Genomic DNA, 54913 nt, shown 5'->3' on the forward strand with positions numbered 1-54913 from the left:
GCGCATGATGTTGCGGTGCAGACCCTCGTAGGAGCCGGGGATGCCCTTGGACTTCATGATGTCCAGGGACTCCTTGATCCAGCCGTCGAGGTTGTCAGCGTAGTTCTTGTCGGCAGCGGCGGCCTGGGAGACCTTCTTGCTCGCGGCGGCCGGCTCGGCGGCCTGGGCCTGCGTGGGGACCAGCGTGAGCGCGGCGGCCGCGGCACCTGCGGTGGCGATACCGGCGACGGAGATCTTGCGCAGTCGGGTGATGCGGCCGGGCTTGGTCTGCGTCTGAGTAATGGCCATGCGGGGGTAACTCTCCAATGCGAAGTGTGTTGAGGAGGGGCTCGGTCGAGGCGGGCGATTTCGCCCGATCGATCCCGGCTCTCCGGAACTTCAGCAAGGGTTAGCGGTGGCCGGAGCTGGGCGCAATGATGTGACGTACTACCGCGGTACGCAGGACGCCCGGGTCAGGCGCCGCACAGCTGGCCCCTGGCCCACCGGGGGCGCCCCCGGCGCGCTACTACCGTCCCTAGCATGTGACGTGGCTCCTATGGGTGGGCTCACAGCCTGAGCGGTGTTTGGCCGGAACGCGGGGCGTGGAAATGGCGTCGCAGGGGTAGCCGACCCGGCTTGCCCCCTTACCCCGCGCGTACTCAGCGAAAGTGCAGGTCAGGCGGGCTGTAGCTGCCATCTGGGCGGCTTCTGGCGAAGCGGGGCGGGGCACGGGTGAGGGCGCCGATGAGCGGCGCCTCTGGAGAGGCGTGGCTTACGACCTCGGTGACCGATGCGGCGCGCAGGCGGGGGGGCCGCGAGCAGCGGGGCGCGGCTGCGCCGGACGACGGGGCTTTCGAGCTGCCCTCCCGCGCCGCCACGGTGCCCGCAGCCGCGTACGCACCGGCGCACCTGGTGGGTCTGATCGATGTCCGGGCCGCCTCGGCGCTGCTTCTGGGCGCGCTGCCGCTCACCGCGGTGCTGCGGCGCCGTCCGCCGCGGATACCCGACCGCCTCCACGCCTGGGCCTACGTCGGGCTGCTCGGCGTGGTGGCGGTGGCGTCGGGGCTCAGGGGGTGGCGTTGAGGGTCACGGTCTGGCCGTTGACCGGTGGCGGTGGCGTTGAAGCGCCCAGCCTGACCGGCGACCAGGTGGCGGCGTGGCGGGGGCGGGCGGCCCCCGCCGGGGCGCCGCTAGCGGGAGGTGGTGAGCCAGTCCTCGTAGTGCGTGGGGGCCAGGCGCGCGTCGGGTCCTGCGATCAGCACGTCACCCTCGACGGCCGCGAACATGCCCGCCGTGTCGTCGGTGACGACGGCACGTGAGTCCTTGTGCGCCGACAGCGTCAGGCGGCCGAGTTCGTCGAGCGGGAAGACATCGGGGCCCGCGACGTCGAGCGTGCCGTTGAGCGGCGCGGCGGTGGCGACGTCGGCGAGGGCCCGCACCACCTCGGCCGTCGCGATGGGCTGCACGCGTGTGGCGGGCAGCCGGACGCTCTCGTCGTCGGCGGTCCAGGTCATGACCGCGTCCATGAACTCGAAGAACTGTGTGGCACGCACGATCGAGTACGCGGCGGGGCCCTGCCGCAGCAAATCCTCCTGGAGGGTCTTCGCGCGGTAGTAGTCCAGCTGCGGCACCTGGTCGACGCCGACGATGGAGAGGATGACCTGGTGCCGGACACCCGCGCGCTCCCCCGCGGCCAGCAGGTTCCCCATGGTGGTGCGGAAGAACTCCAGGGAGGCTTCGTCGAACGTGGGCGAGTTCGACACGTTGACGACCGTGTCCGCGCCCTTGAGCGCTTCGTCTAGGCCCGCGCCGGTGAGCAGGTCGACCCCGGTCGACAGGGATGAGGCGACCACTTCGTGCCCTGCTTCGCGCAGCCGGGAGACGAGCTGGGAACCGATCAGTCCGGTGCCGCCGATGACCGTGATGTTCATGATCGAACCCTTCTGTGAACCGAGTGCGCCGGGCGACGCTAACTCGGATAACTGATGTCCGAGATAATACTCGGATATCCTGTGTCCGAGTCAACTGGGAGGGCGCATGAAACTGTCCGGCGGCGTGGAATGGGCACTGCACTGCTGTGTGGTGCTGACCGCGGCAACCGAGCCGGTCCCGGCTGCCCGTCTCGCGCAGCTGCACGACGTCTCGCCCAGCTATCTGGCCAAGCAGATGCAGGCCCTGTCCCGCGCGGACCTGGTGAAATCCGTGCAGGGCAAGACCGGCGGATACGTTCTGACCAGGACGGCGGCCGACATCTCGGTCCTGGACGTGGTGCAGGCCGTCGACGGCGCGAGCCCGGCGTTCACGTGCACCGAGATCCGCCAGCGAGGTCCTTTCGGGACGCCGCCGGAGGACTGCACGAAGCCATGCCCCATCGCGCGCGCCATGAGCGCGGCCGATGCCGCTTGGCGGGCGTCACTCCAGGCCGTGTCCATCGCCGATCTGGTCGGCTCGGTGCGACAGGACAGCGGTCCCGAAGCGCTGCCGGCCATCGGGAGCTGGCTCAACGCGGCGACCGGCTCCGAGGGCTGAGCCACGGCTGCGGGCGTGCTGTGCTCGCCATGAGCGCCTACGACGGCAACGGCAGCGGCCACCCGGGAGTCGGGCTGCCTCAAGGCGCGGAGTCGGCCGTGCCCCCAGCTCAACGCAGTGCTCGCGCTCACCGGCCTTCGTCGGCAAGCGCGAGCACCTGCTGTCCGTGCCTACAGGTTCGGGGTCGCGTTCCGGTTGCCCGCGGCCCGGAGGCCCGCGACCGTGAGCGCCACGATCAGCAGGGCGGCCAACGTGGCGGCCACCGCCGTCAGCGTCGGGATCGGCGCTGACACCCCGTCGGGCCGCAACACATAGGCCAGCGTCGTGGAGTTGACCCGGTCCTCCACCAAGTGACCGACGGTCAGCGCACCGGCGGCCAACGCGCTCGCCACAGCCACGATCGGCGACGCGCTCAGGCACAGCGCCACGCCTGCCAGTGCGCAGACGACCGAGACCCCGAGCGCGGCGAAGAGGCCGACGGTCGACGCGTCCGACCAGTTCACCGGGAAGTGTGCCGCGGCACAGAGCAGGAGAAGTACACCCGCCGCCCGACGCAGCCACAGCAACGGCGTCTTGCCCTGGGCCGTCGCGGCCCCCGTGTCCTGCGTGGCGTCGGCGGCCGGAGCCTGTGCGGGGTGGCCCGCCTGGGCACCGGCGGGCGACGCGAGCGGCGCGGCCGGGGTCTTGGCCTCGGGGGTGTCGGCTTCCTTGTGCTCCCTGAGGCTGCCGATCAGCTGCATCAGGTCCTCGACGGACCTGGTCGTGCCCGCGGCGTGCACCGCCTCGGCGCTGCTGTGCGCGTCGTGCGGCGGGCGGGACAGCAGGTGGACGAGGCGGCTCACCTCCGGGACGGGCCGTTCCTCGGCGGCGTGCCGAATGGCCTCGTCCATGTGGTCGGCCGGGTGCTCCGGCGGGCCAAGGAGTTCGACCAGGCGGGTGACGTCGTCCACGGAGCGGGCCACGGCGGCCAGGCGAAGCACCGACGCGGCGGTTGTCACACCGTCAGGCGACTGCTCCAGAAGGGTGACGAGGTCGACGACGTCGTCCAGCGGCCTGGACACCACCGCGACACGTATGAGCTCGTCCACCGTGTCGTCGTGGATGCTGGGCGTTGCCTGCTTCGAGGGTGCGCTGTCGGTGTCGGGCGCCTCTCGCGGAGGCCCGTCGTCGTCGGCGTACGCGGCGCGCTCCGGCGGCACGTCCTCGATGTCGTGGTCAAGTTCCTGCGGCCACGGGGCGGGCGGGTGGGCAGGTGGGGCGCCGAGCTGCGCGGTGCCCCAGTGAAGGGACGTCGACACCAGAGGTTCACCGGTCCCGGAAGTGTCCCCCGCGGCAGAGAATGACTCAGCGGCCATTTTCGCTTCTCCATTCCAGCGGGACGTCCTCGCCCCGCACGTGATCGTGTCTCCCGTTCTATGCACGCTTCCTCCGCCCCGCCACCGGAAAGAGCCGCCCGGCGGAGCCGAACCGCCCCCTGCGGGAACCTCCCGCGGACCCAGGGTCTCTGCAGAGAGTGGGAACCCACGCGTCGCGCCACGAGCAGCGAAGGGGCGAGGATGCACTCCGGCAGGGGCGCTACTTCGCACCTACCGGGCCTGGCACCGCATCGGCGCGGCACAGGCGGAGGCGTACACCCGCACGACCACGCTTCGGCTGCTCATCAAGGACAGACGGCGGCGCCGGACGGGGGAGATCCCGGCCCCGTGGCCGCCCGAGGTGCCCGAGCCCGGCCACGAGGAGCAGGTCGCCACCCGCCTCGCCGTGCGCGAGGTGCTGCGGACACTGCCCCCGCCGCAGCGCGCCGTGCTGGCTCAGCAGCGGCATGCCGTCGGCGTTCCAGTCGAAGGCGGTCACCGAGTCACTCTGGTAGAGGGCGGAGCTCATTTGCGGGCAAAGGTGAACGGCCGTCGCCCCGACGGGAGTTGTCAGCGACTGCGAGTAGGGTGATCACATGAGCAATCGGGGGAACACACTCAAGGTCACAGCCGTATTGGTGCTGTCGGCGCTCGCGCTGACCGGCTTCAGTACGGGGCGAGGTCACGGCGGCGGCAGTCGGCACGGTGGCGGGGGCGGCGGGGGCGGCTGCAGCAGTTCGAGCCAGGACCACGACAGTTCGTCGTCGAGCAGCTCCGGGTCATCCGGTTCCTCGGGGTCGACGACATCGGGTTCTGTTTACGACGACGATGACGATGCCTACAGCAGCAGCGGCGCCGGGAGCAGCACCAGCGGCGGCTCCTACAACCGGCCGCCGACCCACGACTCCACGTCCTCCGGCTCCTCCAGCTCCTCCGGTGGCGGTCAACTGGACGACGCGCAGGTCAAGTTGGTGACCTGCGCGTCCGAGAAGGACCCGTACGCAACGGTCAAGGTCACCAACGGCAACGCGAAGGCGGGCCGCTTCTGGGTGTCGGTCACCTTCGTGGACGCGGACGGCATCACGGTCATCGAGGAGAGCGAAGAGGTCAAGGTGCCCGGAAAGGGCAAGACGACCACCCGGATCGAGATCGGCGGCGAGGGCCTGGCCTCCTCGGTCGCTCGCTGTGAGGCCGACCCGCAGGCCGTACCCGTCGCCGGCTGAACCGGCGTACTGCGACATGGGCTCGGGCACTCCCAGCCTGGACCGGTCGGCGAACCCGGAGCTCTGGGCTTTCCTGGAGTCGCTGCGCCTCGGCGAGATCCTCACCGGCAGGGTCGCGGCCATCGAACGGTTCGGGGTGTTCGTCGCGCTGGACGACGGCCCCGTGCACCCCGTCTTCCCCGGGGTCGGTTTCATCACCGTCCCCGAACTGGCCTGGCGCCGCATCGAAACGGTGGAGGAAGTCGTCGAGGTCGGGCAGCGTGTCGCCTGTGAGTTCCTCCAGTTCGACGAGTGGAACCTGGAGGCCAGGCTGTCCCTGCGGGCGCTGCGGCCGGACCCCTTCCAGGAGTTCGCCGACCGCACGGCGGTAGGCAGGCACCTGGAAGGGCGGGTCACCAAGCTGATCCCGTTCGGGGCCTTCGTACGGGTTGCCGACGGGATCGAGGGGCTGGTCCACCTCACGGAACTCGCGTGGACGCCGGTGGAGAACCCGCAGGACGTCGTCCAGATCGGCGACGAGATCCCCGTCGTCGTCACCGAAATCGACCGGGAACGACGCCGCCTAACCCTGTCCCGGCGCCAGGCATTCGCTCCCGGGTGACGGGCCGGTCCGTCGACCACGACGCGAAGCTGCGAAAGTGTCGTCATGAATGACTCGTCGGGGAGCGAGCCCGTCCGTCACCTGGACGCCGGACACTGGCTGGCCCATTTCTCCGGCCGCATGCTGGTGGTCTGCCCGTCGTGTGGGGGCCGTGCGGTCGTGGTCCCCCGGCCCGGGCTCCCGGCACCCAGGTACTCCAGCGAGCTGCTGTTCCTGCCGAGGCGTCTGGCCTGCGGCGGGTGCGGGGCCGTCGCCGACCGGGAAGCGGAGATGCGGGGCGGCGGCCTGGTCGGTGCGGTACTCCGCGGCAGCGAGGACCCGTTCTTCCGGCAGCCGCTCTGGCTGCAGACCCGCTGCGTGGGCCGGATCCTGTGGGCCTACAACGAAGAGCACGTCGATGCGTTGTCCGCCTATATCGGCGCCCGCCTGCGCGAGCGTGCCGGACTGCGGCCGACCATGGCCATGTTCGCGCGACTGCCCGCCTGGATGAAGAGGTCGGAACACCGCGCCGACGTCCTGGCCGGTCTGCGCACGCTGCGCGCACTGGCCGAGCGTTCGGCACCCGCGGACCGCTCCGATGCCGCGCACGAGCGGTCGGCGCCCGCGGACCGCTCCGGTGCCGCGCACGAGCGGGATGACCGTCCCCGAGGCCACCGGAGCATCTACTTCCGGGGCGGCCCCTACTGACCGCGGTCGCCGCGAGCGAGGGCCCCTCATGGCGGCCGCAGCGTGCGCCCCGCGCGGGCGAGCTCCCCTCTCCCCCAGCGGGACGCACTCCCTCGACGGGCACCCAGGGGTGCGGGAGTCCCCCTGTTCGGGACGGTGCCCGGAGGGCCCTGGGAACCCTCTCGTGCGGCGTTCCCAGCTTCGGCCGTCCAAATCGCGCTCAGGGGCGGCGGTTGCGGCGTTCTTCTCTCCGGGCGGGTCCGGGATGCAAGCACCGTGGTAACTTCCGTATACAAGCTGTATGCGATCTCTGGGGGTAGTGGTGGCGTCGGGTCGGGAGAAGGCGTACGCGTACCTCAAGGAGACGGTACTCACGGACCCGGCGATGCAGGGCGAGTTCCTCTCCGAGCAGGACATCGCCGATCGCATCGGAGTCTCGCGCACCCCGATCCGCGAGGCGCTGCTCCTGCTGGCCGCCGAAGACCTCGTCGAGTTGGTGCCCAAGCGCGGGGCGCGGGTGGCGCCGCTGTCCGGGCGCGAGATCACCGAGCTGATGCAGCTCCGCGGGATCGTCGAGCGGTACGCGGCGCAGCACGTCATCGGCACGGGGCGAACGCCGGTGCGGGAGTTGGGCGCGTGCCTTGAGCGTCAGCGTGCGCTGAGCGGGCCGGACCAGGCCAAAGAGTTCATCGACGTGGATCACCTCTTCCACTCGTCTCTCGTGTCGGCCGTGGGCAACACCCTGCTCGACCGGCATTACGAAGGGCTGCGCAGCCGCCAGGTGCGGGCCGGTGTGGTGGCTCTCTACAACCAGCAGGGCCGCCAGGAAGCGGTGCTCGACGAGCACCGTGCGATCGTGGACGCGCTCGCGGCCGGGGACGCGCAGGCCGCCTGCGCCGCCATCGACAGCCACCTTGAGTCGACGCTGAAGGTGCTGCTCGCCGGATAGACGGGCGCGGTGTTGCGGCCCCAACCTCTCAGCGCGGCTCCCCCAGCCTGCGGTTGGCCAGCACCGGGATGTTCTTGCGGACCGCCGCGACCTCGTCGGCGTCCACCTCGACCACCGTGAGCTCGGGCTCCGCACCCAGGCGCCGGCGTACGGTCCCGTCGGGTGCGACGAGCATGCTGTGTCCCACTCCGGTGGGCGCCGTGCCTCCGGTCGCGGCTCCGCCCGCCGCGGCCGGGTCGGCCTGGCCGACGGCCGCGACCCACAGCGTGGCGTCCAGGGCACGGGCCCGCACCAGCAGCTCCCACTGATCGAGCTTGCCGGGACCCGCGCCCCAGGATGCCGCCAGCAGGGTCGCGGTGGCCCCCGCGTCGGCGTGGGCCCGGAACAGCTCCGGGAACCGCACGTCGTAACACGTGGCCAGGCCCAGGCGTACGCCGTCCACGTCGATGGTCACCACCTTCGATCCGGCGGCCACGGTGTCGGACTCGGCGAAGCCGAACGCGTCGTAGAGGTGGATCTTGTCGTACGTCGCCTCGACACCGCGTCCGGTGGCCAGCAGGGTGTTGGTGACCCGGCCGCCGGGGGCCGGGGTGAACAGACCCGCGACAACGGTGACGCCCGCTTCCTCGGCGACGGCGCGGACCGCATTGGCCCAAGGGCCGTCCACGGGTTCGGCGAGCGGCGCCAGGGGCGTGCCGAAGCAGGCCATCGACGCCTCGGGAAAGACGACGACGTCCGCGCCGGCGTCCGCCGCGCGTGAGGTCCATTCCTTGATGAGGGCGAGGTTCTTGCCGGGCTCGGGGCCGGTCGTCAGCTGGCTCAGTGCGATGCGCACGGTGGGCTGCCTTTCGGTTTCGGGAGGACGTCGGGAGGGTGCTTGGCTCTGCTCTTACGGGACACGGACTGCGGGGGCGGTCTCCGGTGTGACCGTACCGGCGAGCAGCTCATCCTCCTGCTCGGCGTGCGCGGAGTCCCTGCCCAGGCAGAGGCCGATGAGAGTGACGGCAGCCGCGACCGCGAGGTAGAGCGCCAGCGGGACCCAACTGCCGTACGAGCTGAGCAAGGCGGTGAACAGCAGCGGGGCCACCGCGCCGCCGATGAGGCCCGCGAGGGTGTAGGCGAGCGAGGAGCCGGTGTAGCGCAGGCGGGGCGAGAACTGCTCGGCGACGAAGGCCGCTTGCGGTCCGTACATGAACGAGTGGATGGCCAGGGCCACCACGACACCACACACCAGCAGGATCCAGCTGCCGCCGTCGACCACGAGGAAGAAGACGAACGGCCACACCCCTGCGGCGAGGGCGGAACAGCCGTACAGCAGACGCCGGTTGACCCGGTCGGACAGCGCCCCGGCCAGCGGGATGAGGAAGATCTGCAGGAAGGAGCCGACCAGGACGGCCGTCAGGGCGGAGCCGCGCGTCATGCCCAGTTCGTCGGTGGCGTAGGTGAGGACGAACACGGTGAACATCGCGTACAGCACATCGGGGGCGACCCGGCTGAGGATCGCGGCGCACAAGGCGCGGGGCTGGGTGGTGAAGACCTCGCGGATCGGGGCCTGCGGCCGGGACTCCTCGGCCTCCATGGCCTTGAAGACGGGGGTCTCCTCCAGCTTCGCCCGGATCCACAGACCGAAGGCGACCAGCGCGCCGGAGAGCAGGAAGGCCACGCGCCAGCCCCAGGACAGGAACTGCTCCTCGGTGAGCAGCACGCCCAGGGCGGCCAGCACGCCGTTGGCCAGGAGGTTTCCGGCGGGCGGCCCGATCTGGGCGGCCGAGGCGTAGAAGCCGCGGCGGCGCGGGTCGCCGAACTCGCTGGACAGCAGGACGGCCCCGCCCCATTCGCCGCCGACCCCGACGCCCTGCGCGAACCGCAGCAGGACCAGGGCGATGGGGGCGGTGACGCCCGCGGTGCCGTAGGTGGGCAGGACGCCGATCAGGAACGTGGCCGCGCCGATGAGGACCAGGGTGGCGATGAGGACCTTCTTGCGGCCGATGACGTCGCCGAGGCGGCCGAAGACGAAGCCGCCGAGCGGGCGTGAGACGTACCCGACGGCGTACGTGGAGAACGCCAGGAGGGTGCCGGTGAGGGGGTCCTCCGAGGGGAAGAAGAGGTCGCCGAAGACGAGGGCCGCGGCGGCGGAGTAGACCGCGAAGTCGTACCACTCCAGAGCGGTCCCGGTGAGGCTGGCGAAGAAGGCCCGGCGGATGCCGGCGCGGCCCGGCGCGACCGCCGGTGGGCCCTGTGGGGTGTGCTGCATGCTTCCCGGTCCTTGCGTCGAGGGCGTCGAGAGTGTCGAGGGGACATCGACCTTCCGGCATACTTCTTGTATACAGATCGTATGCGCAACCCCCGCGCCGGAAGTTGACCGTGTCGAGACCCATGTCCCGACCCGCGCCGAGACCCACCCCTTGGAGTGCCCATGGCCCTGCTGACCTTCGAACTGCCCGACGGCTCCGCCCGTGACGTCGACGTCGTGCAGGTGCTCAACGCCGGATACGCCGGGCGCAGGCAGGCCGACGTCGCCGCGCACGTCGCCGAACTCGCCCGACTCGGCGTGCCCGCACCGTCGGTGACCCCGGCGCTCTACCCCGTCTCCCCCTACCTCGCCCAGCAGACCGACCGGGTCGCCGCCCCGCACGCGCACACCTCGGGCGAGGCCGAATGGGCGCTGGTCGTCGCGGACGGCGGCGAACTGCTGCTGACCGCCGCCTGCGACCACACCGACCGCGACCTGGAGGTCCACGGCGTGGCCTGGAGCAAGAACGCGGCACCCGATGTCCTTGCCCGCCAGGCCTGGCTCCTGACCGACGTCGAATCGCGCATCGACGAACTGACCCTGCGCGCCTGGGTCACCCACGCCGACGGCCGGGAGACCGAGATCCAGCACGGCACGCTCGCCGAACTCCTCACGCCCGGCTACTGGACCGGCGTCCTGCGAGAGCGCGGCAACCTGACTCCGGGAACCGTCCTGATCTCGGGCACCATCCCCATGGCCGAGGACGTGGACCAGTTCGCCGAGGGGTGGCGCGTGGAGCTGGGCGACCCCGCCACCGGCAACACGATCCGGCTCGCCTACCAGGTGGTGCCACTGCCGGAGCCCATCGGCTGAGCGTGCGTGCCCGCGGGAGGGTCTGCGACTGCGCCCTCCCCCAGGGCGTCAGCGCGGCCCCTTCACGGATTCCAGGGCGGCCGGGGTGACGTTCTTGAGGAACAGCACCGGCGTCGCCGCCACGGCCACCGCGAACACCGCGAAAGCCAGGCGCATCCCGCCCAGTTCGGCCAGGAGGCCCACCAGGGCCGCACCCAGCGGCATGGCACCGAAGTTGAAGAGCCGGGCTGCCGCGCCGTAGCGGCCGAGCATCCCGTCGGGAACCATGCGCTGGGTGATGGTGCGGGCGTTGACCGACCACAGCGTGCCGCCCATGCCGCCGAGGAAGGCTCCGGCCGCCACCGCCCAGATACTGGTGGTCAGGGCGGGCAGCGCCACCATCGCGGTGGTGCCGATCAGGTCTGCGAACATGGCCCGTCGCGCGCCGAGCAGCCGGTTCACCCAGGACACGGCCACCGTGCCGGCCAGCCCTCCGATTCCGAGGGCGCTGAACAGGATGCCGTACTCCCGCGGACCGAGCTCCATGGCCTGCTTGGCGTAGAGCGGCATGAGCGCGAGCCATGCGCCCCAGACGGCGGAGAGCACGGCGACGACCACCGAGAGCGTGCGCAGCAGCCGGTCGCGCCAGAGGAAGCGCAGCCCCTCGGCGATCCGGCTGTTGACCGATACAGGAACCACGTCCGGGGCGGGCCCGTCCGCCCGGAAACGGCCCACCAGCAGAAGCAGGGCCAAGGCGGCGACGGCGTACGAGGCACTGATCAGGCCCAGCGCGAGACCCGTCCCGGCGGCCAGCAGCAGCCCGCCGACGAAAGGACCGGCGAACTCCTGCCCCACCGTCTCGGCCCCCACCATCCAGGTGTTCGCACGCTCCCGTCCCGCCTCCGGCACGGCGGCCGGGACCAGCGCGGAGCCGGAGGTCGATGCGAGTACATCGGCGACGCCGAGCACCGCTCCGGCGGTGAAGAGCTGGCCGAGGGTGATCCCTCCGGTCACGGCGGAGACAGTGAGCCACCCCATGGCAGCCAACCGCATGGCGCTCGCGCCCCAGAGCAGCCACCGGCGGTCGAAACGGTCGACGAGCACGCCCACGTGCAGCGCGACGAGCAGCCAGGGCAGCGTGAGAGTCAGCGAGACGGCGGTGACCTGCGCGGGAGAGCCGGTGAGCTCGGCGGCGAGCAGCGGGAGAGCCATCTTCATCACGCCGTCGGCGAGATTGGTCGCGGCGGTGAAGCCGACCAGGACGGCGGTGTTGCGAGGGCCGGGGTCTTTCGGGGTTCTGGATCTGCGACGACCTGTGCCGCGCGAGGGCCTGCGCGTGTGATGACCGGGGCCTCGTGGGGAGCGGTGGCGGTCCTTCGGCCTCGATGCGCCGAAGCTCTTGTCGGCGTCCGTCCGCTCGGGCACTGCCGTGGCCATGAGCAACCCCTAACCATCTAAAGCTTTAGCCGGTGAGACCACTTTGGCGCACGCGGCCCACCATCCGCAACCGGTAAAACGGTTAGGCGGTAGAATGGCGAGAACCTGCGGGAGGTGACACGCGATGCTGGAACCGCCGGCCTCAGCCGTCCTGGTCGAGGCGTTCGCCAACACGGTCGACGTGGAGGAGGCGAGCGACGAGATCGCCACCCCGGCCGACCTGTCCATCTGGCTGAAGGGCCGCGGCCTGCTCGACACGGCCGCGGAGATTCACGTCGACGACCACGCGCGCTACGTGGCTCTGCGTGCGGGCATCCGCGAGGAGCTGGGAGCCCACGTCGGCGACACTCCCGACCCGCAACTGCTCGCCGCGGCCGACCGCGTGCTGGCCGAGCATCCGGTGCTGGTCACCACGCGCGGCCGGCTGACCCCCGCGCCGGGGCTGACGCCGGAGCGCGGGCCCCTGGCCACGCTGGCGATCGCCTGGAACGAGTTGGTCACCACCGGGGACGCCCCCCGGCTCAAGCGTTGCGCGGAACACACCTGCGGCTGGGTGTTCTGGGATGTGTCCAAGAATCGCAGCCGCCGCTGGTGCTCGATGAAGGTGTGCGGGAACCGCAACAAGTCCCGGTCCTACGCGTCCCGTCAGCGACAGACGAGCTGAACTGGCTGAGTCCTCCTCGACTCCCGAGTCCTCCTTGGCGCCTGAGCGGTCTCAGCTGTCTGAGCCGAATCAGCTGTCCGCACGTCGGTTGTCCGCACGTCGGTCCGTCAGGACGGGTCGACGACACCCTCGCCTCGCGCCGCGGGCAAGCGGTGGGTCATGAAAGGCCGGCTGGTGATGAAATCCCTGAACTTGAGGGCGGCTTCGGACAGGTAGCTGTCGCGGCCCCACACCAAGGTGAGCACCCGCTCGCAACCGGGCGCGTCCAGGCGGACCCAGGCGACCCGCACCACGGCCTCCGTACCGGCACGGCGGGACATCGCCGGGATGAGACCGATGCCGAGACCCGCACTGATCATGTCCTGGCTGGCACCTGGTTCGTCGCCCTCACAGGACAGCAGCGGGGTGAGTCCCTCGGCCGCGAACAGCCGGTCGAGCAGAGTGCGCTGCCAGTGACCCGGGCGGGTGGTCACGAAGGGCTCGTCGGCGATTTCGGGGATCGTCACGCTTTCCCTGCCGTCGAGCCAATGACCCGGCGGCACCGCGAGGAGCACCTCCTCGCGGGCGAGTTCGACCGACTCAAGATTCACTCCGGTCAGCGGCTGTGAGGCGACACAGAAGTCGACCTCCCTGGTGCGCAGCCGACGGTCCATCTCCTGCGCGGTCGACTGGAAGAGCCGTACGTCGGCACGGGGATGATCGCCCCGGAAGCTGCCCACAAGGTGAGTGACCGTCAGAAGCGTCTCGGAGGCCACGCTCACGCGCCCCAGGCCGGTGTCACGCGCCTCACGCACGGCCCTGCGACCGTCGTCGAGTTCGCTCAGGGCGCGCTCCACATGCCGCAGGAACATCGCTCCGTACGGATTGAGCCGGATACGGCGGCCCTGCCGGTCGAAGAGGGGCGAGCCGAGCTCGGATTCCAGGCGCGCGATGGTGCGGCTCAACGAGGGCTGGGCGACGCGTAGTTCCTGGGCGGCGCGGCTGATGTGCTCGAAACGGGCGACGACCTGGAAGTAGCGCAACTGCAGAAGATCCATGATCCGCCTTGCTTCCTTCGGCCCTCTGAGCCGGCTCCCTCTTATGCCTTCAGAGTCATCTTCACATGGCAGAACAAGTCTTGGATCGCATAAGCGTTTCTCTCTACGGTCTTCCTCAGAGCCCCCGTTCGGCACTTCGCCGGCAACTCCCGTCGCCCGCGTACGGCATCGCGCACTCGCCGACCGTCCGGCCGACCACCCGTCCCCAGGAAGGTCCCACCATGAGCGCTGCGGATCTGGCCCGACTCCAGTTCGCGGCCACGACAGGCATCCACTGGCTGTTCGTGATCCTCACCATGGGGCTCGTCCCGCTGGTGGCGATCATGCACACCCAGGCCGCGTACACCCGTGATCCCGCCAAGAAGGCCCTGCGGGAGCGCATGACCCGCTTCTGGGGCCAGCTCTACGTCATCAACTACGCGGTCGGCATCGTCACCGGCCTGGTCATGGAGTTTCAGTTCGGGCTCAGCTGGAGCGGCCTGAGCAAGTTCGCGGGCAACGTCTTCGGCGCCCCGCTGGCCCTCGAAACCCTGATCGCCTTCTTCGCCGAGTCCACCTTCCTCGGCATGTGGATCTTCGGCTGGGGCCGCCTGCGCAGAGGCGTGCACGTCACGCTGATCTGGCTGGTCGCCCTGACCGCGTACGCCTCCGGGTACTGGATCATGATCGCCAATGGCTTTATGCAGCACCCGGTCGGCCATGAAGTGCGGGACGGCGCGGCCTACTTGACCGACTTCGGCGCGCTGCTGACCAACTCCAGCGCTCTGGTCGCGCTCTTCCACATCGCGCTGGCCGCGTTGACCACGGGTGGCGTCTTCGTCGCCGGAGTCAGCGCCCACCACTTCCTCCGGCGCACCAAGGAGACCGAGCTGTTCCGCGGGTCCCTGCGTCTGGGCCTGTGGGTGGCCATGGTCACCTCGTTCTTCGTCGTGGTCGTCGGCGAGATGCAGCGGCCCGTGATCGAGCGGACCCAGCCCATGAAGGACGCGGTCCTGGAGAACAGCGGCGTCGCCGAGGTGCAGGCCCAACTCGTCAAGGAGCACGGGCCCGGCGACTACGTGCCCTGGCAGGACACGATGCGGATCTCGATGGACGTGATGACGATCATCGGCAACACCGTGTCCACCATTACGTTCATCGCCGTCATCCTGTTGTGGAAGAACCGTTTGACGCGCTGGCGCCCCGCCCTGTGGGTGCTGGTCGCGACGGTCCCGTTCCCCTTCATCGCCTCCGTGGGCGGCTGGGTCGTCCGTGAGGTCGGCCGACAACCCTGGCTCGTCTACGGAGAACTGACGGTCGAGGATGCCCTCTCCCACGTGAGTACGACCGCCCTGGCCGTGTCCTGCACCGTATTCATCGCCGTCTTCCTCGCCTTGGCGGTGACGAACTGGACCCTGATCACCCGCTTCGCCCTCCGGGGCCCTGACGCCACCCAGCTCGGCACCACCGAGCCGCTGCCCGCGGACCTGCCCGAGGGACCAGGCGACGGCTCCGACGAGAAACAGCCGGTCCCGGCCTTCTGAAACAGCCGGACCCTGCGGCACTCCCCTGCCGGAACGGAAAGTTGAGCGAGATGACACTGGAAACCGCCTGGCTGGCCCTCCTCGGCCTGCTGCTCGCCGGGTACTTCGTGCTCGGCGGCTATGACTACGGCGTACAGATGCTGCACCCCTTCCTCGGCGACCGCGACGGCAAGGAGCACCAAGAGCAGCAAGCACAACAAGCGCAACAGGACGAGCACACCGGCCGGAGTTCCGCCCTCGACGCCATCGCGCCGTTCTTCCTGGGCAACGAGGTCTGGCTGGTCGCCTTCGCGGGCGTGCTGTTCGGTGCCTTCCCGCACCTGGAAGGCACCCTCCTGCCCGGCCTGTATCCCCTGATCGTCGCGATCCTCGTCGGCCTGGTCCTCGGCAACGCGGCCGTCCAACTGCGTCGTCGCACACGGGGCGTTCGCGGCCGCCGCTGGTGGGGCGCCCTGATCGTGTTCGGTGGGGCGCTGCCCGCAGTGTGCTGGGGGCTCGTCGTGGGTCTGCTCCTGCGGGGCGTACCGCGCCGGGCCGACGGGAGCTTCCACATCGGGCTCGGCGATGTGTTCTCGCCGTTCACGCTGGCCTGCGGCATCACCACCGCGCTGCTCTTCGCGGCGCACGGCGCCGCCTTCGTCTCGGTGCGTTCCGCTCCGGCCCTCGCTTCCAGGGCGCGGCACATAGGTGTCGCCCTGCTCCGTGGGGCCGCGGCCGTGGGGACCCTCGCACTCCTGCTCTCGCTCTTCGGGGCAGGCGCCTCGATGACGAACCGCGCCACATCGGCGGTCGTCGCCGCCCTGTTCGCGGCGGCGCTCGCCGGCGCCTGGTGGTGCTTCGCCCGAGGCCGCGACATCGCGGCCTTCGCGGCCACGTGCTGCGCGACGGCGCTGCCGGTGCTGCTCGTGGGCGCGGGCCACTACCCGTACCTCCTGATCACCACGGCGGGCGAGGGGCTGACCGTCGGTCACGCCGTCACGGACGGCACCACGCTCAAGATCTTGAGCGCGTTCGGGGTCCTGGTGGTCCCGACGATCCTCGCGTACCAGACGTGGAGCTGGTGGGCCTTCCGAGGCCGGACGGGCCGCCGTCACCCCAGCTACTTCTGACCCCGGCCGGCCGCTTCCGGCCCCGGCGAAGCACCGGCCCGGGGACACATCGACAAGGAAGAGGATCTCAGGATGAAGCCCGTCGAACGGCGTCTGATGCGTGAACTGCCGGTGCTGCGCCGCCACATGACGACCTCTTCGGTGCTCGCGTTCCTTGTCGCCACGCTCACCGTCACCCAGGCGGTCCTGCTGGCGGCGGTCCTCGCGGACGGTTTCGAGGGGCGCCCGGTCCGCCTCGCGCCGCTGACCGCGTTGACCGCTGTCATGGCGTTGCGCGCGCTGCTGACCTGGGGGCGCGGGGTGCTCGCGCAGCGCGCCGCGGCCGACGCCAAGTACGCGATGCGCGCGCGGATCACCGGTCGGCTGCGGCGCACCAGCCCTCTGCGGCTCACGGCGGGGCGCCAGGGCGAGACGGCCACGGTGCTGACCCGGGGGCTCGATGCCCTGGACGCGTACGTCGTCGGCTACCTGCCCACCATGGCGGCCACCGCGGTGGTGCCCCTCACGGTGGTCGCCTGGCTGGCGTGGACGGACTGGACGTCCGCGCTGATCATCGTCGTGACGCTGCCGCTGATCCCCGTGTTCGGAGCGCTGGTCGGCGCCCACACCGCCCGGCGCACCGCCCGGCAATGGCGGTTGCTGTCCAGGCTGGGCGGCCATTTCCTGGACGTGGTGGCCGGTCTTTCGACGCTGCGCGCGTTCGGGCGCGAGCGGCACCAAGCGCGTGTGGTGCACGAGATGGCCGACGCCCATCGCAGGGCCACCATGCGTACGCTGCGCGTGGCCTTCCTGTCCTCCTTCGTGCTGGAAACGGTCGCCACTCTCTCCGTGGCGCTGGTGGCCGTTCCGGTCGGACTGCGGTTGCTCGACGGGGAGATGGACCTGCGCACGGCCCTCGTCGTGCTGTTCCTGGCCCCCGAGGCGTATCTGCCGCTGCGCGCGGCAGGGGCGGCCTTCCACGACAGCGCCGAGGGCATCGCTGTGGCCGAGCGGGTCTTCGCCATCCTCGACGACACCGAAGCCGATGGCCGGGGCATGTCCTCGGCGCGCGCCGCCCGTCAGATTCCGGTGCCCGACACCCGCGCGGCGGACCTGCGCCTGGAAGACGTCACGGTCCACTACCCGGGCCGTGCCGCCCCCGCCCTCAGCCACGTCTCACTCACTCTGCGGCCCGGTGAACGTATCGCGCTGGTCGGGCCGAGCGGCGCGGGCAAGTCCACGCTCCTCGCGCTGCTCCTCGGCTTCACGCACCCCGCGTCGGGCCGTGTCACAGTCGGCGGCACCGACCTCGCCGCCCTCGACCCCGACCAATGGCTCACCCAGGTGGCCTGGGTGCCACAACGCCCGCACCTGTTCGCCACCTCCGTCGCGGACAACATCCGCCTGGGGCGCCCCGATGCGAGTGACGCGCAGGTGCGCCGAGCGGCACGCGCCGCTTACGCAGGTCACTTCATCGAGGAGCTGCCCCAGGCGTACGACACGGTGCTCGGCGAGCACGGCGCCGGACTGTCCGCGGGCCAGCGCCAGCGGATCGCCCTGGCCCGCGCCTTCCTCAAGGACGCACCCGTACTGCTCCTGGACGAGCCGACCGCCCACCTCGACCCCGAGAGCGAAGCCTGCGTCACGCGCGCCACAGTGCGCCTCATGCGCGGCAAGACCTCGGTCGTCGTCGCCCACCGCACAAGTCTGCTGCCGCACGCCGACCGAGTCATCACCGTAGAGGCGGGCCTCATCGCCACGGTCAAGGCACCCCTTCCCTCGCAAGTCGCTCACTCTCAACTCGCGCTCGCCGAAGGCCTGATGACCCCATGAACCTCCACGCCGCCGACGCCGTCCCCGCCCCTGCGCGCACGCGGCGTCACCCCACTCTCCGCCTTCTGCGCCACCTCCTGCCGCACTGGCGCCGCCTGTTGCCCGCCGCCCTCGCATCGGCCTGCAGCGAGCTGGCGGCCGCCGCGCTGATGGCCACCGCCGCCTGGCTGATCACGCGAGCAGCCGAACAGCCCCCGCTCGCCTCGGTGAGCCTGGCGATCGTCGCCGTCCGGGCCCTGGCCCTGGGACGCGGAGCACTGCGCTACGTCGACCGGCTGCTGGGCCACGACGGTGTGTTGCGGGCCGTCGCAGGCTTCCGCACCCAGGTGTACGAGGCCCTCGTACCTCTCGCCCCCGCGGGCATCCCCGCTTTCCGCAACGGCGACTTGCTCACCCGCCTGGTCGACGATGTCGACGCCGCACAGAACCTCCTGCTGCGGGTCCTGATCCCTGCCGCGGCCGCCTGCACCGTCGCCGCCAGTGCCACGGCCATGGCCACGATGTTGCTGCCGCAGGCAGGTGTACTGCTCGGACTGTTGCTGGCCGTGGCAGGAGTCCTCGTACCCGCCTTGGTGCTCACACGGTCCCGCCGGACCAGCCGCGCGGACAAGAGCGCTCGGGCCGAACTCGCCGCCCTGACATTGGACTTGACCCAGGGGGCGGTAGATCTCGCCGCGTACGGGGCCAGGGCTCATGCCCACGATCACAACCTCCGCACCTGCGCCCGGATCGCCGCGCTGGAGCGCCGGGCAGCCTGGACCACCTCGGTCGCCTCCACCACCGTCCTGCTCCTCCAGGCCGCGGCGGCGATCGGCGTGACCTGGCTCGCGCTGCTCGCCCACACGGCGGGGGAACTGCCCGCCGTGCACCTCACCGTCCTCGCGGTCCTCGCACTGGTCTCCTTCGAGGCGCTGACGCCGTTGCCCGCCGCCGCACGGCACCTGGCCGAAGTGCGGGTCAGCGCACGCAGGTTGGCCGATCTCCTCGACACTCCACCACCGGTCACCGAGCCGCCCGGGCCGGCTCCGCTCGCCATCCGTGCGCCGGTCGGCGTGGACATCACCGACCTGCGCGTACGTCACACTCCCGACGGCCCTCCGGTCCTGGACGGAGTGACTCTGAGCCTGCCGCCCGGCCGTCTGTCCGTTCTGTTGGGCGCCAGCGGCTCCGGCAAGTCGACGCTGATCGCCGCGCTCATGCGGTTCGTCCCCTACGAGTCCGGCAGCGTCCGCGTCGGCGGACGCGAACTGCGCGACTGCGCGGGCACCGACGTCCGCCGCGCGATCACCGGCATGACGCAGGACGCCCACGTCTTCCACACCACCATTCGCGCCAACCTCCTCCTGGCCCGCCCCGCGGCCACCGACCCCGAGCTGCACGAGGCCGTCCGCAAAGCCCAGCTCCTGACCTGGATCAAATCCCTCCCCGACGGCTGGGACACCCTCCTCGGCGAGAACGGCTCCGCCATGTCCGGCGGCCAACGCCGGCGTCTTCTCCTGGCTCGGGCCCTGCTCGCCGACCCACCTGTGCTCGTCCTCGACGAGCCCACCGAAGGGCTGGACCCCCAGACCGCCGACGCCGTACTCGCCGACATCCTCCATGCCACCCACGGCCGTACGACGCTCCTGATCACCCACGACCCCGCTAACCTCACCACGGCCGACCAGATCCTCACCCTTGCGCACGGCCGCATCCAATCCCCCACGGCACACGCCCGCAGCCGACCTGACCGGATTCCCACATGAGGGGCTGGCCGCCGCTCAACTGCCCGGCCGCCCCGTCGGCCCTGCACTACAGTGCCCGACCATGCCCGACCTCCTCGGAATCAACCACCTGACGCTGTCCACGACCGACCTCGACCAACTCGTGACGTACTACACGGAATTGCTCGGAGCCACGCTCGCCTTCGAGCGTGCGGCGACCTCGTCCGATCCTCGGATCGCGGTCCTCGACGTCGGCGGAGACGACCACTTGATGATCGTCGAAACCGCAGCCGCCCCCACCACCGGACTTGACCCCCTGGGCCAGGCGGGTTGGGGGCTGCGCGTGGGAACTCATGCGCAGTTGTGTGAGGTTCGCGAGCACATTCTGGGGGCCGGGTGGCCGGTCGGCGCCATCGTGACCCTGCCCACGCAGTGGACGATGACGGCTCGGGACCCCGACGGACGGCCCGTGGACGTCCGCGCCCATCGCCCCCGCACGGATTAGCCGACGCTTGTCCCGGGGGTGTGGGTCAGCAGCGGACCCCGACGCCGCCACACCAGCAGGCCGACGTCCCGAGGGCGCTCCCGCTCGGGGAGACTCCCGGCTGTCGCGGCGGGGTCGGCCACGTACTCCAGACCATCCCAGAACAGTGCGGCCGCGAAGCGGTCCAAGGCAGTACGCAGATCCGGCCCGGCGTGGTCCCGGACGTACTGGAGCTCAGGGTGCGGGCGAACGCATACCTGCCGTACCAGTCGGCGTCCGCCGCCGTCGGCCAGATCCATCCCTCTTCGTCGAGGTCCGCCTCGTCTACCCGAGCACGGGTGTCGGAGCTGGTCGGTCCGCTTTCCATCACGTTGACAGGTCTCTGTCGACATGTTGCTATAAGGCGCTGCTCAGGCGGACTTGCGTACATGGCTCGCCGCCCGGGCACCGGCCGGATCGACGGCCACCTGACCGGGGGTGGCGCCCCCGAAGCCAGAGCGAGGAAGAACCATGCCGCAGCGCGCCGCGACCATCGTCGGCGGCGGGATCGGCGGCCTCGCCGCTGCCATCGCCCTGCACCGCCGCGGTTGGCGCGTCGAAGTGCTCGAGCGCGCCCCGCGGTTCACCGAGATCGGCGCCGGCGTCTCCCTGTGGCCGAACGCGCTGCGCGCGCTCGACGTGCTCGGCCTGGCCGACACCGTCCGGGCACTCGGCGCCGTCGAGGCCACCGGTGGCGTACGCGACCGGCGGGGCCGCTGGCTTTCCCGTACGGACAACGCGGAGCTGGCCCGGCGCTTCGGCCATCCCCTGGTGGTCCTGCACCGCGCGGACCTGCTGCGGGCGCTGACCGATGCGCTGCCCGCCGACAGTCTGCGGCCGGCCAGCGAGGTGTCCTTCGTCCGCGACGACGGCCACGGCCCAGTCGTCACCCACCCCGGCGGCGAGTCCCGGCCCGACCTCGTGATCGGCGCCGACGGGCTGCGCAGCGCGGTCCGCGGTGCGCTCTGGCCCGATGCGGCCGGCCCGCGCTACGCCGGCTACTCCGCCTGGCGCATGGTCACCGAACCCCTGGCCGAGCCGCCCGCCGAGGGCGCGGCCACCTGGGGTCGCGGGGAGAGGTTCGGCTACACGGCGCTGCCGGGCGGGCGGATGTACTGCTTCGCGACCGCTTCGCTGCCCGCGGGGACGACCGCCGACACGTCCGAGCACGAGGAGCTGCTGCGCCGGTTCGGGGCGTGGCCAAACCCCATCCCCGCCCTCCTGGCCGCGGTTCCCGCGGCAGCGGTGCTGCGCCACGACCTGTACGACCTGCCGCCGCTGTCCTCCTTCGTCCGCGGCCGGGTCGCGCTCCTCGGCGACGCGGCGCACGCCATGACCCCGAACCTGGGGCAAGGCGCGTGCCAGGCCCTGGAGGACGCGGTCACCTTGGCCCACTGCCTCGACGGCACCTCGGAGGTGGCCGCCGCCCTTCGCTCGTACGACCAGCTGCGTCGTCCGCGCACCAAGGCGATCACGCGCCGCTCCGCCCGGCTCGGCACCCTGGGCCAGCTGTCGTGGCCGCCGGCCGTGCTGCTGCGGGACACGGCCGCCCGGCTGATGCCGACGGCGGCGACGCTGCGGTCCATGACGCCGGTTCTCGGCTGGACCCCGCCCGGTGACCAGGGGACCGCGACGGGGAACGAGAGCCGCTGATGCCGGACTGGACCTATCAGCCGCTGCGTGGCGCGGCAGCCGCCGTCCTCGGGTTGCGGCGTTCGCAGCGCGCCGCCCTGCGCATATTGGCCTCGGTCGGCTCCCGGCCCGCCGGTGCGCGGCTGATCGCCCGGGGTTTCGGCCACCGCCATCCGCCGCGGCGGCTCGCGGGCGACATCGCCGGGGTGCCCGTGGCCGTGCGCCTGGGCATCACCGTTCCGCCCGCACTCGCCCGCGACACGGTCCGCGCCATGTCCCCGCTGGGGGCCGGTGTCGTCGAGGTGGCTCCGGTCTCGGCAGCCGACGTGGCGATCGTGCGCGATGCCGCCGCGGGCCGTTCCCTCCCGGTGGTCGTCGGGGCCTGCGCCCCGGAGGTCGAGGCCGCCCTCAAGCCTCACGTCGACGGGTTCACCGGGCGCGACGACCCGCGCGTCGTCCACGTGTGCGACCCGTCGGTCACGGCGGCGGCGACGGCGCTCGAAGACCCGGGCACCGTCGTCCTCGCCCGCCCGGCCGTGCTCGTGGCCGCCGGACCCGGCTGGTTCGCGCGGGTCACCGAAGCCGCCACGCCCACGGCATCCGCTCCGGTGCTGCGCGACGTGGGCCGCGATCCGCGCCGCTGGCCCGCCTGGTGGTGGGCGCTGCTCGTCGGGCTCGGCATGACGGGCGCCGGGCTCGGCGCCGCGGCGATCACGCTCGGCCCGGTGCTGCTCTGGTACGACCGCGACTACCTCGGCATGACGCTGCACGAACTGCACGCCGCCAACCACCACCTGGTGCACTTCCTCCAGCACGACCGGATCACCATGGCCGGGACGATGGTGTCCATCGGCGCCCTCTACACCGGCCTAGCCGTGGGCGGCATCCGCCGGGGCTGGCCCTGGGCCCGCGAGGTGTACCTGCTCTCGGGGGCCATCGGCTTCCCCACCCTGTTCTACTTCCTGGCCACCGGCTTTGTGGAACCTCTGCACACGGCCACCGCCCTCGTGCTGTTCCCGATGTTCGTCGCCGCGGTCCGCCGCACCCCGCACGCGCCACGGTGGCGGCCGGCAGCCGAGGGGCCGGAGCCGGAGCGCAGGCGGGCGCTGGTCGGCCAGCTGCTGATGATTCTCACGGGTACGGGACTGTTCGTCGGCGGGGCGGTGATCTCCGTGGTCGGCCTGACCGATGTCTTCGTCCCGACCGACCTGACCTTCCTGGGCACCGACAGGCACAGCCTGGAAGCCGTGAATCCCCGGCTCGTGCCGTTCCTGGCCCACGACCGCGCGGGGTTCGGCGGGGCCCTGATGTCCGCCGCGGTGGCGATCGTGCTGCTCAGCGCGTGGGGCTGGCGGCGCGGCGAGGCCTGGGTGTTCTGGAGTCTGGCGGTGGCGGCGGCCGCGGGTTTCCTGCCCGCTGTCGTGGTGCACGGTTCGATCCACTACACCGATCTCATCCACCTCGCGCCGGTCTACTTCGGCATCCTCCTGACCGGCACGGCGCTGTTTCTGGCGCGTCCGTACCTGTGTGCCAAGGCATCGGCGGCCGGCCGAGCGAGGTGACGGCCCGGCCCACTCACTCCGTCGGGCCGCCGCCGAATCCGATCTCGTTGCCGTCCGGGTCGCGGAAGGTGGCCTTGCGGACCCCGTTCGCGTACGTCTCGCGCGTGTCCGGTTTCAGGCCCCGGCCGGCGATCGCAAAGATGCGGGCGTCGAAGTCATCGACGAACACGGTGTGCAGGGCGTGCCCGGCGTGTTGGGGCCGCACTTCGATGAACACGTAACGGTGTTCGGCGAGTTCCCACACCGCCTCGGTGTCATTGGGCAGGAAGGCCGGGGGCCCGCCGAGCAGTCGCTCGTACCAGGCCACCGCCGTCGTGTAGTCGCGGACGGGAATGCCCGCGAACAGATCTACGGTCATGAGGCCATGCTATGCACGCGGGCGTCCGCGCGGAGTCCCTCGCGGACGCGGCGGGTCCGCTTCGCGCGGTTTCCGCAGCGGGCCGGTCGTCGGCACGGCGTATCCAATTCGTGCTTGTTTCTGAAGATCGTTTCGTTGGAGGCTACCGGCATGCAAAATCAGCCGACATACGTATTTGTACATGGCGCCTTCGCCAACTCGTTCTCGTTCGCACCGCTGCAGGCAGAGCTCGGTCTCCTCGGGCACCGTTCGGTCGCGGTCGACCTGCCGGGGCACGGATTCGAGGCGACGTACGCCGCCGGCTACCAGGCGCCGCAGGACCTCGATGCGCTCGCTCAGGAACCCGGAAGCATCAAGGGGGTCACGCTTGCCGACAACGCCGCGCGCGTCATCGAGGTCCTTGAGCGGGCGAAGCAGCACGGGCCGACCATCCTCGTCGGCCACAGCAGGGGCGGCATCACGCTGACCGCGGTCGGCAACGCCCGGCCCGACCTGGTCGACCGGATCGCCTATGTCTCCGCCTGGTGCCCCGTCGACCTGGATGTCAACGACTACTACGCCCAGCCGGAGATGGCCGGTGTCGACCCGGGAGCCTTCGCTCCGGCGCTCGTCGGGAACCCGGCGGAGCTCGGCCTGCTCCGGGTCAACTTCCGCACGGCCGACCCGGGGACGTACGCCGCGCTCAAGCAGGCGTTCGCCGCCGACCTCACCGACGAGGAGTTCCGTACGTTCCTGAACACCTTCCAGCCCGACGAGAACCTCGACGTCGGCACGTCCGCCGACCGGACGCAGGCCGCCACGTGGGGCCGCATTCCCAAGACCTATGTGCGCCTGGCCGACGACGCCAGCATCCCGCTCGCCATGCAGGACCGCCTGATCCGCGAGGGCGACGCGCTCACCCCCGACAACCCCTTCGACGTGGAGACCCTTGAGGGAAGCCACCTGCGCTGGCTCGTCCACCCGAAGCCGGCCGCCGAGCTGCTCGCGGGCCTCGCGGCGCGCTGACGGGTCCGCCCGCCACTGCCGCCGCTGCCGCTGCCGCTGCCGCTGCCTGACGCTCAGGCCATCAGCTCCGTCTGCATGGCCTGAGCCGCCCGGTGGGGGATGAGTTCGTGGCGGATGTACCACTCGGTGGAGAGCAACTCCTCCCGGTCGGACGGCGCAAGGCCCGCGATCAGCCCCGGGACGGCCCCGCGCTCCACCTCGGTGCGGTGCGCCAGCACCGCGGCCACCTTCTGCTCCAGCCACGGCCTGACGTCGACGGCGGCGGTGACCCACTCGTCCGGGACGGTGCGCGTGGCCTTGCCTGCCGCGGCAAGGCGCCCGCCCCACTCCCGTACGGCCGAGTGCGGATGCGTGGCCGTATACAGGGCGCTCGGCTGCCAGGGGGCGCCCGCGTCGGGGTAGAGGCGCTCAAGCCCCGCCGCCTGGCACGCGAGCAGGGTCACCCGGTGTGTGTGCACGTGGTCCGGGTGGCCGGAAAGACCGCCATACGCATCATGGGTGATCACAATGCGTGGGCGGAACTCCCTTATGTGAACGACCAGTTCCCGCACCGCCTCATCGAGAGGCGCATCGCACAAGCGCGCCGCACCCGGAGCCGACCGCGGCACGCGCGCGTCGGCGTAGCCGAGCAGTCGCGGTGGACCGGCGCCGAGGATCTGCAGAGCCTGGGCCAGCTCGGTGGCCCGCACCGTGTCCTTGGACCAGGTCGCCGTGACAACCGCGGTGCGGGCGCCCGCCGTTGCGTGACGGGCGAGGACTCCGCCCGCCACCAGGGACTCGTCGTCCGGGTGGGCGAAGACCGCGAGCAGACTCGGAGTGGGCATCGGTCCGGACGTGGGTGCGGGCAAGTCCTTCGCCTTCCGGTGGGGGCGGTGCCGGGCGGCGGACGTTCACGGGTGCTGGCCGGGACCCAGCCGGCCGTTGTCGGCGAGGCGGCTGGGCGACAGGTCCGTCGGATCCTCGTCCGCCTCCAGCAGTGTGTCGGCCGGGCCGATGATGAGCGGGTCCGCCTCCCCCACCGCCTCCTTGTCCATCGACGCGTAGTCGACACGCAACAGCAGATGCCGGATCGCTTCGAGGCGCCCCCGGCGCTTGTCGTTGAACTTGATCACCGACCACGGCGCATGAACGGTGTCCGTGGAGCGGAACATCTCGACCTTGGCGCGGGTGTAGGCGTCCCAGAGATCGAGCGAGGCAAGGTCCGTGGGCGAGAGCTTCCACTGCCGCACGGGGTCCACCTGGCGGATCGCGAAGCGTGTGCGTTGCTCCGCCCGGGAGACGGAGAACCAGAACTTGACCAGGACGATGCCGTCATCGGTGATCATCTTCTCGAACAGCGGCACCTGCTCGAGGAACTCCTCGTGCTGGCGAGGGGTGCAGAAGCCCATGACGGGCTCGACGCCTGCCCGGTTGTACCAGGAGCGGTCGAAGAAGACGATCTCTCCGGCGGACGGCAGTTGCGCGACGTACCGCTGGAAGTACCACTGACCCGCTTCGCGTTCGGTGGGCTTGTCCAGCGCCACGATGCGGGCTCCGCGGGGGTTGAGGCGCTCGGTGAAGCGTTTGATCGTGCCGCCCTTGCCCGCCGCGTCACGCCCCTCGCACAGGACCACGATGCGCCGGCCCTGCTCACGCACCGACCTCTGCAACTTGAGCAGCTCGATCTGCAGGATCCGCTTCTGGCGCTCGTACTCCTTGCGCCTCAGCTTCTCCGAGTAGGGATAGTTCTCCTGCCAGGTCCGCAGTGGCTCCCCCTCCGCGTCGAGCAGCACCGGGCGCTCCGGCCGGGCCTCGTCCACCGAGAGCCCGTCCAGCAAACGCTCCCCGTCCTTGTCGTCCGCGTCCGACGCCACACCGTCTCCTGTCATCGACCTGTGCCACCTTTCTACCCGCATCGATCGCCACTCCGCTGAAATCGCCATATACCCAGGAGCGCCCCTTCTCCACATCGCAGCAGGTCTTCCGGCCGCCGAGGGCCTTCGCCCCCGCCTCCCGTCGTACACCCACCGGCGTCACCGCGACACGCCCCGGCACGCCGGCGTCCGGCGCCGCGCGGGCTCAGGCTCCCCCGCTGAGGTACGCCTCCAGCTCGGCGGCGCCGGTCAGCATGGCCCGTCCGCGGGCGGTCAGTCGGGCACGCCAGTCACTGAGCGCGGTCTCCAGGGGTTCCAGGCCGCCGGCGGCCCGTACTTGAGCGATCAGGGGGGCGATCTGTTCCAGCAGATGGCCACCCCGCCGGAGCTGGTGCACGAGCCGGGCATCACGCACATCTGCCTCGTCGTACACGCGGTAGCCGGTGTGTGAATCCCGGTGGGGGTGCACGAGACCGGCTCGCTCCCATTTGCGCAGCGTCGCCGGCCGGATTCCGAGCTGCGCGGCGAGCGGCCCCACGAACACGCCTTCAGGCCCGGCCCCGGACCCGGACGCCGGCACGGGCTCCAGGTCGCGCAGTGCTCGCTCCACCGCCTGGAGGGTCCGGCGGTCCTCGGATAGCTGCACATGGCTCTCGTCGATGAGGCGCAACGCCTCGTCGACCACGCCCTGGTTCACGGCCCGCATGATCGACGTCGCGGTCTGGTGGCCGTGGCCCGGCAGCAGGGCCAGGAACGCGCGCAGGGCCCGCGCGTGCACCGAGGTGTAGGTGCGATAGCCGTTCGGGGTGCGATCGGCGGCCGGGAGGATGCCGGCCTCCTCGTAGTTCCGGACCGCCTGCGTGGACAGACCGTGCCCGCGCGCCAGGTCAACCGGCCTCAGCCGTTCCCCGCTTTTAAGGTTTCGCCCCATGCACCCGCCAACTCCGGAGAAAAGTTTCAACCGAGAGTTCAACGATAGCGTTTAAGGCATGGCTACTGACATCGAAGACACCACTCACGCGGTCGAGGCCGCCAGTGTCATGAGGCTGCTCCGCACCCGGCCACAGGTGCTCGCCCTGGGCGAGCCCACCCACGGCGAGGAGACTCTGCTCGAACTGCGCAACGAGCTCTTCCAGGAGCTCGTCGAGCGGGAGGGCTACCGGACGATCGCGATCGAGAGCGACTGCGTCTCGGGTCTGATCGTCGACGACTACGTCACCTCCGGCGCGGGCACCCTCGACGAGGTCATGGAGCGCGGCTTCAGCCACGCCGACCTGGGGTTGGGAACCTCCGCGGCCAACCGTGAACTCGTACGCTGGGCACGGACGTTCAACGCCGACCGATCCCCCTCCGAGCACGTCCGCTTCGCCGGTATCGACGGCCCGCTGGAGATCACCCACGCCGCGAGCCCCCGCCAGGCCCTCACCTCGCTCCACAGCTACCTCGCGGCCCACCTGGTGGACACGGGCCTGCTGCCCTGCACCGCCAAGACCCTCGACCATCTGCTCGGCGACGACGGCCAGTGGGTCGATCCCGCCGCGATGATGGACCCGGCCCGGTCCGTGGGGCAGTCGGGCGAGGCGAAGGAGCTGCGGCTGCTCGCCGACGATCTCGCGGCCCTGCTCGACGCGCAGACCCCGCACCTGATCGCGGTGACCTCGCGGGACGACTGGGACCGCGCCCGCCTGTACGGGCGCACCGCCACCGGCCTGCTGCGCTACCACCACTGGATGGCCGACGCCTCACCGAGCCGCATGGCCCGCCTGGTGGGCCTGCGGGACCAGATGATGGCGCACAACGTCCTCGCGCTCGCCGAACGGGGCCCGACACTGGTCCACGCCCACAACAGCCATCTCCAGCGGGACCCGAGCACGATGCGCATGTGGGACCAGCCGCTGCTCCAGTGGTGGAGCGCGGGCGCACTGGTCAACTCCCGCCTGGGCGAAGGCGAGGGGTATGCCTTCGTGGCCACGGCCCTCGGCACGCTCCCTCACCAGGGAGTGGACGCCCCGCCGCCGGACACCGTCGAAGGGCTGCTCTACGCGCTCCCGCAGGACCGCTGCGTCATCGACGCCCCACGTCTGGCCTCCGCCCTCGGCCCCACACTGCCCGCGCCCCGCGTATCTGCTTGGTTCGGCTACGCCCCGCTCGACCCGGCCCAGCTGTCGAGGATCGACGGGCTCGTGTTCCTCGGCGACGTCCGGCGGAGCTGACTCCCGTCCATGATCCACATGTGGCGCGCCGGTTAGCTCGCGCGCCAGTTCCCGGGCAGTGGGTGGATCGGCTGCCAGCCGTCCGGAATTCCGTAGGGGTGGTCGATGTGCGCCCATATCAGCGCTCCACCCACGACCCCGGGCACATGCCGGTTGGGCTCCGGCCTCGACATCAGCGCGCCTGTGCCGTGTTCAAAGGCGTCAGCCACTGCTTCGAGGTACTCCGCCACCGACGCGGACTCCGCCGGGGAGCCAAGTTCCGCGCCCTCGTAGTAGGCCCAGCGCCCCACACCCGAGGGTGAGACGTACAGGCCGCTGTCGGGAGCGTCATTGTCCGCCCCCAGCCATGGAACCCACTCCCCCGCCGGACGCGACAGTTCGCCCGCCAGCCCACCGGCAAGGGATTCCCACGTCCCGCGAGCCTGCACCGCCTCGTCCGGTCCCAACAGCACGCGGTCGAGGAAGTCGTAGGCCGCCAGGTCGCCGTCCTCGTCCTCCTCGACATCGACCCACTCCACCCCGCCGCACATGCGCCACAACGCCTTCAGTTCCTCGGGAAATCCATGCCCGTGCGCGGCGTGCAACTGGGCCTCGGCAGCGGCGAGGACCCGTTCGTCGACCGGAGGAAGGACCGTTTCGGCGGACACCGGAGCGTGAGCGCGCAGCCATGTCTCGATCCGCTTCCAGGCCGCGACCACCCGGGCGTTCATGAGCACCCCTCACGTGAGAGACCATCCAGCACGCGCATCACTCCAGTACTGCGCCTCAGTCCCGCCAGATCCAGTCGTCGCTCCCCGCGCACCGCGTCCGTGATCTCTTGGTAGACGGCGGTGCGCAGCAGCATGGGAGGGCGTGCCGGGCGGGTGAACGGCCGCCCTGCCACCTCGCCGCTGACGGCACCCGCCCGGATGTCGATCCAGTCGCTGCCACCCAGCACCGAAAGCCGTTCGCTGAGGGGACACGTCGCGCTCGTGACGGTGAGCGTGAGATGGGCGCCCGACTCGAATCGTACGTACGCGGCTGCCTGAACGTCGGCTTCCGGTGCTCCAACACCCTGATCCAGTGTTCTCACTTCGCGTGGCGTGCCCAGGATCTGGCAGGCGAGGTCGAGATAGTGCACGCCTGCGGGGCGGGAGACCAGCAGGGTCGCCTCTGCGCCGGCGAAGCGGCTCGGGTCCCCGTGCCAGATGTCCTTCGGCAGCGTGAAGCGGTGTTGCGCCATGACCCCCGCGAGCACCTCGGCCCGCTCGGTCAGGAACAGCAACTCACACAGTTCGTGGGCGCTTTGAGCCGGAGGAGCGTCCACGAGGAGGTGCTTGCCTGCCGCCACCAGGGGCCTGATCCATTGCCGACGGTGTTCAGGAGGCCGGCACAGGGCGACGAGGCGGATCGACTCGTCCGCAAGGACCTGATCCATGTCGCGGGTCTCCAGGCCGGCTGACCTGGCCACCGCGGCGGCCTCGCGGTCGTCCTCGACCACCGCCACAGGACACGCGCCGACCGTGCCGCCCAAGGCCTGCAGATGCTGCCGCCCCGCCTCGCCGAAGCCTACGAGCGCCACCTTGATGTCGACCATCTCGTACGGATCCGCTTGCTCTTCCTGCTGAACCGGCTCCGCCCGATGCGCTTGCTCTGCCCGGCGCACTTGCTCTGCATGCTCTGGTTTGTCCCCTTGGTGCATGAGTCAACCACCCCTCCTACAGACGCAGATCACACCCCCCGGGCAAGCCTCCCCCATCAAGGCCCCGCGTCTCCCGGCGGCGCGCGGGGTTCAGTGCCCCATGCCGCCACCGCCGTCCACGGGAATGACGGCACCGGTGATGTAACTGGCCGCGGGTGACGCGAGGAAGGCGATGGTGGCGGCGATCTCCTCGGGGCGGGCCAGGCGGCCCAGAGGTATCTGCCGTACGAGGTTCTCCCGCTGCTCGTCGGTCAGGCTCTCGATCATCTTCGTCTCGGTGAGGCCGGGGGCGACGACGTTGAAGGTGATGTTGCGGGAGCCGAGTTCGCGCGCCATCGAGCGGGCGAACCCGACGAGCCCCGCCTTGGAGGCGGCGTAGTTGGCCTGGCCGCTCTCCCCCCGCAGGCCCACCGCCGAGGAAACCAGTACGACACGGCCGAACTTGGCACGCAGCATCGGCTTGGTGGCCTGCTTGACCACGCGGTAGGTGCCCGTGAGGTTGGTGTCGAGCACGGACGTGAAGTCCTCCTCGCTCATGCGCATGAGGAGCTTGTCCCTGGTGATCCCTGCGCAGCACACCAGGACTTCCACCGCACCGTGCTCGTTCTCCGCCTCCTTGAAGGCGGCCTGCACCTGCTCGGTGTCGGTGACATCGCACCGGATGCCGAACAGCCCCTCCGGGGGTTCACCCGTGCGGTAGGTGACGGCGACACGGTCGCCCGCCGCTTGCATGGCGCGGGCGGCGGCCAGGCCGATGCCGCGGTTGCCGCCGGTGATCAGGACGGAGCGGGTCACAAGGAGCCTTTCTCGAAATGCTGTGGAACGTTGCTGTGCAACGTTGCTGTGGAGCAGTCAGGGCGGCCGATGGGTCGCAGCAGGTCAGACAGCGGTCGCGGTGACCCCGGAACGGGTCAGTTGACGGCTGATCATGGCTGCGGTGTCCATCACGGCCTCGATGAAGCGGTTGCGGACGGTGGGGCTGCGCAGCTGGCTGTGGGTGGCGAGCAGGCTGACCGCACCGGCCACCGCCGAACCACGCCACAGGGGTGCGGCGATGGCGTCCCTGCCGAGCAGGAGCGAGGGCCCCAGGGCATATCCGTCCTGGCGGATGCGCGCGAGCTGCGGCCGCGCCGCGGTGACGTCCCCCAGGCACGCCTGGATCGCCCATCCCGGCGGGTCCGCCTCCAGGGGGGCTCGCCACAGCGCCTGGAGGATCGCGTGCGGGGTCGCGTGCAGCTGTTGCGCGTGGGCGCCCAGGGCCTGCTCGGCGTGGATGCGCATCGGGGTGCCGATGAGGAGCGGTACGTACGCCAGAGCGATGTGGCCGGTGCGTGACTGTAGTGTGATCAGTTCGGCGCGAACAGTAGCCGACCCCGTGCCGGTCGGTGGACCGGACGAGTCCGAGAAGGAGCCGGAGAAGAGATGCGGTGCCTCTACAAGGGAGTAGTGGCCGCGCGGCCCTTGCCGCTGCACGGCCCCTTCGCCGACCAGCGCCTGGACGTAGCGGTGGACGGTCGGGGCCGGCAGGCCCGCCCGCGCGGCGACGGAGGTCAACGGATGGGCCCCGGGGCCCAGTTGATGCAGGGCCCGCAGGACCGCGAGCGTACGCCCCACGGAGCCACCCCTGGACTCCGAGGGTATGGCGGCGGCGGGCGTCTGCAACGCGAACTCCCCCTTGCAGTTGTGGATCGTCGCGTCTGCCGCAACGCGGTCGGATCTGAGGAGCCATTGTCGCGACCGCCCCTCGTGCACCACCAGGCCCAGTTTTTTCCTGTCACCGAATTTCAGGAAGCTTCCTTTCCGGTATATGGGGCGGGCCCGGCCACTCGTCGGCACAGGCGGGGGTGAACAGTGGACAACAAGGCGGCTCTGCGGCAACTGCTGCAGTGGAAGCGGAAACAAGTTGATCCCTCGACTCTGGGCTGGCCCCCGCGCACCGGCCGCGGCCGCCGCTCCAGCGGTCTCTCGCAGGCACAGGTCGGGCAGCTTCTGTACGTCTCGGAGCGCACCTACGCCCAGCTGGAGCGCGGTGAAATGGCCTCGCCCACACCCGAGTTCCTCGACCGGGTGTCCAAGGTGCTCCAGCTGCACGAGCGGGAACGCATCGCGCTCTACGTCTACTCCGTGGGCCACGAGCCGCCCCATCCGCAGGATCCGCTGGCCGGCACGAACGTGCCGCCCGGCTGGAAGGTGGCGGTGGAGGGGATAAAGGGGCAGCCCTGCTACGTCAACGACGTCGCCTGGAACGTCCTCGCCTGCAACGACGACTTCATCCGCATGTTCCCGCGCCGCGCGAAAGACACATCGCCGGCAGCGCTCCCGGAGCAGAACCTCATGCGCTACATGCTGCTGCGGGAGGACACCAGGGAGCATCACATGGTCAATTGGCAGACGCAGTGGGCGATACCGCTGACCGCCCAGTTGCGCACCGCGGTGGCGGCCCACCCGGAGAACGCGGATCTGCAGGATCTGGACCAGGAAGTCGACGCGGACCCGGTGGTGGGCCCCATCTACCGGACACGGCATGTCGCCTATGTGCACCCCAACGGCGACACACGCAAGATGCGGTACAACGCCTATGGGGGCCCGGACGAGGAAGCGTACTTGGACCGGTGCTGTGAGCAGCACGCTCCCTCGCGCGTGGGCGATGTCACCATGTGTACGGCGATGCCGCTCGGCTCGCCCGGCGCGCGCTTCACGATGCTCGTCTTCAAGCCCGACCCGGTCGCCTGTTCCGCTGGGTGAAACGGCGGCCCCGGTTCATTCCGGCCGTTGGAACCGGGGCCGATTCGGCGGGCTCGCGCGGTGCGCCCGCCGTGACCGCCGCGCTTTGATGGTCACGCCTCGTGCGCCGAACCCAGAGCGGGTGTGTGTGTCCGGGGAGCCGGAACGGTCGCCCCCGGCCGTGCCCCGCATGGTCGGGTGCCGCCTTGGCGGAGGGGGCGGCCGCACACCGTCAGGCGACCGGCAGTTGCTGGGGTTCGGTGTGCCGGTCGAACGCCCACTGGGCGGCGCTGTGCGCGAGTTCGATGACGGTGTGGCCGGGCCCTGTGCCCCGAAGGTGCCCGTACTCGAGCGCTATGACGATCATGAGGCGCTCGGGAAGGCCGAGTTGCGGGTAGAGCCCACGGCCGAAGATGTCGTCCATGGCTTCGCGGGCCGTGAGACCGCTCTCGAAGCGCAGCCGGATCTCGCTCTGCATGGTGCGCAGGTAGTCGATGTGCTCGCTCAGGTCACCGGGCCCCTTGAGCCCGCCGTGTCCGGGAACGATGATCCGCGGCGAGAGACCCAGGATGGTCTCGTTGGCGTCGATGACGCTCTGCAGCGGGCCTGACCAGTGCGGGGGGTGGTCCTCGGGGAAGAAGACGTCGCCCGCGCAGACCACGTCGCCCACCCGGGCGATCAGGTCGCCCGCGTGGTGCGCGGGGCCGACCTCGATGAGCTCGACCTCCGTCTCCCCGACCGTGAAGACGTGCTTGCCGCTGAAGGTGGAGGTGGGCGGGGTGACGCGGGCCGAGAGGAAGTCGAAGACACCGAAGTGACGGCGCAGGTACCAGCCGAGCGCTCCTTCGGAGGGTGTCTCGTTCAGCAGGTGGTGCATCTCCTGGGGAGTCGGCTCATGCGCCAGGTGCTCGTGGCCGGAGCGGGTGGTGATGATGTCCGCGCCGGGGAACAGGTGATTTCCCCAGCTGTGGTCGCCGTTGGCATGCGTGTTGACCACGGTGCTCACGCGTCGCGAGCCGAGGATCGGGCGGGCCGCCCGGATCATCGCGTCGGTCAGCGGCTCGTCATAGGGGGTGTCGATAAGGGCGGCATCGTCGCCGGAGACGATCCAAAGGCAGTTGGCGAATCCCCAACTGCCGCCGCCGGACGGCATCCACACGTGCAGCCCGGCGGCGTTCGGGATCGGGGTGAGCTGGCTGGGGAGTTCCATCGGCGCATTCTTGCCGAAGATGCCTCCCCGCGTCGTGTGGTCTGGGGCACACGACGCCACGGCGGCGGCCGGAGCCCGGTGCAGGCTTGGCTAATCTGCTCGGGTGACCATCGAACTGACCCTGCTGCCGCGTGTCGCACATCGCGGGCAGGAGGTCACCGCGCCCCGGCTCCGCGGCCTGCTCGCGCTGCTCGCGGGTGATCTGCGCGCGGGCTGCGGCATCGAGCGGCTGGTGGCGGGGCTGTGGCCGGAGGCGTTGCCGGAGCGGCCGGGCAAGGCTCTGCAGGTTCTTGTGTCCCGGGCGCGGGCGCAGTTGGGCGCCGACGTCATCGCGAGCACACCCACGGGATACCGGCTCGCCCTCGCCGAGGACCAGGTCGACAGCTCGGCCCTGCTGCTGCACGCCGCCGTGAGCGCGGAGCGGGCCAGGGCCGGGGATCACGCGGGAGGGCTGGCGGCGGCCGAAGCCGGACTCGCCCTGTGGGACGGTGCCCCTGACGGATCGGCCGGCATCGACGCCCCCGTCGCCGCGTTGCGCGCCGAACGTGCCCCCGTCCGCGCCGCTCTCGTACGCGCGCAGGCGCTCGCGCTCGCCCGCCTCGGACGGCATGCGGAAGCGGCCGGCCCGCTGGCCGCGGCCCTCACGGAGCATCCGCGCGACGAGGAACTGCTCGCCGAGTCGCTGCGCGGGCAGGCGGCGACAGCCGGCCCGGCCGCCGCCCTCACCCGCTACGAGACGTACCGCCGTGACCTGCGCGAGGCGCTCGGCACCGATCCCGGACCCGGACTCAGGTCCGTGCAGCGGGAGTTGCTGCGCGCCGGCGCCCCGGCGGTGCGCCACGGCGTGCCGCACGAGCCGAACCCGCTCCTCGGCCGTGATGAGGACATCGCCGCGGTGGAACGGCTGTTGGGCGCCATTCGTGCCGTCACCGTCGTCGGGCCCGGCGGCCTCGGCAAGACCCGGCTCGCACACGCCGTCAGCCGCCGGGCGGCGCAGCGCGTGGTGTACTTCGTGCCGCTCGCCGCCGTCACCGCGGACGCGGACGTGGCGACCGAGGTGGCCTCCGCGCTGGGCGCGGGCGAGGGCCGGCACGGCGTGGTGAGCGGCCACACCTCGGCCGACCCGGTGTCCGGCATCCTCGGCGTGCTCGGCTCCGGGCCCGCCCTGCTGGTGCTCGACAACTGCGAGCAGGTCATCGGGGGCGCCGCCGCCCTCGTGCGGGCCTTGGTCGCCGGCTCCAAGGAGCTACGGGTACTCACCACCAGCCGGGCCCCGCTCGACCTCACGTCCGAGACCGTGTACGCGCTGCCGGAGCTCGATCTCACCACCTCGATCGAACTGTTCACCCAGCGTGCCCGGGCCGCCAGGCCAGGGGTGGAGCTGCCGCCGGACGCGGTGACCGGGCTCTGCCGCCACCTCGACGGGCTGCCGCTCGCCGTGGAACTGGCGGCGGCGCGGGTACGGGTCCTTTCGGTGCCGGAGATCGCCCGCAGGCTCGACGACCGGTTCGCGCTGCTGCGGGGCAGCGCGCGGGACACGCCGGAGCGCCACCGCACGCTGCACGCGGTCGTGGAGTGGAGCTGGAACCTGCTCACACAGGACGCGCGGGCGGCCCTGCGCACCCTGTCAGTCTTCCCCGGCGGCTTCTCCGGGGCAGCGGCAGAGCAAGTGCTCGGCGAGGACGCGCTGTTGCTCCTGGATCAGCTGGCCGCGCAGTCGCTGCTCACCCTCGCCGACACCCCGGCCGGCGTGCGCTTCCGGATGCTGGAGGCCGTACGCGAGTTCAGCGCGGCCCACCGTGCACAGGCCGGCGAGGACGACGAGGCCGTGGGCCGATTCCTGGCCTGGGCACGGGACTTCGGCGTCGAGTCCCACGATGTGCTCTTCGGTCCGGAACCTCCCCCCGGCTCCCGGCTTCACCGGCCCCGGGGCGGCCCCATCGACGCCCGAGAGCGGATCAGGGCCGAGCAGGACAACCTCGTGCCGGCCCTGCGGCACGCCCTCGCCCGCGTCGACTGCCCCACGATCGCCGCCCTGACCGCCGTACTCGCCGCCCTGTGGTCCACCGACTCCAACTACCCCCGCCTGGCCACCCTCGCCGCCGACACCGGCCCGCCGCTCTCGCACTACCGCCCCGGTCCCGACCACGTCGACGTCGCGCGCACGGCTGCTGTGTTGTGCGCGGGGGGCCTGTTCATGAACTACGGGCCGCACGGCATACGCCAGCTCGTCACCCTGCGCCGGCTCCCCCCGGCTCCGCCGGACACCCTGCCGCGCGCCACCGCGACGGTCCTGAGCGCACTCCCCGAGATGCGCCCGCCCGACTACGCCGTGCTGCACACGCTCTGCGCCGACGAGCAGCCCCTGGTCGCCGGCATCGCCGAGTGCGTGGCCACCTACGTCTGGGAGTACGAGCACGACATCGACCGCGCGCTCGCCTCGGCCCACCGGATGATCGGCGCACTTGCTCCGGTCGACCAGCCTCCCCTGCAGCTCATGGGCCATTCCCGGCTCAGTGAACTGTCCTTGCGGGCAGGACACGGCGAGACCGCCCACGAGCACCTCAGGGCGGCTCTGCGGGCGCTGCCGCGGCTCGGTGACGAGCTCGACTACATCGGCATCCGCTCGGCCCTGGTCCTGGCCTGCCTGCAGCGCGGCGACCCCGACGAGGCCGAGTACTGGCTGCGGCAGACCGAGGGCGACGCCACTCCGCGGGATGACGACTTCTACAGCCCCGCCCTCGGCGGCCGCGCCGAGATCGCCCTCGCCCGCGGGCACACCGAGGCCGGGCTGAGCCTGTGGCGCGGCGCCGTCGAGCGGATGCAGGAGGCGGGCTCGATCCACGGCGGCGACCCGTGGCTCGACCCGTGGGCGCTTCAGATCCAGTCCGCGGCGGTGACGGCACACGCGCACGCCGGCCGGCTCGACCTGGTCGCGGAGCCGGTCGACCGGCTGTGGCAGCGGCTGCGGACGCTGCTCGACGGTCCGCCCCGCTCGCCCTTGGAGCTGCCCGTGTTCGGGACCGTGCTGCACGCACTCGGCATGGCCGCGCTCGCCTCCGGTGACGCCGTCGGCCCAGCCGTCGCCGTACGGATGATCGCGCTGGCCGAACGGCTGCGGGTGCTGCGCGAGTTCCAGCCGACGATGTCGGCGGCCCGGGCCCGGGAGGCGGCCGAGAACGCCGACCGGGCGGCGTACGGCGACGCGGTGTCGCGGTACGCCGCCCTGGAGCGGGACCAGCTGTGGGACGCGGTTCGTGCGCTTACTTCGGGTCGCGGTGGAACAGCGCCGTCGACCAACGGTAGCCGAGCACGGCCAGCCCCAGGCACCAGGCGATCGTGATCCACCCGCTGTTGCCGATCTCGCTGCCGAGGAGCAGGCCGCGCAGGGTTTCGATGGCCGGGGTGAACGGCTGGTGCTCGGCGATCGGCTGGAACCAGCCCGGCATCGAGTCGACCGGCACGAAGGCGCTGGAGATGAGCGGCAGGATCATCAGCGGCAGCGCGTTGTTGCTGGCCGCCTCGGCATTCGGGCTCGCCATCCCCATCCCCACCGCGATCCAGGTGAACGCCAGCGCGACGAGAGCGAGCAGTCCGAGCGCCGCGAGCCATTCCAGGATGGTGGCGTCGCTGGACCGGAAACCGATGGCCACGGCGACGGCGCCCACATGCAGCACGCTGAGGACGGCCTGCAGCACACTGCCGACGACGTGCCCGACAAGCACCGAGCCACGGTGGATGTCCATCATGCGGAAGCGGGCGATGATGCCTTCGGTCATGTCCATCGAGACGGACACCGCCGTTCCGGCGGGGGTGGCCCCGATGGTCATCAGCAGGATGCCCGGGACGAGATAGGCGACGTAGTCCGCGCGGTCGGCGCCGCTGCCGCCGATGCCCGCGCTCATCGTGTCGCCGAAGACGTAGACGAAGAGCAACAGCAGGACGATCGGTGTCAGCAGGATGTTCAGGGTGAGGGAGGGGTAGCGCCGGGCGTGCAGGAGGTTGCGGCGCAGCATCGTGGCCGAGTCACGTACGGCAAAGGTCGGAGAGCTCATCGGGCGGACTCCATGGCCTGGTCGGGGGCGTCGGCGCTGTCGGCGGTGAGGGCGAAGAACACGTCGTCCAGGTCCGGGGTGTGCACGGTCAGTTCGTCCGCCTCCACCCCGGCCGAGTCCAGCCGGTCGAGGATGGCGCGCAGCTCGCGCTGGCTGCCGCCGCTGGGGAGTTGCAGGGTGAGCGCCTGGTCGTCGCGGGTCACCTCGTGCAGGGCGAGGGCGGCGAACCGGTAGGCGGTCGGGGTGGTGAACCGCAGCCGCACATGACCGCCCGGGATGAGCCGCTTGAGCTCGTCGGAGCTGCCTTCGGCGGCGATCCTTCCGTCGCTCAACACCGCGATGCGGTCGGCCAGTTCGTCGGCCTCCTCCAGGTACTGGGTGGTGAGGAAAACGGTCACGCCGCCCGCGACGAGCTCGCGGATGATGGCCCACATGTTGTGGCGGGAACGCGGGTCGAGGCCGGTGGTGGGCTCGTCCAGGAAGATGATCCGCGGGTTGCCGACCAGGGTCATGGCGATGTCCAGGCGTCGCCTCATGCCGCCGGAGTAGGTGGCGGCGGGCTTCTTCCCCGCCTCGGTGAGATCGAGGCGTGCCAGGAGTTCGGCGGCGACCCGCCGTCCCTCGCTTCTGGGCAGGTGGTGCAGGTCGGCCATGAGGAGCATGTTCTCCTCGCCCGTGATCAGCCCGTCCACCGCGGAGAACTGCCCGGTGACCCCGATCGCGGCACGCACCGCCCGCGGGTCGGTGGCCAGGTCGTGGCCGCCGACGCGCAGGTCACCGGCGTCGGCGGTGACGAGGGTGGAGAGGATCTTCACGGCGGTGGTCTTGCCGGCGCCGTTCAGCCCGAGCAGGGAGAAGACGGTGCCGGCCGCCACCGTCAGATCGATGCCGTCCAGCACCGTCTTGTCCCCGTAGGCCTTGCGCATCCCCGTGGCCGCGATGGCGGGCGAGGACGATGTCGTCGTTGTCGTCATGCCGCAGAGGGTGCGGCACGGCGCATTCAGCGCGGTTTCACGGGGGTTTCAGCACGCGGGCTCAGGCCGTAAAGAAACCTCCTCGATCAGGCCGCCGGTATCTCCTCGATCCGTTCGCGGTTGAGCAGGTAGGTGGGCAGGTAGGGCTGCGGCATGGTGACGGGGAAGCCGTAGTCGTACGCGAGGCTCGTCATCGCGAGGACCCCCAGCGCCACCCGGGCGCGCGGCGCCGTCGAGTCGCCCCAGTAGGTGCGGTGATGATCGACGGCGTCGGCCAGGGCCTTTGTGAAAGCGTCGTGGTCGCGGGCGATCAGGCGGTGGAAGAGGGCGACGGGCTGGTAGTCGATGAGGTCCGAGAAGTCCTTGGGCGTGTGCGTCAAGGACTCCGGATGAGACGTCTCCATCGTGGCGAGCAGCTTGGGCACCACGTCGTCGATGGGGCGCTGGGACCAGAAGGTCTGCAGGGTGTCGATCCAGTGCAGGACGTACGCGTCGACGGAGTCGTCCTGCCGCAGCACCTCGAGCGGCACCTGGCACAGCCGGTCGGCCCGGTCCTTCTGACGGCACGCGACCGCCACGTAGAAGGCATCGAGCCAGGCGCGGGCCTGGGCGGGCGGCGCGGCAGGGGTCACGGGCAACTGCCGCACGATGTCCTCGCCCAGGTGGCACGTCTGGGCCGAGGCTCCGGCGAACAGTGCCGTGCCGAGTTGTACCGAGCTGGCCCAGGCGTCCCAGGTGTCGTGGTCTGCCGCCTTGGGGTCGGCGGCGCAGTGGGCGTGGGCGAGCGTGAGAGCCGATGCGAAGGCGTCACCCAGTCCGGCCGGGTCCTCGGCGAGGCCGGCTATGGCGTCGGCCGTGGCGTGGGTGAGGGCGGCCGCGTCGGGTGCCTTGGCCGCGGTGGCGGTGTCGAGTCGTCCGGCACGGTCGAGGCGCACCAGCCCCTTCAGGCGGCCCAGCAGTTCCGGCGGCGGCTGCAGGGAGAAGGAGAGGGTGTCGTGGTCGATGACCGTGATGGACGTCAGGCGGCCCTGATGCCACCAGTAGACCCGGGGAGACAGCGAGCCCGGGCCGTCCTCGTACGCACCGAGACCGTACGCGGCAAGGGCGTTGATCGCGTCGGCCACCGAGCCGTCGGCGATCGGGTGGTAGGCCAGCAGGTGCCGGGTGGGCACGACGACGAGGGCTCCGGCGTCCGGGAGCGACTCGCCGGTGACCTGCCGGACCGTTTCCGACAGATACAGCGCCTTGCTCGCGACGAACGGGGAATCGCCGTACAGGGAGTGCAGCACCGCCCCTCCGTCGGTGGGCACTTCGTCGTGGTCGACGGGGACGCGCATCAAGTTCGCGTACGCCGCCTGCCCCAACTCCTCGATCCCCGCGCGCTCCACGTCGGGGTCGGTGAGCATGCGCACACTGGTGGGCTGGTCGAGGGCGTAGGCGAAGACGAGCCCCTCGGCCACCACGCGCGCGTAACTCATGGCACCGGCGATCTCCGGCGTGAGCGAATCCGTGGGCACCAGACGCGCATGCACACCATGAAGGAGTTCTGCGGCGCTCTCGTCGCCCTTGCTTCCCTCCGCCAGACGGGCGAAGTGCCCCCTGACCAGCTCGGGCCAGTGCTCCTGCGGCGCCTGCCGGCACTCCTGCGCCAGGTTGTACAGAAAGTGGGTGTGCCCCTCCTGCGCGTACGGAGCGGCGAGTGCCCGCAGGCGGGTGGCCTGGTCGGTGGTCAGCATCGGCAGCTCTGGATCGGGAGCGGCCGACATGCCAAAGGTGTTGTTTTCGTTCACTGTTGCGACTCTACGATCTGTGTGGGGATGGATCTGACGCCGGGTCGGGAGCGTGGGGTTGGTCAGCGGCCCCGATCGCGGGCCCGCGGTCAGGGAGTGTCGCCGGACCAGTCCCAGCGACGGCGGCGGTCACCGGGCCGTGGGTCGTACATCGCTCGCCCGCCGGCACCGAAGTGCCCCAGCTCCGTGGGCAGGGCGACACCACTCTCCTTCTCGCCCTTGGTCCAGCCGGTCATGTCGAGCAACAGGCCGTCCAGGGGGCCACCGACCAGCTCGCCGTAGTCCCGCCCGGGCTGGGGACCCTGGCGGGGGTCGTCGTGGTCCTGGCCGTAGACCCGGCCGCGCAGCAACTCCTCATCCCTGTCCATGTCTCCCAGCCTCGCAGCCGCCACTGACAATCCGCCCCTCGCACGTCCGGGCAAGGGCCGGACAAGGGCTGGGCGCGGCCCCGGGCCTCACTCCCCGCCCGGCAGCGGCAGCTCCGGGTGGTGGCGCAGGGCCTCCAGGACCGCGCGCACCGCCGCGCGAGGCGGCGAGCCGTGGCGGATCGCCGCGGTGATGGTGCGCGTCATGGGAGTGGCGAGTTCCCTGGTGGCCACGTCGTAGCGGCGGTCGACCGCCAGGCCCGGCAGCAGCGCGATCGAGAGTCCGGCCTCGACGTGTTGCAGGGTCATCATGTAGTTGCTGAACCGGCACACCACGCGCGGCTCGAAGCCGGACTGACGGCACAGGCGCAGCGCGAGATTGGCCATGTACGACTGCGGGATGTCGAACGCCCACGCCTCGTCCGCGTACGCCGCGAGGTCCACGGCGCCGCGGCCGGTCGCCGGATGTCCGGGCGGGACCACCAGCAGGACCGGGTCCATGGCCAGCGGCACGATGTCGAGGTCCGGTCCGAGCGGCAGCTCGTCGAAGTCCGTGGTCGTGATGATGATGTCCGCGTCGCCGCCCCGCAGCGCGGGCATGCTCGCGTGCGGCTCCAGTTCGAGGAGCTCGACGTCGAGATGCGGATGCTCGCGGGCCAGGCGGCTCACCGCGGGCACGGCCATGGTGTGGATCGCGCTCTGGAACGCCCCGAGCCGCACGAGCCCGGCCGGTTCCTCGCCGAAGCCGCGCAGCTCCGCCTCCACGCTGCTCATGTGGTCGAGGATCGCCCGCGCCCGGCGGGCGAGGATCAGTCCGGCGGGGGTGAGTCGCACCCGGCGCCCCGTCCGTTCGAGCAGCTGGGTGCGTGTCTCGCTCTCCAGCACGGCGAGCTGCTGGGACACGCTCGACGGGCTCAGGTTGGCGGCCTGGGCGACCGCTCGCACGGTGCCCAGGGTGTCGAGCTGGCTCAGCAGCCGCAGCCTCCAGGGGTTCATCACGTTCCCATTGTTGTGCGGTTTTACCGAACAGGAAAGCCGGAATCGTGAGATGGACGTGTTGCTCGGGCGCCGCCTACCGTCGACGGCATGACCGCTTCGACCACAGCCCTGCCGTCCACCGACACCTTCTGGGCCGACGCCGAGAGGCATCTCGTGCGCTACGGCGCCGAGTTCACCCCCGAGATCATCGAACGTGCCGCGGGAAGCTTCGTGTTCACCGCGGACGGCCGCAAGATCCTCGACTTCACCTCCGGCCAGATGAGCGCGATCCTCGGCCACTCGCACCCCGAGATCGTCGCGACCGTGCAGCAGCAGGTCGCGTCCCTTGACCACCTCTTCAGCGGCATGCTCAGCCGCCCTGTGGTCGACCTCGCCCGGCGTCTCGCGGAGTCTCTGCCCGCGCCGCTGGAGAAGGCGCTGCTCCTGACGACCGGCGCCGAGTCCAACGAAGCCGCCATCCGTATGGCCAAGCTCGTCACCGGCAAGCACGAGATCGTCTCCTTCGCGCGCTCCTGGCACGGCATGACGCAGGCCGCCGCGTCCGCCACCTACAGCGCGGGCCGCAAGGGATACGGCCCCGGCGCACCCGGCAACTTCGCCATCCCTGTGCCGAACACCTACCGGCCCGACTTCACCACGGACGACGGCTCCCTGGACTGGCGGCGCCAGCTGGACTTCGCCTTCGACCTGATCGACGCCCAGTCGACGGGCAGCCTTGCCGCCTGTCTCGTGGAACCCATTCTCAGCTCCGGCGGCATCATCGAGCCGCCGCCGGGTTACTTCGCGGCCCTGCGGGCCAAGTGCCGGGAACGCGGCATGCTGTTGATCCTCGACGAGGCGCAGACCGGCCTGTGCCGGACCGGGACCTGGTACGCGTTCGAGCGCGACGGCGTCGTGCCCGACATCCTCACGCTGTCCAAGACACTGGGCGCGGGTCTGCCCCTGGCGGCCGTGGTGACCAGCGCCGAGATCGAGCGGGAGGCGCACGAGCGCGGGTTCCTGTTCTTCACCACGCATGTGGCCGACCCACTGGTGGCCGCGGTCGGCAACACCGTCCTTGACGTCCTGACCCGCGACAGGCTCGACGAGCGCGCCCGCTCGCTCGGCGCGTTCCTCCACCAGGGCCTGACGGACATCGCCTCGCGGCACGAGGTCGTCGGCGACATCCGGGGCCGGGGCCTGCTGGCCGGGCTCGAACTCGTCGTCGACCGCGAGACCAAGCAGCACTCGAACGAGCTGGGCGCACGGGTCACCCGCCGCTGCCTCGAACTCGGCCTGCACATGAACATCGTCCAACTCGCCAACATGGGCGGGGTGCTGCGGATGGCCCCACCGCTGACCGCCACCGAGGAGGAGCTGTCGCTCGGCCTGACGATGCTGGACCAGGCGATCGGCGAAGCCCGCGCCGCCCTGTGAGGCTCAGCGACTCAGGCGGTCGGGGCCTGAGTTGCTCAGGCGGTCGGGCCCGAGTTGCTCAGGCGGTCGGCCTTGGCGGCGCGTTGCGCGAAGACCTCCTCACGGCGTTCCGCCATCTGCCGCAAGGCGTCCTTGCGGTCCCGGTGGGAGAGCCGGTCGAGATACGTGTGACCGGCGAGGTGATCGGCCTCGTGCTGCAGGCACCGGGCGAAGTAGCCCGTGCCCTCGACGACGACAGGGTTGCCGTCCTTGTCCAGACCCCGGACGACGGCGCGATCGGTGCGAGGAAGCGCCATCGTGGCACCGGGCACGGACAGACAGCCCTCGGATGCGTCGACGAGCCGGCGACTGCCCGGATCAGGCAGCTCCAGGACGGGGTTGATGATGTGGCCGACATGCCGGATTCCCTCGTCGTCCGGGCAGTCGTAGACGAACAGCCGCAGGTCGACGTCCACTTGGTTGGCGGCGAGTCCGGCGCCGTCGGCCACGTACATGGTCAGGAACATGTCGTCGATGAGCGCGGACAGCTCCGCGGTCCCGAACGCGGTCACCTCCTGGCACGGACGGCCCAGGATCTCCTCGCCCACCACCGTGACGCGGCGGACCGAACCTCGTGCCGCCTCCGGCGGCAGTGCGGGGAAGGTGTCGACGGGGCGGCCCTGCACGCGGACGCGCCGGTCCACGTGCGGGGACCGCGCCGGGCCGCCGGACCATTCCTGACGCACGGACATGTCTGTCTCCCCCTTTGCCGACAGCAGCGGCGGACCCGCTTGCCAAGTGCTTTGCAAAGTAGCAGACTTTGCAAAGTGACCGAAGAGGACCTCAACACGCACCCCGACCGGCCGCGGGACACCGGCGACGCCCTGCGCGAGCACGACGTCCGTACGGCCCTGATGGGCCTGCTCGCCGAAGTCGGCACCGCGACGGCGACCGAAGCCGCCGCACGGCTGGGCTACAGCTCGGGGCTCTGCTCGTTTCACCTCCGGCAGCTGGCACGTCACGGACACATCGAGGAAGCGCCTCACCACGGAGGGCGCGCACGCCCCTGGCGCCTGCGGCAGGACGGCCCCGCCACCACAGGTCCCGCGGAGGAGGAGTTCGGCGACCTGGCCCGGGGCCTGGAGGACGAGAGCTGGCAGCGCTGGCTCTCCCGGCGCGACCAGGCCCCCGCCGAATGGCGCCGTGACGAGGCGTTCAGCGCCATCGCCTACCTGACGCCCGAGGAGATGAGCCAAGTCGCCGACACCGTCCGCCGGGCACTCGCCCCCTACCAGGACCGCGAACAGCGCCCCCTGGCCCGCCCCGACGGAGCCCGTCCGGTGGCGCTCATCACCCGGCTGTTCCCCCTGCTGTCGCAGCCCGGTCCGGGCGGAGATGACGGGAGCACTCCCCCGGCAGGTACCTAGTTGGTACCTTGGACGTATGCCGTCTCTGAACGTGACCTTCACCGATGAGGAGCTCAAGGGTGTCCGCGCGGCCGCGGCGGCCGAGGGCAAGAGCCTCAAGCAGTACCTCCACGACCTCGGAGTCCGCGAGATGGAGCGCCAGAAGTTCGTCGCCGGCGCCTCCGCCTGGGCCGACCGGCTGCGGGCCGAGTTCGACGCGGCCAACCCGGAGGAGATCCCGCCCTCCGCACGTCACGAGGGGTCCGCGGCCGCCTGATGGTTCTGTACGTAGACGTGTCCTGGCTGTTAGACGTCCAGGAGTTCGCGGTCGCCCCCGAGGACATGACGGTCTCGGACTACTCCGCGCTGGTCGCCGCGGTCGCGCGGCACAAGACGAAGCTGCCGACCCTGGAGTCCGCCGACCCGGACGCCGCGTGGCGCGCCGCCGCCCTGCTGCACACCATCGTGCGCCTGGAACCCCTGCCCTACCGCAACAGCCTGTACGCGGCGTTCGTCGCCGCCCAGTACATGGACCAGTCGGGCGAGGGCCTCGATCCGCCCTACGGCGCGCTGTCCGACCTCATCCGCAAGATCCGCGACAGCCGGCTCAGTGTCTACGCCGTCGCCGACCAGATCAGGTCCTGGAAGGTCTGATCACCGGGCTCGGTAGAGTTCCCGGGCGCGGGCCAGGTCGATGGGGCCGTCCTCGGGCAGGTGCAGGAAGAAATCCGCCTGCCAGGCCTGGGCACGGTCCGCCTGTCGGTTCGTGGTGGCCACCCAGGGCGGGTAGACGCGAAAGGCCCGCTTCCCGCCCGCGCCGTCCTCGGACACGACGCCTTGCACGCGCAGCGCCTCCCGGGGGAAGACGAACTGACCGAAGTGGCCTTGCTCCCGGGTGCTGATGACGAACAGATCGACCGGGTCCGCGGCATCGAAGGGCGCGATGGGCCCGGCCTTCGACCTCTTCCAGACGGTGACGAACTGGCCGACCTTGGTGGGGGTCGTCCTGGCCGCGCGGAACCGGACGGGGCGACCGTCGAGAGTGAACTCATGTGCGGCGTATTCGGCGCTTTCGGCCTCGGGCACCGGTCGCGAGCAGGTGAACCCGCAGGGGTCGTACACCAGCGCCTTGGCCGCCACGAGATCCCCGTGAGCGGCCGCGCTGTCGACCCAAGGTTCAAAGGCGGATGAGTTCTCGCGGGTCGTTGCCATGGGGTCACCCTGTCACGGCGACCGCGTCAGCCGACCTGCCGGTGCCAGGCCGGCGCCGCGGACGCGAGCCCGCGAACCCTCACTGTTCCGCGAACGCGCTGCTCTTGAGCGACGCCAGCAGGTGGGCGGTGTCGTCGTACACCTCCGCCGCTCCGGCCTCGGAGAGGTCCTCGCGGGGGATGCCGCCGCTGAGCACGGCCAGGGGTGTGACGCCCGCGCGCCGTGCGGCCTTCATGTCCCAGACCGAGTCGCCGACGAACACGCTGTCCTCAGCCTTCGCACCGGCCAGTTCGAGCGCGTGGACGACGGGCTCCGCCGCGGGCTTGCCCTCCTCCACGTCGTCGGCGCTCGCCGTCGCGGTGATGACGTCGTCGGCGTCCACGGCGGCACGCAACGCGTCGAGCTCGGCGCCGCCCGCGGAGGTGGCCAGAACGATGGTCCACCCCTGCCCCGCCAGGGAGCGCAGCAGCTTTCCCGCGTCCTCGAACGCTTCGAGGCGGTCGAAGTGCGTGCCGTAGAGAGTCTTGTGCGCGGCGCTGATGGCGTCGTCCTGGTCGGGATCGTGGTCCTCGCCCAGGAGGTGCTCGATCAGGTCGGTGCCGCCCAGGCCGATCGCGTGGTGCACGGCGCGCATCGGCACCCGGTGCCCGGCCTGCCGGAATGCCTCCCACCAGGCGGTCACATGCAGGTAGTTGGTGTCGACGAGCGTTCCGTCGACGTCGAACAGGGCGGCACGCTTCACGAGGGGTCCCTTCAGGTCGTCCTTGCGGTTTCACCGTAATAGCCCTACCGGCGGCACGCATGGCCGCCGCCTGCGCGCGGCCCTGACCACCGGGCGACACAGTGGCGCAAAGGTGGCGGTCTGCCATTCCGCTTCGCGGGTACCCGGCGCCTCGCCCCACCACTCATGCCGATCATTCCCGCCCGTTTACCCGCCCTGGCGCCGAGGAGTCCCGGATGACGACGACGTTCCACCCCCGTGAGCAAAGCGTTTTGCCCAAGCGGCACAGGGACGCGGACCGGTGAGGGGGCGCTCCCTGCTCTCCGGGGCGCTGGTGGGCGTCGGGGTCGCCGCGTTCATCGACGAGATGGTGTTCCACCAGTTGCTGCACTGGCATCACTTCTACGACAAGGCGTCGAGCGAGGCCGGCCTCGTGTCCGACGGGATCTTCCATGCTTTCGGCTGGCTTGCGATGGTGGCGGGCCTGTTCCTGTACGCGGACCTGTGGCGCCGGAGCGCCCGGCACCTCACCGCCTGGTGGGCGGGCCTGTGCCTGGGTCTCGGCGGCTTCCAGCTGTATGACGGCACGTTCCAGCACAAGGCGCTCGAGCTGCACCAGATCCGCTACGGGGTGGAGCTCGCGCCCTACGACTGGACCTGGAACGTGATCGCCGTGCTGTTCCTGCTCGCCGGGGCGCTGCTGCTGGTCCGGGCCCGCCGATGACGGCGCCGGCGCTGTTCGTGGTGGTGGGCTGCCTCGGCTGTGTGGCGGCGGCCCGGCACTTGCGGCGGCGCGGCGACCGGTGGCCGTACCGTCGCGACGCGGCGGTCTGCGCGGGCGCCGCGGTACTCGTGGTCTCGCTGGCCGCTCCGTGGCAGGGGTGGCCGCCGTTCACCGGGCACATGGTCACCCATCTGGGTGTCGGAATGGTCGCGCCGCTGCTCTTCGTGCTCGGCCGCCCGGTGACGCTGGCGCTGCGCGCGCTGCCGGTCGGGCCCCGGCGGCGGCTGCTCTCCTGTGTCCGTTCGCGGGCGGCGGCGCTGCTCGTGTGGCCGCCGGCGGCGGCACTCATCCACATCGCCGGACTGTGGGCGGTGTACCGCACGCCGCTCATGGATGCCGCGCATCACCGGCCGTGGCTGGACGCGCTCGTCAGCGTGCATCTCCTGGCCTCCGGCGTGCTGTTCTCCTTCGCCGTCCTGGCCCTCGACCCGCTGCGTCACCGCGCCGGGTTCGCGCTGCGCGGCGCGGCCCTGCTAGCCGCGTCCGCCGCGCACGGCACCCTGTCCAAGTCGCTCTACGTCACGGGCCCGCCCGGCACCTCGTTCGCCGCGGCCGACCTGCACCGCGCGTCGCAGGTCATGTACTACGGCGGGGACGTGGTCGGCATCGCGCTGGCGGTGGTCCTGTGCCACCAGTGGTACGCGGCCGAGGGCCGGGCGCTCGTGCGGGCCAGGCGTGCCTCGGCTGCCGCGTGAGCTCGACTGCCGCGTGAGGGTGACTGCCGCGTGAGGGGGACCTCGCGGGGTACCCGGCGTGCACCCCGTTCCCGGAATCCGGAGGTCCCATGCTGTCCCAGATCGTCACCGTGCCCAGCGGCGAGGGGGCACTCATCGGTGAACTGACCGTGCCGGACACGGTGTTCGGTGTAACGGTGCTCGCGCACGGCAGCGGCCCCTACCTGCGCAGCCCCCACAGCCGGGCCGTGGCCGGCACGCTGCACGACTCCGCGGTCGGGACACTGGTCATCGACCTGCTCAGCGCCGACGAGGTGGCCGCCGACCGGGCAACGGGGCGGCCGCACAGTGACGTCGACCTGCTGACACGTCGGCTGATCGCTTCGGTGGACTGGCTGGCCGCCCGCGTCTCCGATCTGCCGGTCGGTCTGTTCTGCGCCAGCATCGGGGCGGCGGCCGCGCTCGGGGCCGCTGCCGCGAGGCCCGGCCTCGTGGACACCGTGGTCTGCCCCGACGGCCGTCCCGACCTGGCCGGGGACGAGGTGCTCGGTCATCTGCACGCGCCGGTCCTGCTCGTGGTCGGAGGGCGCGACACCGAGGTGCTGCGGCTCAATCGGGAAGCGGCCAACCGGATGCGTGTACTCAGCCGACTGCGTGTGATCCCCGATGCCACGCATCTCTGCGAAGAGCCGGGAGCACTGGACGAGGTCGCTTCCCTGGCGGCCCGGTGGTTCGCCGGGATGGGGCAGACGCAGATCTGAGCGCCCGGCCGCCGCACCTCCCGTAAGGCGAGGCTGAAGGCGTCGCGGTGGCCGCCGAACTCCCCTTCCGTCCGACCCTCGCCACCCACCTTCACTGCGTGACCGGCATCACAGTGCGCCATCCCACATCCTCAGGTCATCATATGACCCGATCGCCGCACGGATTCAGAGCCGGACCGCGCCCCGAACGACACGACGCGGCCCGGCACAGCGAGACGAGGATGGGCATGAACGACCAGGACAGGCCGGCACGGCCGCGCGCAGGCGTGGTGGGGCTCGGGGCCATGGGGCTCGGCATGGCGCGCAGCCTGCGGGACGCGGGCTTCGACGTAGGCGTCCATGATCTGCGCCCCGAGGTGGCCGCGGCCTTCGCCGCGGACGGCGGCACCGCCTTCGCGTCCGCCGGTGAACTGGCGGCCTCCGTCGATGTCCTGGTCGGCGTCGTGGTCAACGCCGCGCAGGTCGAGTCGGTCCTGTTCGGCGACGGCGGCGCGGCCGAGCGGCTGCACCCGGGTTCCGTCTACGTCATGTGCTCCACGGCCGACCCCACCTGGTCCGCCGAGCTGGAGCGGCGCCTGGCCGAGCGCGGCGTGCTCTACCTGGACGCACCCATCTCGGGTGGCGCCGCCCGTGCGGCAACAGGACAGCTCACCATGATGACTTCGGGCGCCCCCACGGCGTACGCGATCGCCGACCCGGTCCTGGAGGCCATGAGCAGCACGGTCTACCGCCTGGGCGACCACGCGGGGATCGGCTCCAAGGTGAAGGTCGTCAACCAGCTGCTCGCGGGGGTGCACATCGCGGCGGCGGCCGAGGCCATGGCGCTGGGCATCAAGGCGGGCGTCCCCGCGGAGGCGCTCTATGAAGTGATCACGCACAGCGCGGGCAACTCATGGATGTTCGAGAACCGCATGGCACATGTGCTCGCCGGTGACTACACGCCGCTGTCCGCGGTCGACATCTTCGTCAAGGACCTGGGTCTCGTGCTCGACGCGGCCCGTCCGGAGAAGTTCCCCCTCCCCCTGGCGGCCACCGCCCATCAGATGTTCCTGCAGGCATCCGCCTCCGGTCTGGGCGGCGAGGACGACAGCGCGGTGATCAAGATCTTCCCGGGGATCGAGCTTCCCGCACAGGCGCTGCCCGCACAGGAGGAGAACTGACATGGGGATCCGACTCGGCTGCATCGCCGACGACTTCACCGGCGCCACCGACCTGGCCAACAACCTGGTGCGCGCGGGCATGCGCGTGGTCCAGCTGATCGGCGTACCGCCCGCAGGCGTCGAAGGGCCTGTCGACGCCGACGCCGTCGTCATCGCGCTCAAGTCCCGGACCACCCCGGCCTCCGAGGCCGTCACGGACTCGCTGCGGGCGCTGGCGTGGCTGCGCTCCGCGGGCGCCGAGCAGATCTACTTCAAGTACTGCTCGACGTTCGACTCGACGCGGGCCGGCAACATCGGTCCCGTCACCGAGGCCCTGATGGACGCCCTCGGCGCCGACTTCACGGTCGCGACCCCGGCGTTCCCCGACAACGGGCGCACGGTGTTCAAGGGGCATCTCTTCGTCGGTGACGTACTCCTGGGCGAGAGCGGCATGCGGCATCACCCGCTGACCCCGATGACGGACTCCAACCTGGTGTCCGTGCTCGGTGCGCAGACCACCCGCCCGGTCGGCCTCATCGACCACACCGTGGTCGCCTCCGGCGCCGAGGCGATCCGGGAGCGCGTCGCCGCGCTGCGCGAGGAAGGTGTCGGCGCCGCGATCGTCGATGCCGTATCCAACGACGATCTACTGCGGCTCGGTGCGGCGGTCAAGGACCTGCCGCTGGTGACCGCGGGGTCGGGCCTGGCGATCGGTCTGCCCGCGAACTGGGGGTTCGAGCCGTCCCCCGCCGCCGCCCAACTCCCGCCGCCCACCGGCCATCAGGCCGTCGTCTGCGGATCGGTGTCCACCGCCACCAACGGTCAGGTCCAGGAGTTCCTGACCGGCGGGCGGCCCGCGTTCAGCGTGGACCCCCTGCGGATCGCGGCCGGTGAGGACGTGGCCGGGCAGGCGCTTGCCTTCGCCGCCGAACGGCTGGGCCAAGGGCCGGTCCTCGTCTACTCCACCGTGACGCCCGACGCGGTCAAGGACGTCCAGGGCAGCCTGGGCGTCGCCGAGGCCGGCGAGCTCGTCGAGCAGACCCTGGCCCGCGTCGCCCAGGGGCTCATCGAGCTGGGTGTCCGTCAACTCGTCGTCGCCGGCGGGGAGACCTCGGGCGCGGTCGTACAGGCGCTGGGCCTGACGGGCCTGCGCATCGGACCGCAGATCGACCCCGGTGTGCCGTGGTGCGCGGCCGCCCTGCCCGGCGGGGACACGCTCCACATCACGCTCAAGTCCGGCAACTTCGGCGGCCCCGACTTCTTCACCACTTCCTTCGCCCGCCTCGACCGGGAGACGGCATGACCGGCCCGCTGAGCGCTGCCACCGGCGATCCGGACGAGGTGGACGCGGCGCGCGCCGAGATCGTACGGGTGGGCACCAGCCTGTTCGCCCGGGGCTACGTCCACGCCAGCGCGGGCAACATCAGCGCGCGGATCGGCGACTCCCGGGGCGACCCCCGAGGCGGCCCCCACCTGATCACGCCCACCGACGCCGCCCTGGGCTTCCTCGACCCCGAGCGCCTCGCCCTGGTCGACGCCGCAGGCGAACAGATCGCAGGTGATCGCGCCAGCAAGACCCTCACCCTGCACCGCCGCATCTGTGCCGCCGACCCCACGGCACGGTTCGTGATCCACACCCACTCCACGCATCTCGTCGCGCTCACCCTGGCCGGCGTGTGGAGTCAGGACGACGTGCTTCCGCCCCTCACGCCGTACTACGTCATGAAGGTCGGGCACGTCCCTCTCATCCCCTACCACCGGCCCGGAGATCCCCGCGTGGCCGACCTGGTGACCGGCCACATCGCTGATCGTGCGGCGGGACGCACGCCGATCAGGGCCGTGCTGCTCGACCGTCTTGGCCCGGTGGTCTGGGGCCCGGACGCCGCATCCGCTCTCGCCGTCCTCGAAGAACTCGAGGAAACGGCACGCCTCTGGCTCCTGACCGACCGTCGCCCCGAGCCGCTCCCCTCCCCCGCTCTCGACGAACTCAAGGCCGTGTTCGGCGCCTCCTGGTGACCGCACGCCGCCCGTCGGAGAATCCCCTGAGCCGCAGTAAGGATTCTGCATGTCCACGCCCACCGCGACGGCCGAGACCCCCGAACTCGCCCGTGAGAACGCCGTGTTCCGCAAGGTCGTTCTCCGCATCGTCCCCTTCCTGATCCTCTGTTACGTCTTCTCCTACCTGGACCGCGTCAACGTCGGCTTCGCGAAGCTGCAGATGTCCGACGACCTGGGCCTGAGCGAGGCGGCGTACGGCCTCGGCGCCGGACTGTTCTTCATCGGCTACTTCATCTTCGAGGTCCCCTCGAACCTGATGCTGCAGCGCGTCGGCGCACGCACCTGGATCGCCCGCATCATGATCACGTGGGGCCTGGTCTCGGGAGCGTTCTCGTTCGTCACGAACGAGACGACGTTCTACGTGCTCCGCTTCCTCCTCGGCGCCGCGGAGGCGGGCTTCTACCCCGGCGTGATCCTGTACTGCACCTACTGGTTCCCCTCCCACCGCCGGGCCCGCGTGATCGCGATGTTCATGTCGGCGATCCCCGTGGCCGGCATCTTCGGCAACCCGCTCTCCGGCTGGATCATGGACACCTTCGACGGGGTCAGCGGCTGGCACGGCTGGCAGTGGATGTTCCTGCTCGAAGCGATACCCGCGCTCCTCATCGGTGTCGCCACGATGTTCTACCTCGACAACGGCGTGCGCAGCGCCAAGTGGCTCTCCGACGAGGAGAAGGACATCGTCGAGGCGGCGATCGCCAGGGACACCGCCCATCAGAAGCACGGCCGGGTCTGGGACGGCTTCCGTGACCCCAAGGTGTGGCTGATGTGCCTCATCTACTTCTGCTTCGTGATGGGGCAGTACGCCCTGACCTTCTGGATGCCCACCTTCGTCAAGTCGACCGGCATCGACGACAACTTCACGATCGGCGTGCTCAGCGCCGTGCCGTTCGTGGCCGCCCTGATCGCCATGAACCTCTTCGGACGCTCCGCGGACAAGCGCCGCGAACGCCGCTGGCACCTGGTGATTCCCAGCCTCATGGGCGCCGTCGGCTTCTCCCTGGCCGCCGGATGGAGCGGATCCACCGTGCTGTCCCTGATCGCCCTGTCCTTCGCCGCGGCCGGCGTACTGACCTGCGCCCCGCTCTTCTGGTCACTGCCCACCGCGTTCCTCGGCGGCACCGCGGCGGCGGCCGGACTCGCGCTGATCAACTCGGTCGGCAACCTGGCCGGGTTCGTCAGCCCGTACATGATCGGCGGGCTCAAGGACGCCACCGGCTCGACCTCCATCCCGATGTACGTCCTTGCCCTGAGCCTGGTGATCGGCGCGGCCACCGTGCTGACCACCAAGAAGGACGTCGTCAACCGTTGACCGGGCTTCGGCCCGGCCCCACCGCAGGAGCAAGCATGCCGAGGTTCGCCGCGAACCTGTCCATGATGTACACCGAGCACGCCTTCCCCGACCGCTTCGCCGCCGCGTCGGCCGACGGCTTTCAGGCCGTGGAGTACCTCTTCCCCTACGCCCACGAAGCCGCCGAGCTGCGCCGCCTGCTCGACGGGCACGGGCTGCGCCAGGTGCTGTTCAACGCGCCGCCCGGCGCCTGGGACGCCGGGGAGCGGGGCATCGCCTCCTTGCCCGGCCGCGAGGGTGAGTTCCGCTCCGGCATCGAGCGGGCTCTGGAGTACGCCGCGGCGCTCGACTGCGCCCAGGTGCACGTGATGGCCGGTCTTCTGCCGCCGGAAGCGACTGCGACCCAGCACGCCACGCATCGCGCCACCTATCTGGCCAACCTGGCGTGGGCCGCCGAGCGGGCCGCCGCCGTGGGCGTTGACCTCCTGATCGAGCCGATCAACGGACGCGACATGCCCGGCTACTTCCTGCACCGGCAGGCGGAGGCGCACGCTCTCGTACAGGAGGTGGGCGCCGCGAACCTCAAGGTACAACTCGACCTCTATCACTGCCAGATCGTGGAGGGCGACCTCACCACGACACTGCGCCGCGACCTTCCCACCGGCCGCGTCGCCCATCTGCAGATCGCCGGTGTACCCGACCGCCACGAGCCCGACCGGGGCGAACTCAACATCGGCCATCTCCTCGACACCGTCGACGAGTTGGGCTTCGACGGCTGGATCGGCTGCGAGTACATCCCCCGGGCCGGTACGAGCGAGGGGCTCGGCTGGCTCAAGAACTACCGAGGAGCACACGC

At 71.0% G+C, this 54913-nt stretch carries 55 protein-coding genes and 1 pseudogene (1 of these 56 cut by a window edge); 31 read left to right on the forward strand and 25 right to left on the reverse strand.

The window, feature by feature from the left end; genetic code table 11:
* Positions 1 to 288, reverse strand: a pseudogene (locus ACWD02_RS41275) (transglycosylase SLT domain-containing protein); the annotation flags it as partial.
* Positions 289 to 723: 435 nt separating this feature from the next.
* On the opposite strand from ACWD02_RS41275, the gene ACWD02_RS41280 reads away from it, so the two are divergent.
* The gene (locus ACWD02_RS41280) at positions 724 to 1062 is read left to right on the forward strand and encodes a hypothetical protein (protein ID WP_451221560.1); all 339 of its coding nucleotides are present in this window, start codon (positions 724 to 726) and stop codon (positions 1060 to 1062) included.
* Between the two features lie 107 nt (positions 1063 to 1169).
* On the opposite strand, the gene ACWD02_RS41285 is transcribed toward ACWD02_RS41280, so the two are convergent.
* Complete coding sequence (locus ACWD02_RS41285) at positions 1170 to 1910, reverse strand: SDR family oxidoreductase (protein ID WP_451221563.1); 741 nt, start codon at positions 1908 to 1910, stop codon at positions 1170 to 1172.
* 106 nt (positions 1911 to 2016) lie between these two features.
* On the opposite strand from ACWD02_RS41285, the gene ACWD02_RS41290 reads away from it, so the two are divergent.
* Entirely contained in the window at positions 2017 to 2508 is a 492-nt protein-coding gene (locus tag ACWD02_RS41290; RefSeq protein ID WP_451221566.1) for an RrF2 family transcriptional regulator, read from the forward strand.
* A gap of 170 nt (positions 2509 to 2678) precedes the next feature.
* Here ACWD02_RS41290 and ACWD02_RS41295 read toward each other — a convergent pair whose 3' ends face one another.
* Together ACWD02_RS41295 and ACWD02_RS41300 are read right to left on the reverse strand one after the other, a co-directional pair.
* Positions 2679 to 3806, reverse strand: coding sequence for a hypothetical protein (locus ACWD02_RS41295; RefSeq protein WP_451221569.1), 1128 nt, complete (start codon positions 3804 to 3806; stop codon positions 2679 to 2681).
* 277 nt (positions 3807 to 4083) lie between these two features.
* Positions 4084 to 4392: a hypothetical protein gene (locus ACWD02_RS41300; protein ID WP_451221572.1), complete on the reverse strand. Its 309-nt coding sequence runs from the start codon at positions 4390 to 4392 to the stop codon at positions 4084 to 4086.
* A gap of 67 nt (positions 4393 to 4459) precedes the next feature.
* Here ACWD02_RS41300 and ACWD02_RS41305 point away from each other — a divergent pair, with 67 nt between their 5' ends.
* The 4 genes from ACWD02_RS41305 to ACWD02_RS41320 all read left to right on the forward strand — a co-directional run bounded on the left by ACWD02_RS41305 (position 4460) and on the right by ACWD02_RS41320 (position 7302).
* On the forward strand, positions 4460 to 5086 hold the full coding sequence (locus ACWD02_RS41305) for a hypothetical protein (RefSeq protein ID WP_451221575.1): 627 nt from the start codon (positions 4460 to 4462) through the stop codon (positions 5084 to 5086).
* A gap of 16 nt (positions 5087 to 5102) precedes the next feature.
* Entirely contained in the window at positions 5103 to 5687 is a 585-nt protein-coding gene (locus ACWD02_RS41310) for a S1 RNA-binding domain-containing protein (RefSeq protein WP_451221578.1), read from the forward strand.
* A gap of 45 nt (positions 5688 to 5732) precedes the next feature.
* Complete coding sequence (locus ACWD02_RS41315; RefSeq protein WP_451221581.1) at positions 5733 to 6374, forward strand: hypothetical protein; 642 nt, start codon at positions 5733 to 5735, stop codon at positions 6372 to 6374.
* Between the two features lie 301 nt (positions 6375 to 6675).
* A complete protein-coding gene (locus tag ACWD02_RS41320) occupies positions 6676 to 7302 on the forward strand; it encodes a GntR family transcriptional regulator (protein ID WP_451221727.1) in 627 nt (208 codons plus the stop codon).
* Between the two features lie 28 nt (positions 7303 to 7330).
* On the opposite strand, the gene ACWD02_RS41325 is transcribed toward ACWD02_RS41320, so the two are convergent.
* Both ACWD02_RS41325 and ACWD02_RS41330 read right to left on the reverse strand, forming a co-directional pair.
* On the reverse strand, positions 7331 to 8137 hold the full coding sequence (locus ACWD02_RS41325; protein ID WP_451221584.1) for a carbon-nitrogen hydrolase family protein: 807 nt from the start codon (positions 8135 to 8137) through the stop codon (positions 7331 to 7333).
* 54 nt (positions 8138 to 8191) lie between these two features.
* Positions 8192 to 9556: an MFS transporter gene (locus tag ACWD02_RS41330; RefSeq protein ID WP_451221587.1), complete on the reverse strand. Its 1365-nt coding sequence runs from the start codon at positions 9554 to 9556 to the stop codon at positions 8192 to 8194.
* 162 nt (positions 9557 to 9718) lie between these two features.
* On the opposite strand from ACWD02_RS41330, the gene ACWD02_RS41335 reads away from it, so the two are divergent.
* Positions 9719 to 10408 (forward strand): DUF2848 domain-containing protein, encoded by a 690-nt coding sequence (locus ACWD02_RS41335; RefSeq protein ID WP_451221590.1) that lies wholly within the window; start codon positions 9719 to 9721, stop codon positions 10406 to 10408.
* Positions 10409 to 10456: 48 nt separating this feature from the next.
* Here ACWD02_RS41335 and ACWD02_RS41340 read toward each other — a convergent pair whose 3' ends face one another.
* Positions 10457 to 11824, reverse strand: a complete 1368-nt coding sequence (locus ACWD02_RS41340) for an MFS transporter (RefSeq protein WP_451221593.1) — start codon at positions 11822 to 11824, stop codon at positions 10457 to 10459.
* Positions 11825 to 11948: 124 nt separating this feature from the next.
* Between ACWD02_RS41340 and ACWD02_RS41345 the strand changes: the two genes are divergently transcribed.
* Positions 11949 to 12488: a CGNR zinc finger domain-containing protein gene (locus tag ACWD02_RS41345; RefSeq protein WP_451221596.1), complete on the forward strand. Its 540-nt coding sequence runs from the start codon at positions 11949 to 11951 to the stop codon at positions 12486 to 12488.
* A gap of 107 nt (positions 12489 to 12595) precedes the next feature.
* Here the strand turns inward: ACWD02_RS41345 and ACWD02_RS41350 are convergent, their stop codons facing one another.
* Positions 12596 to 13525 (reverse strand): LysR family transcriptional regulator, encoded by a 930-nt coding sequence (locus ACWD02_RS41350; RefSeq protein ID WP_451221599.1) that lies wholly within the window; start codon positions 13523 to 13525, stop codon positions 12596 to 12598.
* Positions 13526 to 13746: 221 nt separating this feature from the next.
* Here ACWD02_RS41350 and ACWD02_RS41355 point away from each other — a divergent pair, with 221 nt between their 5' ends.
* The 7 genes from ACWD02_RS41355 (at position 13747) to ACWD02_RS41385 (ending at position 23389) form a co-directional block, all read left to right on the forward strand.
* Positions 13747 to 15048: a cytochrome ubiquinol oxidase subunit I gene (locus ACWD02_RS41355; RefSeq protein WP_451221602.1), complete on the forward strand. Its 1302-nt coding sequence runs from the start codon at positions 13747 to 13749 to the stop codon at positions 15046 to 15048.
* 50 nt (positions 15049 to 15098) lie between these two features.
* Positions 15099 to 16157, forward strand: a complete 1059-nt coding sequence (locus ACWD02_RS41360) for a cytochrome d ubiquinol oxidase subunit II (RefSeq protein ID WP_451221605.1) — start codon at positions 15099 to 15101, stop codon at positions 16155 to 16157.
* A gap of 72 nt (positions 16158 to 16229) precedes the next feature.
* Positions 16230 to 17969: a thiol reductant ABC exporter subunit CydD gene (gene cydD / locus ACWD02_RS41365; RefSeq protein ID WP_451221608.1), complete on the forward strand. Its 1740-nt coding sequence runs from the start codon at positions 16230 to 16232 to the stop codon at positions 17967 to 17969.
* On the forward strand, positions 17966 to 19714 hold the full coding sequence (gene cydC, locus ACWD02_RS41370; RefSeq protein ID WP_451221611.1) for a thiol reductant ABC exporter subunit CydC: 1749 nt from the start codon (positions 17966 to 17968) through the stop codon (positions 19712 to 19714). Before cydD ends, cydC begins: the two co-directional genes overlap by 4 nt.
* Before the next feature lie 61 nt (positions 19715 to 19775).
* Positions 19776 to 20177 (forward strand): VOC family protein, encoded by a 402-nt coding sequence (locus tag ACWD02_RS41375; protein ID WP_451221614.1) that lies wholly within the window; start codon positions 19776 to 19778, stop codon positions 20175 to 20177.
* Between the two features lie 489 nt (positions 20178 to 20666).
* Positions 20667 to 21848, forward strand: a complete 1182-nt coding sequence (locus ACWD02_RS41380) for an FAD-dependent monooxygenase (protein WP_451221617.1) — start codon at positions 20667 to 20669, stop codon at positions 21846 to 21848.
* On the forward strand, positions 21848 to 23389 hold the full coding sequence (locus ACWD02_RS41385) for a hypothetical protein (protein ID WP_451221620.1): 1542 nt from the start codon (positions 21848 to 21850) through the stop codon (positions 23387 to 23389). The genes ACWD02_RS41380 and ACWD02_RS41385 overlap by 1 nt, the downstream gene beginning before the upstream one ends.
* Before the next feature lie 13 nt (positions 23390 to 23402).
* Here the strand turns inward: ACWD02_RS41385 and ACWD02_RS41390 are convergent, their stop codons facing one another.
* Positions 23403 to 23747, reverse strand: a complete 345-nt coding sequence (locus ACWD02_RS41390) for a VOC family protein (protein ID WP_451221623.1) — start codon at positions 23745 to 23747, stop codon at positions 23403 to 23405.
* 150 nt (positions 23748 to 23897) lie between these two features.
* Here ACWD02_RS41390 and ACWD02_RS41395 point away from each other — a divergent pair, with 150 nt between their 5' ends.
* Entirely contained in the window at positions 23898 to 24752 is an 855-nt protein-coding gene (locus ACWD02_RS41395) for an alpha/beta fold hydrolase (protein WP_451221626.1), read from the forward strand.
* A 53-nt stretch (positions 24753 to 24805) separates the two neighbouring features.
* Here ACWD02_RS41395 and ACWD02_RS41400 read toward each other — a convergent pair whose 3' ends face one another.
* From ACWD02_RS41400 to ACWD02_RS41410, 3 genes are all read right to left on the reverse strand, one after another.
* Positions 24806 to 25576, reverse strand: coding sequence for a PIG-L family deacetylase (locus ACWD02_RS41400; protein ID WP_451221629.1), 771 nt, complete (start codon positions 25574 to 25576; stop codon positions 24806 to 24808).
* A gap of 66 nt (positions 25577 to 25642) precedes the next feature.
* Positions 25643 to 26620 carry a polyphosphate kinase 2 gene (ppk2, locus tag ACWD02_RS41405; RefSeq protein ID WP_451221632.1) on the reverse strand — a complete coding sequence of 326 codons (978 nt, stop codon included), beginning with the start codon at positions 26618 to 26620 and terminating at the stop codon, positions 25643 to 25645.
* Positions 26621 to 26810: 190 nt separating this feature from the next.
* Positions 26811 to 27536, reverse strand: a complete 726-nt coding sequence (locus tag ACWD02_RS41410; RefSeq protein ID WP_451221635.1) for a TioE family transcriptional regulator — start codon at positions 27534 to 27536, stop codon at positions 26811 to 26813.
* A 58-nt stretch (positions 27537 to 27594) separates the two neighbouring features.
* On the opposite strand from ACWD02_RS41410, the gene ACWD02_RS41415 reads away from it, so the two are divergent.
* Positions 27595 to 28818, forward strand: coding sequence for an erythromycin esterase family protein (locus ACWD02_RS41415; protein ID WP_451221638.1), 1224 nt, complete (start codon positions 27595 to 27597; stop codon positions 28816 to 28818).
* A gap of 32 nt (positions 28819 to 28850) precedes the next feature.
* Here ACWD02_RS41415 and ACWD02_RS41420 read toward each other — a convergent pair whose 3' ends face one another.
* The 4 genes from ACWD02_RS41420 to ACWD02_RS41435 form a co-directional block, all read right to left on the reverse strand.
* The gene (locus ACWD02_RS41420; protein ID WP_451221641.1) at positions 28851 to 29528 is read right to left on the reverse strand and encodes a hypothetical protein; all 678 of its coding nucleotides are present in this window, start codon (positions 29526 to 29528) and stop codon (positions 28851 to 28853) included.
* Positions 29525 to 30499 carry a Gfo/Idh/MocA family protein gene (locus ACWD02_RS41425; protein WP_451221644.1) on the reverse strand — a complete coding sequence of 325 codons (975 nt, stop codon included), beginning with the start codon at positions 30497 to 30499 and terminating at the stop codon, positions 29525 to 29527. The genes ACWD02_RS41420 and ACWD02_RS41425 overlap by 4 nt, the downstream gene beginning before the upstream one ends.
* Positions 30500 to 30589: 90 nt before the next feature.
* Positions 30590 to 31294, reverse strand: a complete 705-nt coding sequence (gene fabG, locus ACWD02_RS41430) for a 3-oxoacyl-ACP reductase FabG (RefSeq protein ID WP_451221646.1) — start codon at positions 31292 to 31294, stop codon at positions 30590 to 30592.
* Positions 31295 to 31378: 84 nt separating this feature from the next.
* Positions 31379 to 32113, reverse strand: coding sequence for a helix-turn-helix domain-containing protein (locus ACWD02_RS41435; protein WP_451221649.1), 735 nt, complete (start codon positions 32111 to 32113; stop codon positions 31379 to 31381).
* 237 nt (positions 32114 to 32350) lie between these two features.
* Here ACWD02_RS41435 and ACWD02_RS41440 point away from each other — a divergent pair, with 237 nt between their 5' ends.
* The gene (locus ACWD02_RS41440; protein ID WP_451221652.1) at positions 32351 to 33244 is read left to right on the forward strand and encodes an MmyB family transcriptional regulator; all 894 of its coding nucleotides are present in this window, start codon (positions 32351 to 32353) and stop codon (positions 33242 to 33244) included.
* 211 nt (positions 33245 to 33455) lie between these two features.
* On the opposite strand, the gene ACWD02_RS41445 is transcribed toward ACWD02_RS41440, so the two are convergent.
* Entirely contained in the window at positions 33456 to 34433 is a 978-nt protein-coding gene (locus ACWD02_RS41445; RefSeq protein WP_451221655.1) for an MBL fold metallo-hydrolase, read from the reverse strand.
* 103 nt (positions 34434 to 34536) lie between these two features.
* Here ACWD02_RS41445 and ACWD02_RS41450 point away from each other — a divergent pair, with 103 nt between their 5' ends.
* Positions 34537 to 37776, forward strand: a complete 3240-nt coding sequence (locus ACWD02_RS41450; protein WP_451221658.1) for an ATP-binding protein — start codon at positions 34537 to 34539, stop codon at positions 37774 to 37776.
* On the opposite strand, the gene ACWD02_RS41455 is transcribed toward ACWD02_RS41450, so the two are convergent.
* The 5 genes from ACWD02_RS41455 to ACWD02_RS41475 all read right to left on the reverse strand — a co-directional run bounded on the left by ACWD02_RS41455 (position 37697) and on the right by ACWD02_RS41475 (position 42613).
* Positions 37697 to 38488, reverse strand: coding sequence for an ABC transporter permease (locus ACWD02_RS41455; protein ID WP_451221661.1), 792 nt, complete (start codon positions 38486 to 38488; stop codon positions 37697 to 37699). The genes ACWD02_RS41450 and ACWD02_RS41455 overlap by 80 nt on opposite strands.
* Entirely contained in the window at positions 38485 to 39462 is a 978-nt protein-coding gene (locus ACWD02_RS41460) for an ATP-binding cassette domain-containing protein (protein WP_451221664.1), read from the reverse strand. The genes ACWD02_RS41455 and ACWD02_RS41460 overlap by 4 nt, the downstream gene beginning before the upstream one ends.
* An 86-nt stretch (positions 39463 to 39548) precedes the next feature.
* Positions 39549 to 41252, reverse strand: coding sequence for an immunity 49 family protein (locus ACWD02_RS41465; RefSeq protein WP_451221667.1), 1704 nt, complete (start codon positions 41250 to 41252; stop codon positions 39549 to 39551).
* Between the two features lie 89 nt (positions 41253 to 41341).
* Positions 41342 to 41620, reverse strand: a complete 279-nt coding sequence (locus tag ACWD02_RS41470) for a hypothetical protein (protein WP_365828453.1) — start codon at positions 41618 to 41620, stop codon at positions 41342 to 41344.
* 87 nt (positions 41621 to 41707) lie between these two features.
* Positions 41708 to 42613: a LysR family transcriptional regulator gene (locus ACWD02_RS41475; RefSeq protein ID WP_451221730.1), complete on the reverse strand. Its 906-nt coding sequence runs from the start codon at positions 42611 to 42613 to the stop codon at positions 41708 to 41710.
* Between the two features lie 90 nt (positions 42614 to 42703).
* Here ACWD02_RS41475 and ACWD02_RS41480 point away from each other — a divergent pair, with 90 nt between their 5' ends.
* On the forward strand, positions 42704 to 44032 hold the full coding sequence (locus tag ACWD02_RS41480) for an aspartate aminotransferase family protein (RefSeq protein ID WP_451221670.1): 1329 nt from the start codon (positions 42704 to 42706) through the stop codon (positions 44030 to 44032).
* Positions 44033 to 44067: 35 nt separating this feature from the next.
* Here the strand turns inward: ACWD02_RS41480 and def are convergent, their stop codons facing one another.
* Positions 44068 to 44763 (reverse strand): peptide deformylase, encoded by a 696-nt coding sequence (gene def, locus ACWD02_RS41485; RefSeq protein ID WP_451221673.1) that lies wholly within the window; start codon positions 44761 to 44763, stop codon positions 44068 to 44070.
* 75 nt (positions 44764 to 44838) lie between these two features.
* Between def and ACWD02_RS41490 the strand changes: the two genes are divergently transcribed.
* The 3 genes from ACWD02_RS41490 to ACWD02_RS41500 are packed head-to-tail and all read left to right on the forward strand — an operon-like array spanning position 44839 to position 46071.
* Complete coding sequence (locus tag ACWD02_RS41490; RefSeq protein WP_451221676.1) at positions 44839 to 45438, forward strand: ArsR family transcriptional regulator; 600 nt, start codon at positions 44839 to 44841, stop codon at positions 45436 to 45438.
* A 16-nt stretch (positions 45439 to 45454) separates the two neighbouring features.
* Positions 45455 to 45694, forward strand: a complete 240-nt coding sequence (locus ACWD02_RS41495) for a hypothetical protein (RefSeq protein ID WP_363212908.1) — start codon at positions 45455 to 45457, stop codon at positions 45692 to 45694.
* A complete protein-coding gene (locus ACWD02_RS41500; protein ID WP_363212907.1) occupies positions 45694 to 46071 on the forward strand; it encodes a toxin Doc in 378 nt (125 codons plus the stop codon). Before ACWD02_RS41495 ends, ACWD02_RS41500 begins: the two co-directional genes overlap by 1 nt.
* Here the strand turns inward: ACWD02_RS41500 and ACWD02_RS41505 are convergent, their stop codons facing one another.
* Positions 46072 to 46629 (reverse strand): MepB family protein, encoded by a 558-nt coding sequence (locus tag ACWD02_RS41505; RefSeq protein ID WP_451221680.1) that lies wholly within the window; start codon positions 46627 to 46629, stop codon positions 46072 to 46074.
* Positions 46630 to 46708: 79 nt separating this feature from the next.
* On the reverse strand, positions 46709 to 47371 hold the full coding sequence (locus ACWD02_RS41510; RefSeq protein ID WP_451221683.1) for an HAD family hydrolase: 663 nt from the start codon (positions 47369 to 47371) through the stop codon (positions 46709 to 46711).
* Positions 47372 to 47651: 280 nt separating this feature from the next.
* On the opposite strand from ACWD02_RS41510, the gene ACWD02_RS41515 reads away from it, so the two are divergent.
* From ACWD02_RS41515 to otnI, 8 genes are all read left to right on the forward strand, one after another.
* Positions 47652 to 48074, forward strand: a complete 423-nt coding sequence (locus tag ACWD02_RS41515; RefSeq protein ID WP_451221686.1) for a DUF2243 domain-containing protein — start codon at positions 47652 to 47654, stop codon at positions 48072 to 48074.
* Complete coding sequence (locus tag ACWD02_RS41520) at positions 48071 to 48829, forward strand: cytochrome c oxidase assembly protein (protein WP_451221689.1); 759 nt, start codon at positions 48071 to 48073, stop codon at positions 48827 to 48829. Before ACWD02_RS41515 ends, ACWD02_RS41520 begins: the two co-directional genes overlap by 4 nt.
* 89 nt (positions 48830 to 48918) lie before the next feature.
* Positions 48919 to 49569 carry a dienelactone hydrolase family protein gene (locus tag ACWD02_RS41525; RefSeq protein WP_451221692.1) on the forward strand — a complete coding sequence of 217 codons (651 nt, stop codon included), beginning with the start codon at positions 48919 to 48921 and terminating at the stop codon, positions 49567 to 49569.
* 227 nt (positions 49570 to 49796) lie between these two features.
* On the forward strand, positions 49797 to 50729 hold the full coding sequence (gene ltnD, locus ACWD02_RS41530) for an L-threonate dehydrogenase (protein WP_451221695.1): 933 nt from the start codon (positions 49797 to 49799) through the stop codon (positions 50727 to 50729).
* A gap of 1 nt (position 50730) precedes the next feature.
* The gene (gene otnK, locus ACWD02_RS41535) at positions 50731 to 52011 is read left to right on the forward strand and encodes a 3-oxo-tetronate kinase (RefSeq protein ID WP_451221698.1); all 1281 of its coding nucleotides are present in this window, start codon (positions 50731 to 50733) and stop codon (positions 52009 to 52011) included.
* Positions 52008 to 52724, forward strand: a complete 717-nt coding sequence (locus ACWD02_RS41540) for a class II aldolase/adducin family protein (RefSeq protein ID WP_451221701.1) — start codon at positions 52008 to 52010, stop codon at positions 52722 to 52724. Before otnK ends, ACWD02_RS41540 begins: the two co-directional genes overlap by 4 nt.
* A 49-nt stretch (positions 52725 to 52773) precedes the next feature.
* Positions 52774 to 54078, forward strand: coding sequence for an MFS transporter (locus tag ACWD02_RS41545; RefSeq protein ID WP_451221704.1), 1305 nt, complete (start codon positions 52774 to 52776; stop codon positions 54076 to 54078).
* A 35-nt stretch (positions 54079 to 54113) separates the two neighbouring features.
* On the forward strand, positions 54114 to 54913 hold the 5' portion of the coding sequence (gene otnI, locus ACWD02_RS41550) for a 2-oxo-tetronate isomerase (RefSeq protein ID WP_451221707.1). 4 nt of this gene lie beyond the right edge of the window; the window shows 800 of its 804 coding nt (coding positions 1–800); the start codon lies at positions 54114 to 54116; its stop codon lies beyond the right edge, outside the window.

This window comes from Streptomyces sp. NPDC002853 (genome assembly GCF_053591915.1).

Excerpts from the sequence above, each read along its gene's own strand:
- ltnD (WP_451221695.1), top strand. The coding sequence starts at position 49,797 with ATGAACGACCAGGACAGGCCGGCACGGCCGCGCGCAGGCGTGGTGGGG.
- ACWD02_RS41300 (WP_451221572.1), bottom strand. The coding sequence starts at position 4,392 with ATGAGCTCCGCCCTCTACCAGAGTGACTCGGTGACCGCCTTCGACTGG.
- ACWD02_RS41345 (WP_451221596.1), top strand. The coding sequence starts at position 11,949 with ATGCTGGAACCGCCGGCCTCAGCCGTCCTGGTCGAGGCGTTCGCCAAC.
- ACWD02_RS41540 (WP_451221701.1), top strand. The coding sequence starts at position 52,008 with ATGACCGGCCCGCTGAGCGCTGCCACCGGCGATCCGGACGAGGTGGAC.
- ACWD02_RS41425 (WP_451221644.1), bottom strand. The coding sequence starts at position 30,499 with ATGCACCAAGGGGACAAACCAGAGCATGCAGAGCAAGTGCGCCGGGCA.
- ACWD02_RS41350 (WP_451221599.1), bottom strand. The coding sequence starts at position 13,525 with ATGGATCTTCTGCAGTTGCGCTACTTCCAGGTCGTCGCCCGTTTCGAG.
- ACWD02_RS41310 (WP_451221578.1), top strand. The coding sequence starts at position 5,103 with ATGGGCTCGGGCACTCCCAGCCTGGACCGGTCGGCGAACCCGGAGCTC.
- ACWD02_RS41410 (WP_451221635.1), bottom strand. The coding sequence starts at position 27,536 with ATGGGGCGAAACCTTAAAAGCGGGGAACGGCTGAGGCCGGTTGACCTG.
- ACWD02_RS41505 (WP_451221680.1), bottom strand. The coding sequence starts at position 46,629 with ATGGCAACGACCCGCGAGAACTCATCCGCCTTTGAACCTTGGGTCGAC.
- ACWD02_RS41380 (WP_451221617.1), top strand. The coding sequence starts at position 20,667 with ATGCCGCAGCGCGCCGCGACCATCGTCGGCGGCGGGATCGGCGGCCTC.
- ACWD02_RS41390 (WP_451221623.1), bottom strand. The coding sequence starts at position 23,747 with ATGACCGTAGATCTGTTCGCGGGCATTCCCGTCCGCGACTACACGACG.
- ACWD02_RS41525 (WP_451221692.1), top strand. The coding sequence starts at position 48,919 with ATGCTGTCCCAGATCGTCACCGTGCCCAGCGGCGAGGGGGCACTCATC.
- ACWD02_RS41495 (WP_363212908.1), top strand. The coding sequence starts at position 45,455 with ATGCCGTCTCTGAACGTGACCTTCACCGATGAGGAGCTCAAGGGTGTC.
- ACWD02_RS41315 (WP_451221581.1), top strand. The coding sequence starts at position 5,733 with ATGAATGACTCGTCGGGGAGCGAGCCCGTCCGTCACCTGGACGCCGGA.
- ACWD02_RS41400 (WP_451221629.1), bottom strand. The coding sequence starts at position 25,576 with ATGCCCACTCCGAGTCTGCTCGCGGTCTTCGCCCACCCGGACGACGAG.
- ACWD02_RS41395 (WP_451221626.1), top strand. The coding sequence starts at position 23,898 with ATGCAAAATCAGCCGACATACGTATTTGTACATGGCGCCTTCGCCAAC.
- ACWD02_RS41475 (WP_451221730.1), bottom strand. The coding sequence starts at position 42,613 with ATGAACCCCTGGAGGCTGCGGCTGCTGAGCCAGCTCGACACCCTGGGC.
- cydC (WP_451221611.1), top strand. The coding sequence starts at position 17,966 with ATGAACCTCCACGCCGCCGACGCCGTCCCCGCCCCTGCGCGCACGCGG.
- ACWD02_RS41445 (WP_451221655.1), bottom strand. The coding sequence starts at position 34,433 with ATGGAACTCCCCAGCCAGCTCACCCCGATCCCGAACGCCGCCGGGCTG.
- ACWD02_RS41290 (WP_451221566.1), top strand. The coding sequence starts at position 2,017 with ATGAAACTGTCCGGCGGCGTGGAATGGGCACTGCACTGCTGTGTGGTG.
- ACWD02_RS41415 (WP_451221638.1), top strand. The coding sequence starts at position 27,595 with ATGGCTACTGACATCGAAGACACCACTCACGCGGTCGAGGCCGCCAGT.
- cydD (WP_451221608.1), top strand. The coding sequence starts at position 16,230 with ATGAAGCCCGTCGAACGGCGTCTGATGCGTGAACTGCCGGTGCTGCGC.
- ACWD02_RS41480 (WP_451221670.1), top strand. The coding sequence starts at position 42,704 with ATGACCGCTTCGACCACAGCCCTGCCGTCCACCGACACCTTCTGGGCC.
- ACWD02_RS41285 (WP_451221563.1), bottom strand. The coding sequence starts at position 1,910 with ATGAACATCACGGTCATCGGCGGCACCGGACTGATCGGTTCCCAGCTC.
- ACWD02_RS41330 (WP_451221587.1), bottom strand. The coding sequence starts at position 9,556 with ATGCAGCACACCCCACAGGGCCCACCGGCGGTCGCGCCGGGCCGCGCC.
- ACWD02_RS41520 (WP_451221689.1), top strand. The coding sequence starts at position 48,071 with ATGACGGCGCCGGCGCTGTTCGTGGTGGTGGGCTGCCTCGGCTGTGTG.
- ppk2 (WP_451221632.1), bottom strand. The coding sequence starts at position 26,620 with ATGACAGGAGACGGTGTGGCGTCGGACGCGGACGACAAGGACGGGGAG.
- ACWD02_RS41460 (WP_451221664.1), bottom strand. The coding sequence starts at position 39,462 with ATGACGACAACGACGACATCGTCCTCGCCCGCCATCGCGGCCACGGGG.
- ACWD02_RS41545 (WP_451221704.1), top strand. The coding sequence starts at position 52,774 with ATGTCCACGCCCACCGCGACGGCCGAGACCCCCGAACTCGCCCGTGAG.
- ACWD02_RS41280 (WP_451221560.1), top strand. The coding sequence starts at position 724 with ATGAGCGGCGCCTCTGGAGAGGCGTGGCTTACGACCTCGGTGACCGAT.
- ACWD02_RS41375 (WP_451221614.1), top strand. The coding sequence starts at position 19,776 with ATGCCCGACCTCCTCGGAATCAACCACCTGACGCTGTCCACGACCGAC.
- ACWD02_RS41335 (WP_451221590.1), top strand. The coding sequence starts at position 9,719 with ATGGCCCTGCTGACCTTCGAACTGCCCGACGGCTCCGCCCGTGACGTC.
- ACWD02_RS41470 (WP_365828453.1), bottom strand. The coding sequence starts at position 41,620 with ATGGACAGGGATGAGGAGTTGCTGCGCGGCCGGGTCTACGGCCAGGAC.
- ACWD02_RS41385 (WP_451221620.1), top strand. The coding sequence starts at position 21,848 with ATGCCGGACTGGACCTATCAGCCGCTGCGTGGCGCGGCAGCCGCCGTC.
- def (WP_451221673.1), bottom strand. The coding sequence starts at position 44,763 with ATGTCCGTGCGTCAGGAATGGTCCGGCGGCCCGGCGCGGTCCCCGCAC.
- ACWD02_RS41360 (WP_451221605.1), top strand. The coding sequence starts at position 15,099 with ATGACACTGGAAACCGCCTGGCTGGCCCTCCTCGGCCTGCTGCTCGCC.
- ACWD02_RS41355 (WP_451221602.1), top strand. The coding sequence starts at position 13,747 with ATGAGCGCTGCGGATCTGGCCCGACTCCAGTTCGCGGCCACGACAGGC.
- ACWD02_RS41340 (WP_451221593.1), bottom strand. The coding sequence starts at position 11,824 with ATGGCCACGGCAGTGCCCGAGCGGACGGACGCCGACAAGAGCTTCGGC.
- otnK (WP_451221698.1), top strand. The coding sequence starts at position 50,731 with ATGGGGATCCGACTCGGCTGCATCGCCGACGACTTCACCGGCGCCACC.
- ACWD02_RS41420 (WP_451221641.1), bottom strand. The coding sequence starts at position 29,528 with ATGAACGCCCGGGTGGTCGCGGCCTGGAAGCGGATCGAGACATGGCTG.
- ACWD02_RS41500 (WP_363212907.1), top strand. The coding sequence starts at position 45,694 with ATGGTTCTGTACGTAGACGTGTCCTGGCTGTTAGACGTCCAGGAGTTC.
- ACWD02_RS41305 (WP_451221575.1), top strand. The coding sequence starts at position 4,460 with ATGAGCAATCGGGGGAACACACTCAAGGTCACAGCCGTATTGGTGCTG.
- ACWD02_RS41455 (WP_451221661.1), bottom strand. The coding sequence starts at position 38,488 with ATGAGCTCTCCGACCTTTGCCGTACGTGACTCGGCCACGATGCTGCGC.